Origin of the sequence: Bradyrhizobium sp. 21 (assembly GCF_023073335.1) — a bacterium.
Taxonomy (GTDB): domain Bacteria; phylum Pseudomonadota; class Alphaproteobacteria; order Rhizobiales; family Xanthobacteraceae; genus Bradyrhizobium.
In genome coordinates, this window is record NZ_JADPJG010000006.1 from 114,035 (window position 1) to 169,497 (window position 55,463).

Sequence of the window (55,463 nt, forward strand, 5' to 3'; positions counted from 1 at the left end):
CGCGATGCTGAAGAAGGAGAACGGCTCTTCGTTCAGGACGATGGAATGGCGCCTGTCCTGCGAAAGCAGCAAACGCGTGCCGCTGACCTTCGCGGGCGAGATCGACGAGACGGCCGTCGGCAAGAGCACGCTCCTGATCACCGCGGACGCCGACACGGACAAGGCGGCCGGAGGGTCTCCGCTGCGGGCCGGGAAATACGAAATCTGGCGCGGCAGCATCGATCCCGACATGGTCAAGGCGATCCTGGCGTCCCGCGCCCTGCACGTCCGCGAAACCACGCCGATGCCAGACGACAAGGCGGACGTCACGAAATTCGACATCGACTTGACCGGCCTGCCTTCAGTGTGGACGCAGCTCGTCGCATCGTGCTCGACGGCGGCGTCAGTCCCGAAAAGCCCTTGGCCAGCGGTACTTCCGCAGGCAACTCCCTGGCTGTCGACCGCGTGGCCGGCGAGCCCCTGGACAGCCAGTCCCCAGCCGAACGTCAGCGCAGCGCCTTCGGCAACGACGCCGTGAGGACTGCTCTGCTGTTGCCGGGGCTCGTGATCGGCATCGGGTTTGGCTATTTGCTCTTTCGCGTGCCGGACCATCGCGCCGTCGCCATCGTGATGGCGGTCGTCACCTTGATCTTCGTCGGCCTGTGGCTTGTGACTGATCCAAAGGTGCCCATTCGTCCACGTTCGTCGCTGAAAGCGATCGCGGCCGGTCTCGCCTCGGGCGTGACCACCATGGTCGCGCATTCCGGCGGACCGCCGCTCGCGATGTACCTGCTGCCGCTCGGCCTCACCAAGGACGTCTATGCGGGAACGACGAGCCTGTTCTTCACCGTCGTGGCGTTTGGCTTGGCTGGCACCTCCACGGCAGGCTCGACCAGCAGCAGATCTGCCGGGCCTGTTACGGATTGCTGTTTGTCACCGCGTTGAAGCCGCTGTGGGACAGGGTTTCAGGCTATCTCGCGTGACGCGTGAGAGGACAATTCAGCCTGCAGTGCCGTCACGTTCCAGCCCGCGGTCGCATCCTGAGCTTACGTGCCCCGGCATAAACCGGCGTGGAGATCACGAGCTTCACAATTCGAGAGCAGATTCGATTTGGGATCATGCGCCCCGTTTGATTGAACACCGACGAGCGCGACGCAACCGAACCCTTTGTGATTAGCAAAGCGGGACAGCAGCGCCGGGACATCGACGCGCGTGTTGGTCTCGTCGATCACCTCGATATCGATGGCGACATCCAAAAGCGAGATCGGCGGCCCTTTGTGGTTCGAGTCGGTCAAGTACCCGCGCCCTGCACCGGCGTATAAATCACGAGCTTCAACGCGGGATCGTCGTTGGCCTGAAAACTCGTGTGCTCGAAATGCAGCACGCCCAAGGTCGGGTGCGACATGGTCTTGAGGCCCGAGGCGGTGCTGCGGATCTCGTGGGCCTCCCACCATTTGACGAATTCCGGGCTGCCCTGCCGCAGCCGCGTCAGCAATTCCGTGAAGGCGGGATCGCCCGCCCAGACGTCGTGGGTGGTGCGAAACATCGCCACCATGCGCTTGGCGACATCAGCCCATCCCGCACCGTAGGCCTTGCGGGTCTGCTTGTTGGTCATCATCAGGATCATCGTGTTGCGATCCTCTTCCGGCAATCGCCCGAACGCAAAGACCTGCTCGGCGGCGTCGTTCCAGGCCAGCACGTCCCAGCGCCGCCCGGTGATGTAGGCCGGATGCGGCAGGCTCTCGATCAGCCGCCGGATCGGCGGCGGCACGATTTCGCGCGTGAACGCGCGCTTGTCGCCGTCGCGCGCCAGCGCCTTGAGATGGGCATGCTCGGTCTTGCTGAGGCGCAGCGCGCGGGCCAGCGCGTCGACGGTGGTCACTGACGGGCTGACGGTGCGGCCCTGCTCGAGGCGGATGTACCAGTCGACGCCGATGCCGGCGAGCTGCGCGACCTCCTCGCGGCGAAGGCCCGCGGTGCGCCGCCGCCGGCCTGCGGGAAGCCCGACGGTCTTCGGCGACAGCTTTTCGCGGCGGGAGCGGAGGAAGTCGCCGAATTCGACGCGGCGGGGGTCGGCCATGATGGATGTCCTCGATGGGGGGCCCAGGGAGCGCCTAAAGGAGGGCCCAAGGGATACTAGGATAATACCAGGCCTTCTTGGGCTCGGAAAGGCGGCGCATATGCGCTTCACTCCACTTTGAGGTGAACACCATGAAAGCCGCAATACTCAAATCCTTCGGATCGCCGCTTGCGATCGAGAATGCCCCCGAGCCGGTGCTCGGCACCGGCGAGGTCATCGTCGATGTCGTCGCCACGCGCGTGCTGTCCTACATGAACGAGGTCTTCAGCGGGATGCGCAACTATGCACTCGACCTGCCGATCATCCCGGGTCCGGGCGGCATCGGCAGGGTGCGCGCGGTCGGCCCGGACGCAACCAAGCTCGTGGTCGGCGACTGGGTGTTCTGCGATCCGACGGTGCGTTCGCGCGACGACATCGTTGCGCCCGACATCGCCCTGCAGGGACTGACTGCCGCAGGTCCGGGCGGCATGCTCCTGCAAAAGCATTTTCGCCATGGCTCCTTCGCCGAGCAAATGCGGGTGCCGACGGAGAACGTGAAGCGCCTTGGCCAAATCACGTCCGATGAAGCCACGCAATGGTGCGCGCTGGGGACGCTGCTGGTGCCCTATGGCGGCTTCCTTGCCGCCAACCTGCAGGCGGGCGAGACCGTGCTGGTGAGCGGGGCCACCGGCAATTTCGGCAGCGCGGCGGTCTCGGTCGCGCTCGCGATGGGCGCGGCCTGCGTGGTCGCGCCCGGCCGCAACGAGAAGATTTTGGCCGACCTCGTCCACCGCTTCGGCGATCGCGTGAAGCCGGTCAAGCTCTCCGGCAGCGAGGACGACGATCGCGAAAACATGAAACGCGCGGCCCCCGGGCCGATCGACTGCGTGTTCGACATCATGCCGCCCTCCGTCGGCACGAATGTGGTGCGCGCGGCGATCATGACGGTGCGCCCCCATGGCCGCGTCGTGCTGATGGGCGGCGTCGGCATGGCCGGCGGCGCAGGTCTCGAGCTGCCCTACCCCTGGATCATGCGCAACTGCATCAGCATCCACGGCGTCTGGATGTACCCGCCGGATGCGGCAGGCCGCCTGATCGCGCTGGTGCGCGCGGGACTGCTCAGGCTAGAGGAGTACGAGGCCACGGCCTTCGATCTCGACCATGCCAACGAGGCGGTGGACCATGCCGCCGCCAATGGCGGGCCGTTCAAATTGACGGTGATCCGGCCATGAGGCCTCAGGCCGCGGCGGTGCGCTGTCGCCGATTTCTTTCGTCAATCCTGCCAAGCACTTGGCTACTGTGCATGGGGTTGTTTTCGCGTTTTTTTTACTCGAGCTCGACCACTTGGCCGTTCGACAGCGACACGCGCCGGTCCATGCGGCCGGCGAGCTCCATGTTGTGGGTCGCGATCAGCATGGAGACCTTGGTCGCCTTGACGAGCTGCATCAGCGCCTGGAACACATGGTCCGCCGTGTGCGGATCGAGATTGCCGGTCGGCTCGTCCGCAAACAGCACCCGCGGTGCATTGGCCACCGCACGCGCAATGGCGACGCGCTGCTGCTCGCCGCCCGACAGCTCCGCGGGACGGTGCGTGATGCGATCGCCGAGGCCGAGATAGCCCAGAATCTCCTTGGCACGCTTGACGCTCTCGGACTTCTTCAGGCCGCGGATCATCTGCGGCATCATGACGTTCTCGAGCGCCGAGAACTCCGGCAGCAGCCGGTGCGACTGGTAGACGAAGCCGATATCGGTGCGGCGAAGCTGGGTGCGCTCAATGTCGGGCAGTTGCGAGGTCGGCGCGCCGTTGACGTAGACCTCGCCGGAATCGGGCGCTTCCAATAGCCCCGCAATGTGCAGCAGCGTCGACTTGCCCGAGCCCGACGGCGCCACCAGCGCGACGGATTGGCCCGCCCACAGCGCGAGCTTGGCGCCGTCGAGGATCGTCAGCGGTACCTCGCCCTGCAGGTACTGGCGCTTAATCTCGTGGAGATAAATGACCGGTACATCTTCCGCCCCCTGCTGCTCCATCAGCCCCTCACTCGTACCGCAGCGCTTCGACGGGATCGAGGCGCGCGGCGCGCCACGACGGGTACAGCGTCGCCAGGAACGACAGCGTCAGCGCCATGATGACGACGGCCGAGGTCTCGCCGACGTCGATCTCGGCGGGCAGCTTCGACAGGAAATAGAGCTCCGGCGAGAACAATTCGGTGCTGGTCAGCCAGGACAGGAATTGCCTGATCGACTCGATGTTGAGGCAGATCACGAGGCCAACGAAGAAGCCGACCAGCGTGCCGACCACGCCGATCGAGGCGCCCGTGATCAGGAAGATCCGCATGATCGAGCCTTGCGAGGCCCCCATCGTGCGCAGGATCGCGATGTCGCTGCCCTTGTCCTTCACCAGCATGATCAGGCCGGAGACGATGTTGAGCGCCGCGACCAGCACGATCATGGTCAGGATCAGGAACATCACGTTGCGCTCGACCTGCAGCGCGTTGAAGAAGGTCGAGTTGCGCTGGCGCCAGTCGACCAGGAACACCGGCCGGCCCGCGGCCTCCGTCACGGCCTGGCGGAACGCGACGATCTGATCCGGATTGGTGGTGAAGACCTCGATCGAGGTGACGTCGTTGCTGCGGTTGAAATAGGCCTGCGCCTCCGCGAGCGGCATGAACACGAAGCCGAGATCATATTCGGACATGCCGATCTCGAACACCGCGGCGATTTTGTACGGTTTTATGCGCGGCGTCGTGCCCATCGGGGTGACCGCGCCCTTCGGCGCCACCAGCGTGATGCTGTCGCCGGCGTGCAGCGACAGCTGGTCAGCGAGGCGCCGGCCGATCGCGACCCCCTGCCCGTCGTCAAAACCCTCGAGCGAGCCCTGCTTGATGTTCTTGGCGATCGAGGTGAGGTTGTTGAGGTCGTCGGAGCGGATGCCGCGCACCAGGACGCCCGAGGCGTTCCACGGCGATGACGCCAGCGCCTGGCCGTCCACCACGGGTGCTGCGAGCCGGATGCCCTGGACCTGGCTGAGGCGGTCGGCGACGTCCTTCCAGTCGGTCAACGGCGATTCCAGCGGCTGGACCAGGATGTGGCCGTTGAGCCCCAGGATCTTGTCGAGCAGTTCCTTGCGAAAGCCGTTCATGACGGCCATGACGATGATCAGCGTCGCCACGCCCAGCATGATGCCGAGGAAGGAGAACCCGGCAATGACCGAGATGAATCCCTCCTTGCGGCGCGCCCGCAGATAACGCCCGGACAGCATCCACTCGAAGGGCGCGAAAGGTGCGGTTTGAACGGTTTCGGTCATGGTCTCATCCATCGCTCGATAATCCCATGATTCGGGGTCAATTGTGGCCGGATTGGCGGCCGCGATATCGCGCAATGAACAATATTCAGCCGACCAGCCTTATCAGCCCACAAGTCTTGCGACCGCGTCCGCAGGCGACATCGTCTCGCGGGAGCCGTCACTTCGCTTCTTGATCTCGACCTTGCCGTCGGCGAGGCCCTTCGGCCCGATCATGATCTGCCAGGGGATGCCGATCAGGTCGGCGGCGGCGAATTTGGCCCCGGCGCGCTGGTCGGTGTCGTCGTAGAGCACGTCGACGCCCTTGGCGGACAGCTCCGCATAGAGCTTCTCGCAGGCCGCGTCGACCGCGGCATCGCCCTGCTTGAGGTTGAGGATCGACACGCGGAACGGGGCAACGGCCTCCGGCCATTTGATGCCGGCGTCATCATGGCAGGCCTCGATGATGGCGCCGAGCAGGCGCGAGACGCCGACGCCATAGGAGCCGCCGTGGATCGGCACATCGACACCGTCGGGGCCCGCCACCAGCGCCTTCATCGCGTCGGAATATTTGGTGCCGAAATAGAAGATCTGCCCGACCTCGATGCCGCGGGTGTTCACCCGTTTGTCTTCGGGCACTTCCTGCTCGAAGCGCGCAACGTCGTGAACGTCTTCCGTCGCCGCATAGACCGAGGTCCATTGCTTGATGATCGGCGTCAGGTCGCCCTCATAATCGACGTCCTCGCCCGGCACCGGCAGGTCCAGCACGTCGCGATTGATGAACACGCCGGATTCGCCGGTCTCCGCGAGCACGATGAACTCGTGGCTGAGATCGCCGCCGATCGGGCCGGTCTCGGCGCGCATCGGGATCGCCTTCAGCCCCATCCGCGCAAAGGTCCGCAAATACGCCACGAACATCTTGTTGTACGCGACGCGCGCCGCGGCCTCGTTGAGGTCGAACGAATAGGCATCCTTCATCAGGAACTCGCGGCCGCGCATCACGCCGAAGCGCGGACGCTGCTCGTCGCGGAATTTCCATTGAATATGATAGAGATTGAGCGGAAGGCTCTTGTAAGACTTCACGTAAGCGCGAAAAATCTCGGTGATCATTTCCTCGTTGGTCGGCCCGTACAGCAGCTCGCGCTTGTGGCGATCGGCGATGCGCAGCATCTCCGGACCGTAGGCGTCGTAACGGCCGCTCTCGCGCCAGAGGTCGGCGAGCTGGAGCGTCGGCATCAACAGTTCCAGCGCGCCAGCGCGGTCCTGCTCCTCGCGCACGATCTGCTCGATCTTCTTCAGGACACGGAAACCGAGCGGCAGCCAGGCATAGATGCCGGCTGCTTCCTGCCGGATCATGCCCGCGCGCAGCATCAGCCGATGCGAGACGATCTCCGCCTCTTTCGGATTTTCTTTCAGGATGGGGAGAAAGAACCGCGACAACCGCATGGCAATACTCTGGGAATCAAGTGACGGCTTGCAGTGAAACCGGATTGGGAGCAAAAACACAAGACCGGGAATGAGGAAAAGCCGCTAAGGCAACGGAATTCCTGTCATTTTTCCGTCGACTTCAGGTTCGGCTTGAGCTGCCGAAGAGTAGGTTTCAGCGCGCTCCCACCTCCAGTTCGTCCTCCAGCGTGATCTTCTCGAAATCGGTCACCAGCGCGTCGATCCGCATATGCCAGCGGCCGGCGAAGGGCAGCTCCACCTTGCGCAGATGCCAATAGCCGTCCGGCCCGAGTGAGGCGTCCCGTTCGATCGACTCGATGCCCCGTTCGGGCAGGCTCAGGGTCAGCGTCACCTCCTTGGCCGCGAGCGCCGTCCCCTCGCCGGTCATGAGCTGGAGCACGAAATCGTCGACACCCGCCTTGCCCGGCGAGACCAGGACCTGGAACATCGCCTTGTCGGTGTGGATGTGGATCGCCAGCGGCGTCTCCGGAACGATCGTCCGCGGCGCCGGCGTGAAGCGCCAGCCGGCGACGACGGCGAAGATGCCGAGCGCGACAGCGCATTCGAGCAAGATGGAGCGCTTCAGCGCCGGTGCGGCTTTCTGATCTCCTGGGAGCGCCGGGGTCAGGCGAAAGCGATTGAGCGTAGCAAGCGCCAGCAGCACCACGACCAGCGCGAGCTTGACCGAGAGGATGAGTCCGTAGCGGGTCTCGACCAATGCGGACGGCCTCTCAAGCTGGACGATGGCGAGCGCGAGGCCGGTCAATGCGAGAACACCAACGACCGGCACGGCGATGCGAGAAAACCGGTTCACGACAGGCAATGCCTCGGCCGGCGACTTCGACACAAGTGCGGCGAGCGGGGCCAGCGCGCCAATCCAGAAGGCAACGCAGAGGCCATGCAGGAAGATCGCAGGCCGCGTCAGCACCTCGGGCGGCGCCGCTGCCGCGTGGCCGGTCATGGCCAGCGACAAGCCGACGCCGACAAACGCGATGAGCACGAGCGTCCGCGCGTACCGCCCGCCCCGCAGCGCCACGAGCGCCGACAGCATCGCGGTGATGGCGACCAGTAGTGACGGACCCGCACTAGTCGCGAACGCCACCTTCCAGGGGGCGATGGTCGCGAGCGCCACCAGAGGCAGTCCGAGAAGATCGAGGCCCAACAGACCGAGAGACGCAATGGCGCTCGCAAGGCCGATAGCGAGCGCGGCGCGCGCTGAGGTCGTGCCACTCGTCGAGTACGCAACACAGCGCGCGAAGAACACGCCGCCGACCCCGACGAACAGGCCGAGATACAGGCCGACCCGCGCCAGCCAGATCAGCGCGTTCAACCCGCCATCCGCGCTTGCGGGAGGTTGCGTCCCCGTCGGCATGCCGATCGAGAAGATCACCGATCCCGCAACGGGATGACCGTCTTGCGAGATCACGTGATAGCTGACGATCGCCGTGCCCTGCGGCAGGTCCGGCGGCATAGCAACCGAGATGGTCTCGCCCGATGCGCTGATGTGCACATCATCCCGCGCCCTGCCCGTCCCATCGATCAATTGGATCGCGCCTGGCGTCACCGCCTCGTTGAAGCGCAATTCCACCGCCTTCGGCGCGCTCGCAAGTATGCTGCCGCTCGCCGGCTCGACCGCGACGAGCGCCGCATGTGCCGAGGCGCCGGTCGCGAAGCCGACAACAAGAAGCAGCGTCGCAAGCGCGGCGAGCAGGCGCATCAGGGTTTCGGCAAGAGTTTCACGCCAGGCGCCGGCGACTTGCCCTCGTGCGAGTGCCCTGCGCCCTCCGCCGGAATTTCGATCCAGCGGCTGACGCCGGTCTCGCATTCCTGGACGACGGGGAAATACAGAATCGTGTTCGGCTTGAGCGTGTCGGTCAGGGCGGTGTGCATGACGAACTCGTCGTAGTTCTTGTCCGGCAGCTTGCCGCCGGACCAAGACACCTCCTTGACGCCGGACGAGAGCTTGTTGCCGTGATAGTCGTATTCGCCGGCATATTTGCCCTCGACGACATCGACGCTCCAGCCTGCCTTCGGCATCGGTTTCACCGCGATCACGCCTTCCGGGATCTGCACCCGGATCTTCACCGTGGGCGAGCCCGCGCAACCGTGGGGCACGGCGAAGACGGCTTTGTACGATCCTCCCACCGTCGCCTGCTTGCCTTCGAGGAAGACATGCGCAGTCGCCGGCGTTGCCGCAAATACACCCAGAAAAATCAGCCAGGTTCGCTTCAACATGTTCGGTCTCCCGAAGCTCCAGATCATGTTCATCACATCTTCATTCCCGAATGATCAGGCATTTTCTTCATCATGTGTCCGCCCTCGCCCGGCGCCTGCGCGCCGACGCCCTGGACATCGAGGGACACCGCGACCTTGCCGGCCTTCTCGAACTGCAGTGTCACTGGCACCTTGTCGCCCTGCTTGAACGCGCCCTTCAGCTCCTGGAGCATCATGTGGTAGCCGCCCGGCGCGAGCTTCACGGTCTTGCCGGGATCGATGACGAGACCCTTGTCGAGCGGCCGCATCTTCATCACGCCATTGTCCATCGCCATCTCATGGATCTCGGCCTTCCCCGCGATATCGGCGGAAACGCCGACCAGCCTGTCAGCGACCGTGCCCTTGTTCTCGATGGTGAGATAGCCGCCGGCCACCTTGGCTCCGCCTGGTGTCGCCCGGCTCCACGCCTGCGAGATGACGAGATCGCCGGCCTTGACGTCGTCGGCGTGCACGGGCGCAGCGAACATTGCGGCAGAGAACGCTGCGAGCGAGAGAATGCGTGAGAGCTTGTTCATGTCGTTTGCCTTTCTTGTCGTCGTAAACATTGCCATCCGTCAGAACGTGTACTTGCCGGCCAGAACGAAAGTTCGCCCCGGGAACGGATGGAATAGGAAATACTGCTCGTTGAGGAGATTATCGATACCGACGTCGAACGCGAAATTCTTCGTCGCGTTATAGTGGATCTTCAAGTCGACAACGAAAAAGTTATCGAAGGCGCCGTAGACGTGCGAGACGCGATCGGTGTTGTCCAGTGTCGAATACTGCTTGCCGCTATAGCGTGCCGCAACGGTATAGGCCCAGCTATCGTTCGGACGATAAGTAACGCCGAACTTGGCGCGCCAGTCCGGCACGTAAGGCACGCGCTTGCCGGCGACGGTCGTTGCCAGGTTGGTCAAAGGATCAAAGCCAGCCCAGCTCGCATCAGCCAGGATTCGCGAGTCGACATAGGTTACGCTGCCGAACAATTGCAATCCCGCGATCAGCACATTGTCCTTGTCGGCCGAGATTTCGACACCCTGCATCCGGATGGCGTCGACATTGCTGATGACGGTTATCGGCGTTTGCGCCTTCGTGGTCGGATTGGTGACAAGGTTGGTCTGGGAGATGATCGCATGGTCGGTGTGCTCTCGGAAGAGGGTCAAGCGGACGCGACCATCGCTCCATCTGCGCTCAATGTTCAGTTCACCCGTCATATCCTGCTCAGGCAGCAGGTTCGGGTTGGCCACGGTGGCCACACCGCCCACTGTCAGGTTCTGATAGAGCTCCATGACGGTCGGGTAGCGATAGGCCTGTCCGAAGTTTGCCGTGATGTTCCAATCCTTGTTTGGGTCGAAGGAAAGCGAAGCTTTCGGAGAAAAATTGGTCGAGGAGAGTTGCGGCTGTTGAACCGCTGCGATCGAGGTAATCGCTCCGGCGGCGCTCGTACCGGTGCTGATATTGAAGCCGTCCTGGGCTCGCCAGGTCTCCAGCCGTCCGCCGAGCGTCAGCTTCAGAGCGGGGACGATTTTCCAGGCGTCCTGAACCCAGAGCGCGCTGGTGCGCGTTTCGCCCTCGCCCTGCGAGTAGAGCGTCCCGGTGCCGGTATCGCTCGTCGCATACCAGACCGAGGACGCGTAGACGGGGCTCTCCAGGCGGTAGCGATCGCCATGAAGGCCGAAGCTGACTTCGTGCGGTCCATCATAGCCGAACGGCCGCCAGATGCCCTTGGCATCGGCATTCTGCCAGTTCGTGCCGTCCAACCTCGTGATCTTCCCATTCAGGGAGTAGCCGACGCCGGCCGGAGCGACCGTGAACGGATTACGCTGGATATCCTGGAGATAGTTGTAGCTCGAAGCAGAGAGATCGAAATCGAAGATGCCCTTGGTGTCGCTCTTGATTGCGACTGCGTTGCTCAGATGAGTCTGATCCCAGATGTACTTGCCGCTGGCGAACGTGGTGATGCCAGCAAAAGTCGGCAGCCCCGTCCCCGTCGAACGGAGATGGCTCTTAGGATCGGATACCTGATGGTTGTTCCATATCCCGAGCGAGTAAGTGGCCTGCACCAACGGCGTCATGTCGTAGGCGAGCCGAAGGTTGGCAGACGTCTGCTGCGAATGCGCGAGAATGCCGGTGCCGACGACATCCGTCTCCTGTCCGACCTTGTTTTTCGCCGGGAAAGCGCCGGTGGTGCCCGCGGGGATGGCGCCGCTCGTCGTGTAAGTCAGCGGCTGCTGGTAGCTATCGAGATAATTGGCGCTCACCAGCCACGACAGCTTGCCGTTGCGGTTGCCCGCGGCCGCGCTGGTCTGACTGGTCACATAAATGTCCTTGGTGCCGTATTGATTCCACGGCATCACCGAGACCGTTTCCTTGGCGACGGCGAACGGCTTGTCCGGCATTTTTGACGAGATCAGGAGTACGCCGCCGATCGAGTTGCCGGGATAGGCTGCGGCGAACGGGCCATTGAGGAAATCGATCCGGCCGATCGCTTCCGGCGAAATCAAGTTCCATTTCGGCGAGGCGTTGGTGTTGTTGTTGCCGATCAGGGCCGAGATCAGGAGACCGTCGTAGTAGATCAGCGTCCGCGCGCTCGAATTGAGGCCCCAGCTCCGTGTCGCCAGCACCGCATTGTTGTCGCCGTCGTTGCGCTTCCGCACGAACAGGCTGGGCATGTATTTGACGGCGTCCTCGGGATCCTTGAGGTTGATGGTTTCATCGACCTCCTTCGCCGTGACGCTGAAGGAGCGTTGTGGCAATTGATAGCGCGCAACGGAAGTCGGCGTGTCGAGCGATGGGCGAGTGTTCCCCGCGCCCGGCCCGCTGGTCGTATCCGGCGCCGCCCGCTCAGCGGTGTTCACAGGCTTCGCCGACCGGCTCCTGACAGCAGCCGTGCGCACGGTCGGCTTGCGCGGCTTGGGCTTTGCCGCCAGGGGCGCATCGACGGTCACCGGCGGCAGCACTGCGCTGCTGCTTTGGGCGAGAACTCCGCTCGACGACGCAAGCAGCGCGGCCTGAATGGCAACGACGCTCACGCCAAGGCGGGCATGACAATTTAACATAGGGCATTCCTGACGCCGGCTTTCCTTCCCGGCTGTTCGACAGCATCAGTCGCCAACGGATGAACCGTGGCGACACTGGGGTCGTCAGGAAAATTGGGGCGGGGCGCGGGCCTGGGCGCCGGTGCCTCTATGGGCCGTGCCGGCGGATACATTCGCCGCGTGCCACACCACGCGCTCGGCGTGGCGGAAGGGAATCGCGAGTGCAACGTGCGGCGGCGAATCGAGCGACGCGCCCGCCTGCGCCAGACAACACAGCGCGCAGGCTCCGCCATGTGCGGTCGGCGTGCCGGTCTGGTCGTTCGGGCCGCCCTGCTCGCTCGCACTGTGGCAGATGACGGCGGCAGACAACGGATCGGCCACGACCTGGCCGGCCGCCAGACAGGCGGCAATCGGCGCCAGGACCTGCATCGCCAAGGCGAGCAGGACCAGGGGTAGGAATTTTTGCAGCCGTGAGCGCATCCGCCGGACCATTCGTTCGTGCGCTAACTAAACACCACCCGCGGGCCGAGTCGAGGTGGGTTCCGCCCCCTGCCTGGTCCGGCGCAAATTTCCCGAAAATTGTGATCGAGCCGCACCACTCGGTGGGGACCTCCGACATTTGAGGCAGTTGCGCAACCCTGCCCATCCACAGATTTCTTATATTTGTCATATGCTTACTGGATCAAAAGCCCGATCATTTCGTCAATTGCTCGAATTTTGAACATTCGTTGCTGAAAATGATGACAAGTGAGAAAAGTTGATCTAGCATCCCTCTTGCTCAGGCTGGCCGCGAGGTCGAAGTCTGGTGGTCCAAGTCTCGGGAGGAGCCCCTGACGCGCAAAACGCAGCGTCGCCCCGCCAATCAAGATCAAATCTTAGAATCGGGGATAATAGGGTCGACACAATTTTCGAGCGGGGCTGGGGCCCCGCTCTTTTTTTGTCTGCGTGGCTTGAAGCGCCGATGAATGCGTCTCCCAATCCGGTCGAACGGAGCTTTGAACTTGCAGCCTCGCGCTGCGCGGATCTCACGCCGCTCGTCTACCGACGTCTGTTCGAAGAGCATCCTGAAACACGGGCGATGTTCCGCACGCAAGGCAGCGAGCTCGTGATGGGCGCGATGCTCGCGCTCACGATCGAGGCGATCCTCGACTTCGCAGGCCAGCGTCGTGGACATTTCCGGTTGATCGCCTGCGAGGTCGTCTCGCACGATGGCTACGGCACGCCGCGCGAGCTGTTCATCGCGTTCTTCGGCGTGATCAGGGACACGCTACGCGACCTGCTCGGCGACGAATGGTCGCCGCAGATCGCGCAGACCTGGGATCGACTGCTCACCGAGATCGACGCGTTCGCGGGCGTCCCGGCCTGACGCTTTGCGCTGCACCAACACGGACTGTGGCGATCTCGCGTTGATTGAAGATTGAGTGGCATCAACTCTTGTGAGACACTTTCGGTGATCGGTCGCGCAATCAATGACGCGCCGACGATAAGATTTATGGGAGCGAGCGATGTCCGGGACGAAAGATTTCTCGACGACGAGGCGCGATCTACTTCAGGCGGCCGCGACCGCCGGCGCCGCGACTGCCATCCTCGGCAGCATGGGCATAAACCCCGCATTGGCAGCCGAAGTCGGACGAAGCGAGAAGCCCCTGAAGGCGGCCTTCTCCAATGCGGGTCTCCAGGCGACCTGGTGCGCGCAGGGCAAACAGGCCGCGGAATTCTGGGGCAAGCTGTTCAATGTCGAAGTGACCTGGTTCGACGGCCAGCTCGATGCGGTGAAGCAGCGCGCGGCGATCGACAACATGGCTTCGCAGAAATGGGATTTTGTCGCCATCCAGGCCGCGGGCATCGGCACCCTCACCCAGCCTGTGCAAAAGATGATCGACGCCGGCACGCCCGTCATCGACATGGACACGCTGATTGCGCCGCTCGACCAGATCAACGTCCACTCCTTCCTCGCCCCCGACAACGAGTTCATGGGCGCTTCGGTGACGCAGGCGCTCTGCAACGCCATGGGCGGCAAGGGCAAGATCATCATGACGCAAGGCGGCCTCGGTCACACCGGCGCGCAGGGCCGCGCCAAGGGGTTCAACGCGGTCGTCAAGCAATTCCCTGGCATCGAAGTGCTCGACACCCAGCCCGCCGATTGGGACGTCTCCAAGACCGCGCGCCTCTGGGAAACCTATCTCACCAAATATCCGCAGATCGACGCGGCATTCTTCCACAATGACGACATGGCGCTCGCCGCCTACAACATCATGAAGGCGCGCAACCGCACCAACATCCTGATCGGCGGCGTCGACGCAATGCCGCCGGCGATCCAGGCGGTGAGCGACGGCCGCATGTTCGCAACCGTCCGCAATCCGTCCTGCCGCATCCACGGCGGCGCGATCATCGCGGGGGTCTCCGCCGTGGTCGGCGGCGAGAAGAGCGGCCAGGGCATTCCCAAGAACGTCGTCACCGACGGCCCGGTCGTGACCAAGGCCAACGCCCCCGGGATGCAGTGGATGCAGGATCACTATCTGATCTGAGCCTTCATGCGCGAGGATCGTTCGCCCATCCTTGAACTGCAGGGCATCACGAAGAGCTTCGGCGGAGTCGAGGCGCTTCGTGGTGTCGACTTTGCGCTCCACGCGAGCGAGATCCACGGTCTCGTCGGCGAGAACGGCGCCGGAAAAAGCACGCTGATGAAGATCATCGCCGGCGTGCATACCGAATTCTCCGGTCGGTTCCTGATCGACGGGCAAGAGACGCATTTTCGCTCGGCCCGTGACGCGCACGCTGCCGGCATCGCCATGGTGCACCAGGAGCTCTCTGTGGCGCCCGACCTCACGGTCGCCGAGAACGTGTTTTTGGGCAACCAGCCGACCAACCGGCTTGGCCTCGTGCAATGGCGGCGCATGGCGCGCGAGGCGGGCGATCAGCTCGCCCGGTTCGGCATCGACGTCGACCCGATGTCCAGGCTCGGCGACCTCCCGATCGGGCTTCAGCAGCTGATCGAGATCGCGCGCGTGCTGTTCTCCGGTGCCCGCATCGTCATCCTGGACGAGCCGACCTCCGCCCTCTCCCCGCCCGAGGTCGAACGGCTGTTTGCGACGCTGCGGCGCCTGCGCGAGCAAGGCACGGCCATCGTCTTCATCTCGCATTTCATCGAGGACATCTTGCGCGTGTCCGACACCGTGACTGTGTTCCGCAACGGGCGAAAGGTCGCCGAGACGGCATCGGCAGTGACCAGCAAGGGCGCGCTGATCGAGGCCATGATCGGCCGTGGCGGCGAAGCGCTCGAGCACAGCTACAGCGACGATCTGATGCTGCCGCAGCCGAGCGGCAGCCCGGTGATCCTGAAGGTCGACCAGCTCTCGCTCGCCCGCAGCCTGAAGGACATCTCCTTCGAGGCCCGCGCCGGCGAGGTGCTCGGCATCTACGGTTTCATGGGCTGCGGCCAGCAGGAGCTGTCGCGCATCCTGTTCGGCAAGCTGAAGCCGGATGGCGGCACGCTCGTCGTCGACGGCAAACCCAAAACCTTCGCCAGCACGGCGGCGGCGCGGCGCGCGGGCGTGGCTCTGGTGCCGGAGAGCCGCCGCGACATGCTGTTTCACCAGGAGCCGGTCTACAAGAACATCTCGATCAGCATTCTGGACCGCATCTCGACGCTGCTGCTCAAGCCGGCGCAGGAACGCGACATCGCGAAGCACCAGGTCGAGCAGCTCCAGATCAGGCCGCCCGTGGTCGGCCTCGATCTCGGTATGCTCTCCGGCGGCAACCAGCAGAAAGTGGCGCTGGCGAAATGGCTGACCTATCCGCCCAAGCTTCTGGTTCTGTGCGAGCCGACCCGCGGCATCGACGTCGGCGCCAAGAACGACGTCATCAACATCGTCCGCGACCTCCGCGCCAGGGGGCTTGCGATCATCGTGCTGTCGACCGAGCCGGAAACGGTGCTGTCGCTGGCTGACCGCATCCTCGTGCTCAAGCGCGGCGCATTGGTGCGGGAATTCAAGAACGAGCCGGTCAGCAAGGACCGCCTGCTGGAAGCGGCGTGACGGAGAAGCACCATGGCGAGCAGTGACACGGCACCGGCGGCGGGGCAACGGGCGCGCGGGCTGGCGCCGTTCCTGCGCTCGCAGATGCGCAACATCGCGCCGTTCCTCACCCTGATCTTCCTGTCCGGCTTCTTCGCTCTCGCAAGTCCCTCCTTCGCGACGCTGGACAATCTCGGCAACATCCTGACCCAGGTGTCGGTCACGGGCGTCATCGCCGTCGGCCTCACCTTCGTGATCCTCTGCGCCGAGATCGACCTGTCGATCGCCAGCATCGCCAACGTCACCGGCATCGCGGTCGCCTACTTCACGCTGCAGGAATCCTACGTCAACATTCCCAACATCCCCCTCCCCGGCATCGCGGCAATCCTGCTGGCCATTCTGCTCTGCGCAGCTCTCGGCCTCGTCAATGCACTGGGGCTGACCATGATCGGAATCCCCTCCTTCATCATGACCTTGGCGATGATGCAGATCGCGGCCGGCATCTCCGCGCTGCTGGTGCGCGGCCAGATCGCCTACAAGGTGCCTGATATCATCACCACGCTCGGCTCGGGCTCGATCGGCGGCATCCCCTGGATCGTCATCGTCGCCGCCATCATGCTGCTCTTGGGACATCTGGTGCTGACCTACACGCGCTTCGGCCGCTACGTCTACATGGTCGGCGGCAACCGCGAGGCGGCCGAATATTCCGGCCTCAACGTCAAGCTCATTCTCGGCGCGGTCATGGTGATCTCGGCGGTGTGTTCGGGCATCGGCGGCATGCTGGGAGTAGCCCATTTCGGCAGCGCGCAGCAGAACGAGTTCGACACCTATCTGCTCGACTCCATCGCCGCTGTCGTCGTCGGCGGCACCAGCCTGTTCGGCGGCCGCGGCGGCATCGGTAACACCATCGTCGGCCTGTTCGTGCTCGGCGTCCTCAACAACGGCCTCGACCACGTCAACATCGACAGCTTCCTGAAGATCCTGATCCGCGGCCTGATCCTGCTGGCGGCGCTGGTGATCAACGTCTATGCGCAGCGGCTGAGGGAAAAGGCGGTGGAGTAAGCCCTCATCAAAACAAAAAACGCGAAAACAACCCCATGCACAGTAGAAATGATGAGAGATTTCAATAATTTCGCAGTTCCCGAATTGGCCTTGGCACGAGCGCGACGATCTTTGACACGTCGGGCAAAACAGGAGCATGATGCCATCATCGCCTTCTAGTCTGGCGGCAGCCGCGAAAATCGGAAATCGCAGTGGCTCGCGCCGCCGGCCAGCGTTTGTGTCCTTTCCAGGCGGATGCCTCGCGTTGCATAGGCGTCGAAATCAAGCCCACAGATGTTCGGCAGGATGTCCTTGTCGCCATGGCGAGCCGCGAATTTGCAGAAGCCGCAAGCTCTGTAATTGATGCCGAATTCAAAATCGTCACCCGCATCAGGTTCGACGAAATCGTAGACGAAATCGTCCGGAAACTCTTTCTGATGACTTGTTGTCGCGCTTTTTGCGGCCTGCTCGCGCAGCAAAGTCCGGTTCTCCGGCGACATGAATTGGCGCCCCGAGGCAAGACGTTCCGCTTCCGATACGGTGAGCAATTGCGCCTTGTAGCTTTCCCGCTCGATTTCGCCGATCACGGACAGCGGCACGCCGTGTTTCCGCAGCACCCGGCTGATGGCCATGAAGCCCATGAGACGCATGATGAAATCGCTCATACGGCTCGCCGCGCCTCCGACATAGGGCATCTGGGTGAGCACGGTTTCGAATTCGTCCATCACCTCCTGCCCGATCGCATCAGCATCGGGTAGATGCGCGCGCTCGCGCAACATCGCTTCTGCAAGTCCGAGCCGATGGCGCATGGCGGCTTCCATGGCATCGCGATGCAACTCGTAAAAGGGATGGATCTGTTTCATTCCGCGGCGATCGCCTCGATCTCCAGCAACCATTTGCTGTCGACGGTTTCAGCAATCACGACCGTCAACGCGGGTTCGTGTCCCCCGAGCATCTTGCGGCGAACAGCACGATTGGCCACGACCTGATCGAGGTCGGTCAGGAACGTGGTGACCTTGACCAGATGCGTGACGCCGAGGCCGGCGGCAGCGAGCACCGCGATGACATTGCGCCAGGCTTGCTCGCATTGCGCTTCGAAACCCTCGGGCACGCTGCCGTCGGTGTTCTCGGGCACCTGGCCGCTGACGAACAGCAGGCGGCGATGCTGACTGAGTTCAAGCCCCATGCTGTAACCACCGGCGGGAGCATGGACCGATGAAGGATTATGGCCGACGATTTGAGCCATGTCAGATTGTCTCCCGTCCGACAAATTCCAGCGCCAGCCCACGCGACGCCACGGGCGGAACCAGCAACACGGTGCCGCGCATTTCGAAACCGACGCCATTGGCCCCCAATGCCCGCCGCGTCGCATCGAGATCGGAAACCGCAAGACGCGCAGCGCAAAAGCGCGGTGCGGCATCGCCGGCGACGTCCGGCAACCGCTGTGATAGTTCTCCAGGACCGAGCACCGTGATCCGATCGCCGGTCTTGCCGACCGTCAGCCGCCCGGGCCCAAGCTCGGCTGGGCTTTCCATGAGGCGCTCGAGAAATTCGCGATGCTTCGCCGGCTCCGGTGCCGACATCACGACTTCGATCACGCGCAAGGCCCCGTTGGGGTGGTGCTGATAGTCGGGCTTCCAGAACAATTCCGGCGGGTGACGCTGCTGGCAGGTGAAGAAAGCGATCCCGGGCATGGCGGGGTCGGTGGCGAAGGCCAGTGAAAACTCAACGCGCGCCGTGCGTCCGTCCGGAAGCATCGCGTCGCGGCCAAAGTCAAAGGGCGCGTACGCCCCCATATGATTGGTGGCGAAATGTGCCGCATCGGCGTGAGCGCCGGCGCTGTGCAAGGCCAGCATCGACATTCCTTCGCCCCCCGCTGCAAAATCCTGGTTGTGGGCGGCGAAGCTGAAGCGACCCGGGGCGGCGGGCGGCACGGCTGCCGCGTCGGTGACGGCGAGCAACTCCATAAAATTGTTGGCGAACATCGCCACACGGTTACTGGTTCCGAACGGGTGCACGCCAGTCGGTGTGAGGGTGAAGCCAAGCTTTTGCCAATCCAGCGCGGCCTGCGCCAGATCGCGGACACAAATGACGAGATGATCGAGGTGGCGGGGCATGGGCTCTCCGGTTTGCGGTCGATCGACCCTAACCGGCTGCCTCGCGCCGGCGCAAAGCATCATTGCTGCGCTTCAGCGCAAGAAAATCTATTGCAAGGCCACAGGCCATCGGTGTCAAACTGCAACGCGATGACCTACACCCTTCCACCACTCAACGCGCTCCGCGCATTCGAAGCCGCCGCGCGGCATCTCAGCTTCAAGCTTGCCGCACACGAGCTGCATGTGACGCCGGCTGCCGTGGGCCAGCAGGTGAAAGCGCTCGAAGCGCGCCTTGGCGTAAGCCTGTTCGACCGGCTGCACAGGCAGCTCATCCTGACCGCGGCCGGTCAGGCCTATCTGCCGGGCATATCCGATGGCTTTCGCCGCATCGCCGACGCGACCTCGCTATTGAAGCCGGCAGGTGCGGTGCTGCTGCAATTGGGGGTCCATGGCAGCTTCGACCTGCGCCGCCTCGATCTGGCGGAGTTTCGCAGCACGCATGCGGAAATAGGTTTGCGGGTGCTGCAGCCCGCCGGCTTGCACGAATTGGTCGAGGGCAAGGTCGACCTGCTGATAGCCCGCGGTCTCGGCCACCATCCGGGCTATCGCTGCGAGCGGGTCGATGAGGGGTCCGGTCTGGGTGATTGGCTGGTTTCGCCTGAAGGCACCGCGGATTGCCCTGAGATCGTCAGTTTTCGCGATTGGCTGCGCGCCCTGCCCGCGGAGAAGGCGGTGGCAAACCACCGCCGCCCTCGACTTGTCGGCATCATCGGAAGTTGAGGCGACCCTGAAGCGCTAAGAATTCGGCGTCGAAGGTCCACCACGGCTGCGCCCTCGCCACAGCTGCGCCGTCGCTCTTCGAGGGCCGCTGAAGACGCGACCAGTTGGGGCTGACGGGGATAGCGGCGCCTGCTGAGTGATCTCGTCATTGCAAGCACAGCATCGGATGCCCCTGCGTCAGTGCGGCGTGAACTCAACGCCAGCAATTCGCGTCCGCTAGCCCCCGCGAAGCAGACCCCGATGAAGCTAGCTGCACCTTCGCCGATCGGCCAGAAGGCGACGTATCCATCTCATAAACACGCCCACCAGGCAGCCTCTGCGCGTCGTTTCCGTGACTAGCCCCGCTGTCGTAGAGCCTCGACGGGGTCGAGCCGCGCAGCGCGCCACGATGGATATAGCGTTGCGAGGAATGACAAGGTTAGAGCCATAGTCACGACCGCTGTGGTCTCCAAGAGATCGATTTCCGCAGGTAGCCTTGACAGAAAATAGAGCTTTGGCGAGAACAACTCGGTGCGCGTCAGCCAAGACATGAATTGCCGGATCGATTCTATATTCACGCAGACGACAAGCCCGACGACGAAGCCGAACAGCGTCCCCGCCACGCCGATCGAAGCGCCGCTGATCATGAAGGTCCGCATGATCGCTCCCTGTGAGGCTCCCATGGTCCTAAGGATCGCGATGTCGCTGCCCTTGTCCTTCACCAGCATGATCAGGCCGGACACGATGTTCAGCGCGGCCACCAAAATGATTAGGCTGAGGATGAGAAACATTACATTGCGTTCGACTTCGAGCGCGTTGAAGAACGTCGCATTGCGCTGTCGCCAGTCAACGAGAAAGATTGGTCGACCAGCCGCTTCCGCTACCATCTTGCGAAACAGGTCGATACGATCTGGATTGGCAGTGAAAACCTCGATCGCGGTGACGTCCTGATTGCGATTGAAAAAGGCCTGCGCTTCTGCGAGCGGCATGAAGATGACGCCGGCGTCGTATTCAGACATCCCAATCTCGAAAACAGCCGCGACTTGATATTTCTTGATGCGCGGCATCATGCCCATAGGAGTGACTGCGCCGCGTTGTGCAACGAGCGTTACATTGTCACCCGAATGTACCGAGAGTTGATCGGCAAGGCCTTGGCCGATAGCGACGCCCTGGCCCTCGTCAAAATGGTCGAGTGACCCGTGCTTGATGTCGTTAGCTATCGAAGGTATCTGGTTGAGATCAGCCGCTCGAATGCCGCGTACTAGGACGCCGGAGGCGTTTGAGGATGATGCCAGTGCCGGGCCGTCAACGACCGGTACCGCCAACCGAATGCCCTGCACCTGACCGATGCGCTCGGCGACATCCTTCCAGTCGGTCAAAGGGGCCTCTAGCGGCTGCACCACAATATGCCCGTTGAACCCGAGTATCTTGCCCAGAAGTTCGGTGCGAAAACCGTTCATCACCGCCATGACGATGATCAGCGTGGCGACCCCGAGCAAGATTCCTAGAAACGAAAACCCCGCGATGACTGAGACAAACCCCTCTTTCCGGCGGGCGCGTAGATAGCGTGCAGCGAGCATCCATTCAAACGGTGCAAAGGGTCCTGCTTGCGGCGAATCCATCACTGTCTCGTCCATCATCCGAATGGGATCGCCATTCTGTCCTGTTATGATCGGATTGGCTACCTTGGCGTGTGGCAAGTCCGCTTTGGGTCACAAGCGGTCCTCCACCGGCTGCGCACGGCAGGTCAGCGACGGGCCAAGACCGGACATCAGCAGGACGATGCCAAAGTCATGGCTTGTCGTCGGTCAATCAATCCAGCCAATGATGCCAAGAAACCAACCACCAAAGAAAGAAGTGATAAGCAGGATAAGCATCAGGAGATAATCCGTTTCGAAGGGGCCGGATTCTTGCCAGCCTTGAACATGATGAAGTCCGAGCAGCCCCAGTGCGCAAATTCCGGCAAACATAACGGGCCACATCGCCGCACGCCGCTGCTGCTGGTCCAGCCGTCCTTGAAGGTTTCGTGGTAAAGATCCAGCTCGACGGTACGCCATAGCGGCGCTCAAGACGACCACGATCAGACAGATAGTGAGGATGAACATAGCCACAATCCTTCGCGCCCTAGTTTAAACTCTAGGTTCTAGAGAAGAGCTTGCCGAGCCGATCGAAGTTTATCGATTGCGATATTGGTTCCCTAAGTTGCTTGCGCTCTAGGGATGACCGCCTTCAGTTGAGGCCAGTGCCGCCTGCCCCGCAATCTCGTCGGCCCGCCAGCACCGCACCGAATGCCCATCCGCACGCGTCTCCAGCGCCGGCCCCGGCTCGCGACGGCACACCGCGTCCGCGTAACGGCAGCGCGGGCTGAACGCACATCCGTTCGGCGGATCGAGCGGGTTCGGCAGGTCGCCGCCTGTCGTCGCCAGCGGTGCGTGGTGCAGCGGATCGGGGATCGCCGCGATCAGGGCTTGGGTGTAGGGGTGCGCGGGCCGTTCGAAGATCTCGCGCCAGTCGCCGTTCTCGACGATGCGACCGAGATACATCACTGCGACCCTGTCGCTCATGTGTTCGACGACGCCGAGGTCGTGGCTGATCATGATGTAGGACAGACCGAGCGTGTCCTTCAATTCCAGCAGCAGATTGATGATCTGGGCGCGGATCGAGACATCGAGCGCCGACACGGGCTCATCGCAGATGACGATTTTGGGATTGAGGATCAGCGCGCGCGCAATGCCGATGCGCTGGCGTTGGCCGCCGGAGAATTCGTGGGGGTAGCGGTCGGCCTGTTCGGGCCGCAGGCCCACATGCCGCAGCATCGCCGCGACGCGGTCCTCAATCTCGCTCTTGGCCGTGACTCCATGCACACGCAGGGGATCTTCCAGCGTGCGGCGGACGGTCTGGCGTGGATTGAGCGAGGCATAGGGGTCCTGGAACACGATCTGCACGGTACGGGCCAGCGACTTCCGATCGCCGGATGGCCTGTTCGCGACGACCTGCCCGTCCAGCACGATCCGGCCGCGCGTCGGCGTCAGCAGGCCAAGGATCGACAGGGCGACCGTCGACTTGCCCGAGCCGGACTCACCGACGAGGCCAAGGCATTCGCCGCGCTTCAGCTTGAGATCGACGCCATCGACGGCACGGAGCACCCGCTTGCCGTGCCCCAGCAGGCCGCCGCCCATCGGAAAATGAACCGCGAGATCCTCGACGCTGAGAATGAGATCATCGTCCGCCTTGGCCTCGCCCTGCAGGTCCTGCGGCTCATGCATGGTGATGACACCTGACCAGGCCGCCCGCCTCCAGCAAATCCGCCGCCGGCGCGATTGTCCGGCAAATATCGGTCGCGTGCGCGCAACGCGGATTGAACCGACAGCCGTCGGGGAAATTCGTGATCGCGGGGACGACGCCGGCAATCTCCTTCAGCCTGGTCCGGCCAAGCGCCGCGCGGCTGCCGAGCCGCGGCAGCGAGTCCACCAGCCCTCGCGTATAGGGATGCGAGGGCGCCCGGAAGATATCGGCGGAGCCGCGCTCCTCGACAATGCGGCCCGCATACATCACGGCCACGCGGCGACAGACATTGGCGACCAGGCCGAGGTCGTGGCTGATCATCAGGATCGCCGTTCCCCGCTCGGCGCACAGATTGCGCATCAGCTCGATGATTTCGGCCTGCACGGTGACGTCGAGCGCGGTCGTCGGCTCGTCGGCGATCAGCAGGTCCGGACCGCAGGCGAGCGCGATGGCGATCATCACGCGTTGGCGCATGCCGCCCGAGAGCTGGTGCGGGTAATCCTTCACGCGTCGTTCCGGCGCGGGAACGCGGACGCTCGCCAGCGCCTCGACAGCTAGTCTGTCGGCCTCCCGCCAGCTCTTGCCCTTGTGCAGCACGAACATCTCGGCGATCTGCCGACCCACCGGCGAGACCGGGTTCAGCGCCGTCATCGGCTCCTGGAAGATCATGGCGATGCGATTGCCGCGCAGCTCCCGCTGCCTGGCGGCTGAAAGATGCTGGATCTCCCGTCCCTCAAACCGGATGGTTCCGCCGCCGATCGACAGCGGCTGCCGCAACAGGCCGATCAAGGCGAGAGCCGTGATGCTCTTGCCGCAGCCGGACTCGCCGACAAGGCCGAACGTCTCGCCACGATCGATGCGGAACGAAACACCCTCGGCCGCCGCGACGCGTCGCGATCCATCGTCGAGATCGATGCGCAAATCCTCGACTTCGATCAGCGGCGCGCCGGTCATGTGCGCCGGCTCCGCGATTGCGGATCGAGGATGTCGCGCAGGCCGTCGCCGAGCAGATTGAGGCCGAGCACCGTCAGGAAGATGGCAAGGCCGGGAAACACCGAGAGCCACGGCGCCGTCGTGATCTGATCGCGGGCATCCGACAACATGCTGCCCCAGCTCGGAAACGGCGGGCGGACGCCGAGGCCGAGGAACGACAAGGCGGCTTCGGACAGGACCGCGCTGCCCATGCCGAGCGTGCCGATCACGACGATCGGCCCCAGCATGTTCGGCAGCAGCTGGGTGATCATGATGCGCAGATCGCCGTAGCCGAGCACGGTCGCGGCCTGCACGTAGCCCTGGCTCCTCAGCGACAGCGCCGATGCGCGCGCGATCCGGCACGTGAAGGACCAGTTGGTCAAGCCGAGCGCGATCAGCAGGCTGGTCAGGCCGGGGCCGAGCACCGCCATGATGGCCAGCGCGAAGATCAGCGAGGGGATCGCGAGCATGAGATTGGTCAGGCCGTTGACGACATCGTCCCACCAGCCGCCCCAATAGCCGGCGCTGAGGCCCAGCGCGACACCGATGACGCTGTTGATGAGCTGCGAGACGATGCCGACCGTCAGCGAAACGCGCGCGCCGTAGACGACGCGGGAATAGATGTCGCGGCCCTGGTCGTCGGTGCCGAACCACCAGGTCCAGCTCGGAGGCTCTTCCGCGTTGAGCAGATTGGCGTCCAGGACAGGATCGGTATGCGCCAGCCAGGGCGCGAGCAGGCCGACGAAGATCGCAAGCGCGAACAGCGCGCCACCGATGATGAGATTGGCGCGGAGCTTCATGCGTACCTGATCCTGGGATCGATCACGCCGTAGAGCACGTCGATCAGCAGATTGATCGCGAGAAAGGACAGCACCACGACAAGAATGGAGCCCTGGACGGCCGGAATGTCGCGCTGCAAGACACTGTCGACGAGCAGCGAGCCGATGCCCGGCCAGGAGTACAGTTTCTCCACCACGACCGCCTGCCCCATCAGCGCGCCGAACTGCAGGCCGACAGTGGTGAGAATGATGACAAGCGCGTTGCGCATCACATGCCACTTCACCACTCGCGTCTCGCTCATGCCCTTGGAGCGCGCGGTGCGGACGAAATCGGCGGTCATGATTTCGAGCACGGCGGCGCGTGTCGTCCGGGCGAACAGCGCCATCGGCGAGACGCCGAGCGTCACGGCCGGCAGGATCAGGTATTTCAGTCCGCCATCGCCATAGCCGAAACTCGGCAGCCAGCCGAGCTTCAAAGCAAACAAGTACATCAGCACCAATCCCAGCCAGAATTTGGCAATCGAAAGGCCCGATACCGCCACGACCATGGCCAGCGTGTCGACGATGCCGCCGGGTTTCAGCGCGGCGATGAAACCGAGCGGCACGCCGATCACGACGGAAAACGCCATGGCCGCGAAGATGAGCTGGAGCGTCGGCCATGCCCGTTTGGCGATCATGAACGTCACAGGCTCGCGGGTCCGAAACGACGTTCCGAAATCACCTGTTGCGAGCTTGGCGACGTAGGAACCGAAGCGCACATACACGGGCTCGTCGAGGCCGAGCTGCTTCTTCAAACGCAGCTCGACCTGCGGATCGGCATCGTCGCTCATGGAGGAGACGATGCTGCCGGGAACGACGCTGAACAGCACGAACACCAGGGCCACCACGGCGAGCACGGTCGGAATGGTCTGCAGGAGACGACGGAACAGGAAGGAGAGCATCGGCACTTTTCCTCTCTCCCTCCATCGTTCATGGCGATGGAGGGAGCGCGAGAGCGCATGTCACTTCGCGGGCGAGGTCTCGTCGACCCAGAGGTCCTCGACGTTCTGATGGGTCAGCTCGGTCGCGTTCAGCTGAATCCCCTTGAGCCAGGGCTGCACGGCCATCACGGCCTTGTTGTAGTTGAAGAACCAGACCGGCGCCTCTTCGTAGAGGAGCGCGTTGGCCTTTTGCAGCAGCTGGGTGCGCTTGGCCGGATCGTCGGCCTGCCCGGCCTCGTCGACGATCTTGTCGAAGTCGGCATTTTTGAAATTCATGTAGTTGCAGGCGGGTTGCGGCGTCGCCGAGTGGAAGCATTTGAGCGCGGCCTGCGGATCCGGGCCGCTGGCCTGGGAGTAGATGAAGGCCTGGTAGTCGCCGCTGCGAACCACCTCCGCCAGAACCGCGGTCTCGACCTGCTTGACCTTCGCCTTGATGCCGACCCTGTCCAGCATCGGGATCACAGCCGAGACGATCGGCAGACCCCAGCTCTCGTTCTGGCTGGTGGTCCATTCGAATTCGAAGCCTGAGGGATAGCCGGCGTCAGCGAGCAGCTGCTTGGCCTTGGCGGGATCGAAGGCGTAGGGCTTCATCGCCTTGTCGTAAGCGGGCGAAGTCAGCGGCAACCAGCTGGTGGCGCGATAGGCCTTGCCCTTGACCAGCTTGTTGATGATCAAATCCGTGTCGATGGCGTGGTTGATCGCCTGCCGGACCCGCTTGTCGGCGAACGGCTTGAACGCGGGATTCATCCCCATGTAGCGGGTGAAGACCTCGGCGACTTCGACGACGGTGCCCTTGAGGTCGGCGTCGTTCTGATAGGCGACATATTGCGCCGGTCCCAGCACCGAGGTGTCGATCTCCTTGTTGCGGAAGGCGACGTCGCGTGCCGCGGCCTCGCCCATGACCGCGACGATGATCTTGTCGGCGTAGGGCTTGCCCGGCTTGTAGAACCGGTCCCAGCGCTCCAGAACGATGCGCGATCCCGGCACGTGCTCGACGAATTTGAAGGGACCAAGGCCGATCGGCTTCTGAAGAAAGCTCTCCTTGGCGGCTTCGTCGGCGGGATAGATCGACGTTATCGCGTTCCAGAAGTAGAAGCCTGGCTCGACTTTCTCGGTCAGCTTCATCTCGATGGTGAAGTCGTCGATTTTCTTCAGGCCGGAGATTTCCTTGGCTTGGCCCTTCTCGACCGCCGCCGCGCCCTCGATCACGCGGACATAGCGCGCGCCGGGATAGGCCTTGGTGCCGTCCATGATGCGGTTGTAGGTCCAGATGATGTCGTCGGCCGTCATCTTGCGGCCGTTGTGGAAATAGGCGTCGTCGCGCAGCTTGAAGGTGTGAACGAGCCCTCCGCCCGAGACCACATCCTCCTTGGCAAGCTCCAGAACCGGCTTGCCCGCTGCGGAGTCCCAGATGTAGAGCGACCGGTGCAGAGCCTTGGCGTAGATCTCGTCCTGGGCCCGCTGCGTCGTAAGAATGTCCAGGCTGGTGAAACTCGAGCCATAGGGCGCGGTCATGCGGATGGTTCCGCCCTTGCGTGGCGTCTGGGCCTCCGCCGTGGCGGCCAGTGCCAGCCCCAAACCAGCGACGATCGCCACTATCCTGAAGATCATGTGTCCCTCAACAACGCAGGTGTATTCCGACAAGAGATTTGATCATTCGCAGCCCATCGAACGCAAGCTTCGTTTTGGTGGCAATTGATGCCGGTTCCTGAGGCAACGGCGGCCCTCGTGGGTGAAGTTGCACGGCTGCGGCGAGGCCAACCGCCGATTGACGCGGTGCGTCATGGATCGAGCGGACCAGTGAACATTTTTCGTGATCAATGCGACCAAGCTCAGGATCGTTATCCGAGCCCCGGGAATCGCGGAAAACAAGGATCGCGGAAAATGAAAGGCCGAACGTTGGGTATCCTGCTCGCGGGCAGTCTGGTTGCCGCGACAGCAGCGCTGGCGATGCCCGTCACCCCGGACCCCGCCCGGGACGGTTCGACCGACACCATCCAGGCCGGCTGGTCCCACACCTCGCGGTCAAACGGGGATGTTGCCGACATCTGGTGGGCGCTCAGGGACCGCTGCTCCCCCGACTATCTCGGTGAGCGCCTGCTCTGCGACGGCCTCAGGATGCTGGCGCGGGCCGCAAGCCGAACCTTCGAGAGCAAAATGTCCGCGGACGTGGGCCTGCCACTCCCCGCCGGCTGGGGCCTGATCACCGCGAACAACTCGCCCTTCATCCGGTCGGCGCACGTCGAGCTCCCACTCGATCTCAAGACAGTGCTCGGCTTCTATCGGGCCGCGCTCACCAAAAACGGCTGGACCGAGAACGCTGGCGCGGCGGTCGAGGGGGATCGGGCTGCGATCGCCTTCACGACGTCAGACGGACCGGCCTCGCTTCGGCTCACCCGCCGGGACGGCAGGACAATCGCGGACCTGTCGCTGCACAAGTCGCGTGTCGCAACGGCAGGATTCCTGCCAAAGCCGGAGCAAGGACGGCTGATGCTCGGCAACAGGACGGACGACGCGGCAGTCGTCACCGTCAACGAGCGGACCATCAAGCTGGCGGCGCGCGCCGGAGAGAAACTGGCGAATTCGGACGATACAGCCGGCGAATTGCCGGACAGCCAAAAGCTCGATCTATCGCCGGGCAAATACAAGGTCACCCTGACGATGGACGGCAGCGAGGCACGCAGCCGGGAGTTCGAGGTTGCGGCCAACGAGACCTGGGGTCTGCTGGTCGAGCATGGCGTCCTGCTGCCGGTGCGGCTGTATTGAGCGACCGCGTCTCCCAACTCGTCAATGCTTCGTCGCGAGCGCTCCCCGCAAAGACGGAACGCGGAGATGAGCCTCGCGCGACGTCTTCAGCCGGATAATTCCGGCCGCCAGTCCCTCAGCTTCCGCGCAGCACCCGCAACGTCGGCGATCGTCCGAAACGCCACTGCCTCCACCATCATCCCCCGCGCAAGTCGCACGGCGCGGGCTTCGCTGACGGCCCGCTTGCGGGGATCCTCGATCAGCTCGAAATCGATGTTGTGGGCAAGGCCGAAGATGCGGCGGATGGTCTTGGCGGCAGCGAAGCCGACCGTGTCGGTGAAGAGACGCTGCATGTAGGCTTGCCGCTCGGCCTCGAGGCGGATAGCGCCCTTCTCGCCGGCAAAGAGTGAGACCGGGTAGGCATCGCCTGTTGCGTTGGCGCGCCAGAGTTCGAGGAATTTTCGGGCGAACTCGTTCCAGACCTGCTCGACCGTCTCAAGCACCCAGCCCTCAAATGCGCGGCGGTCCCCCGGCGCGCGCTCGTGGCCGGCGGAGGCGAAATAGGCCATCAGCAGGTTCGCCAGCACCGCGCCGACGTCGAATCCCATCGGCCCGTAGAACGCGAATTCGGGATCGATCACCCGCATCTCGCTCTCCGTGACCATGATCGATCCGGTGTGGAGGTCGCCGTGCAGCAGCGCCTCGGGGCTTGCCATGAACTTCAGCTTGAGCCGGGAGATCGCGACATGCAGCTCCATGTCGTCACGGAGGCCCGCGGCCAGACCATCGAGATAAGGCGCCGTCCAGCGGTTCTGCTCGGCGATGCGGTAAGGGTCGGTGAAGATCAGATCCTCGGTGATCTTGCAGAGCGCATGGTTGCCGGCGAAGCCGGCGATGCCGTCCTTCTTCTCGGCGGCGGAGAGCGCGAGGTCGGAGGTGAAGAACAGCGTCCGCGCCATGAAGGTGGTGATGTCGCCGACGAAGCCGGGATATTGCGAGCCTGCGACCAGCCCCTTGCGCATGATGATGTGGGGCTCGAGCAGCTCCATCACCGTCAGCGCCAGTGTCTCGTTGTGGTGCAGCAGCGCCGGCACGAGGCCCGGCGCGAGCTGGGCCTGCCGGGACAGCGCGAGATACTCGAAATGCGCCCGCGACAGCGGCAGCGGCCAGCTTTCGCCGACAAGGCGGACATAGGGCAGCGCCTGCTTCACGGCGATCCCGCCGCGTGCTCCCTTGACGATGAAGACGAGATTGAGATTGCCGTCGCCGACTTCGGTGATTGACCAGGCGGCCGGCTCGCCGCCGAGACGCGACTTGAGGTCCGGAACGCCTGCGAGATAGTCCCGCAAGGCGCCCTCATGCAGAATCCGATAGTCTCCTGCCCGGTCCCCGGCCATGACGATCCCATCCCATGTATGGGCCGGATCGTTTACTCCCGCTCCAGGAAGCTCGAGCCGATCTCGGCCTTTCTTTTGATCGGATCGTAATCGCAATAGACGCCGTCCGCCACCAGCGTGTAGCTGGCGCTGACATTGTATTTGTCCAGCTTGACCGAGTTCAGCCCGATCACCGAGGTGCTCTTGCCGCCGTTCCATTTGAATGGCGTCGAACTCTTGGACTGCTCGCAGGCCATCACCGCGTCGTTGAAGACGTAGCCCTCGACGAAAGCCTTCAGCGTCCGCACCTGCACGGCCATCCGCCACTCGAAATAGCCGATCGCACCGAGGCCGGCGACGATCAGCACCAGCAGTGCGATGACGATCCTCTGAAAAGTCATTCGTTCCCCCGACAACGCAACCAAAAATCCTAGAACGGCATTCCCATCAATTTCGACAGGCGCTCGATCGACAAATAGCCGGCGTGATAGGCGACCATGGCGATCCCGTAGATGACCGCCGAGATGATCGTGGTCCAGATCAGCTTGCGCCGCATGCCGGTCAGGATCGGCGCGCCGGGGTCGCTGCCCGGCACTCCGACGCCGTCCTCGTGTTGGCTGCGCACGCCGAACGGCAGCGTCAGGAACAGCGCGATCCACCAGATGACGAAGTAGATCGCGATCGCGGTCGATATCTGGATGGCCATGCGGCGGCCTATGCCTGCTCGATTTCGACGAGCGCGCCGGAAAAATCCTTCGGGTGCAGGAACAGCACCGGCTTGCCATGGGCGCCGATCTTCGGCACGCCGTCGCCGAGCACGCGCGCGCCCTCCTTCACCAGCGTATCGCGCGAGGCAATGATGTCGACGACCTCGTAGCAGATATGGTGGATGCCGCCGTCGGCGTTGCGTTCGAGAAATTTTGCGATCGGCGAGGTCTCGCCGAGCGGCTCGATGAACTCGATCTTGGTGTTGGGCAGCGTCGCGAACACGGTGGTGACGCCATGCTCGGGCAGCGCGACGGCCTCCGAAATCTGGGCCCCGAAGGCGGCGCCGTAGATCCTGGCGGCCTTGGTGGCGTCCTTTGTGGCGATCGCCACGTGGTTGAGCCGGCCCAGCATGTTTCTTCTCTCCCTTAGAGCATGATCCGGGCCCGGAGGGCCGCGTTAGCGCAAAGTGTGAAGCGGTTTTCCGAAGAGATCATGCTCAAACTTCAAACTGTCAGCACGTGTACCAGACAGTTGGGCTTTTTGCCCCAATGTTCGTTGATGACGGACCGGACAGCGCGTCGCACCGACTCGCCCAACGCGTCGGGATCGCGGCGGCGTGCCTTTGGCAACCCCTCGATCGTGGACATCACGGCGTCGAAGACGAGATCGTCGAAGGGTTCGCCGTCCCTGTTCTTCTCGGGCACGCCGACCAGATCGACTGCGGGATCGTCGACCAGCTCGCCCTGCTCCGTCATGGCGATGGCGACGAAAGCGCAGCCGGAGAACGCCATCCGGCGCCGCTCGACCACAGCCCGGGACTTGGCGTCCTCCAGAATCGTGCCGTCCTTGTAGAGACGGCCCGACGGCACCTCGCCGATGATGCCGGGATCGCCGGGGCCGAGCTTGACCAGGTCGCCGTTGCGGCAGACCAGCACGCGCGGCACGCCGGCGGCGCGCGCCAGCTTCGCATGCTCGTGCAGATGCAGGGGCTCGCCATGGACGGGAATGAGCAGCTGCGGCCGGGTCCAGGCGATCATGTCGCGCAATTCGTCGCGGCGGGGATGGCCGGAGACGTGAACCAGATGGTCGCGGTCGGTGATGACCTCCACGCCTTGCGAGACCAGCCCGTTGATGATCGCGCCGACCGCCTTCTCGTTGCCGGGAATGGTGCGCGAGGAGAAGATCACGCTGTCGCCGCGGTTGAGCGTGATCTCGGGATGGTCGTCATTGGCGATGCGCGCCAGCGCGGCGCGGGCTTCGCCCTGGCTGCCGGTGCACAGCGCCAGCACCTTGTCCTGAGGAAGATGGCCATAGACATCGGGTGAGCGGAAATTCTGCACGCCGTCGAGATAGCCGGTCTCGCGCGCCACCTGGACCACGCGCTCCATGGCGCGGCCGACGACGACGACCTCGCGGTCGGCGGCCTTCGCAGCGATGGCGACGGCCTTGAGGCGCGCGACATTGGAGGCAAAGGTCGTGACTGCGACGCGGCCCTTGGCGGCCTTGACGAGCTCGGTAATGGTTCTGGCGACTTCGGCCTCCGAGGGCGAGCGGCCCTCGCGCACGGCGTTGGTGGAATCGCCGATCAGGGCCATCAGGCCCGCATCGCCCAGCTCGCGCAGCCGCTTCTCGTCGGTCGGGCGGCCGATGATCGGGGTCGGGTCGATCTTCCAGTCGCCGGTGTGCAGCACCGTGCCGACCTCGGTGTGGATGGCCAGCGCATGCGATTCCGGAATTGAATGCGCAACCGGAATGAACTCGACGTTGAACGGGCCGATATCGACGCGCCCGCCTGACGGCACCACCGTCACCGGGATCTTCGGTGCGTTGCGTTCGGCGGCGCATTTGGCCTCGAACAGCGCGGCGCTGAACTGCGTCGCATAGATCGGGCATTTCAGCTTCGGCCAGAGGTCGATGATGGCGCCGAAATGATCCTCATGGGCGTGGGTCAGCACCAGGCCCATCAAGTTCTTGCGTTCCTTCATCAGGAAGCTGATGTCCGGCATGATCAAGTCGATGCCCGGCAGATGCTCCTCGTCCCCGAAGGAGACGCCGAGATCGACAGCGAGCCAGGCGCGCTGCTGCCGGTTGCCGAGGCCGTAGATCGACAGGTTCATGCCGATCTCGCCGACGCCGCCGAGCGGTGCAAATACCAGTTCGTCAGGCTTCGCCATCACGCAGCTCCCACGGAGGCGGCCGTGCCGAAGAACACCTCGCCCGCGGCCACCGGCACGCGCCGGCCCTCCGCGGTGCGGACGATCAGGCAGCCGGTGTCATCGATCGTGTCAAAAATGCCGTCCAGCGTCATTGCTCCCGTGTGGATCGCGACCCGCTCGCCGAGGCCGGCGGCGCGCTCCAGCCACAGTTTTCGGATCTCGGCAAAGCCGCGGCCATTGTCCCAGATGCCGCGGAACTCCACCCAGGCATCGGAGAGCGCCGAGAACAGCTCCTCCGCGCTGATCTGGACCCCGAGCGCGGCGAGCGACACCGCCGGTGTCGGCGTGCCCTCGGGCGCTGCAACGACATTGGTGCCTATGCCGACGACGATGGCAAGGCGTTCGCCGATGGCCTCGGCCTCGAGGCCGATGCCGACGAGCTTCCTGCCGCCGGCAAGCACGTCGTTCGGCCATTTCAGGGCATAGCGGGGACGGCTCTCGCCGAGGCGCAGTGCCGCCTCCAGGCTGACCTTCTCCAAAGCGGCCTCCTCGGCCAGCCCGGCCGCAAAGCCGATCGTCGCGGCGACGGAAGGGGCGACGTCCAGGACTTCGAGCACGCTGGCGGCGAGGTTACCCCTGGGGGCGATCCAGGGGCGCTGGCGGCGGCCGCGGCCGGCGGTCTGCTCCGACGTCACGAACCACATCGGGCCGCGTTCGCCGCGCCTCGCCTGCTCGATCGCCTCGGTGTTGGTCGAGCCGGTCCGGTCGAAAGCTGCGAGCTTGTAGCCCGCCGACGCCGCACGAGGACCGAGCGCGAATGCCATCCTAGAACAGCGACTTGGCGGCGGCGGAAGCGACGCTCACCACCGGGCCTGCGAACAGAGCGAACAGGATGTTGAATAGGCCCGCGACCGCCAGCACCGTCTTGACTTCGACGCGCACCGGATCGACCTGCCCGGCCGGCTCGTCGAAATACATCGTCTTGACGATGGTGAGGTAGTAGTAGGCGCCGACAACGCTGGAGAGCACGCCGATCACGGCGAGCGTGAACAAATTGGCCTTGATGGCGGCGACGAAGACGTACCATTTGGCGAAGAAGCCGGCGAGCGGCGGGATGCCGGCGAGCGAAAACAGCAGCATCGCGAACATGAAAGCGAGCAGCGGATTGGTCCGCGACAGACCTGCGAAATCGCTGATCTGCTCGACCGGCTGGCCGTTGCGCTTCATGGCCAGGATGACCGCGAACGAGCCGAGCGTCATCGCGACGTAAATCACGATGTACATCAGCACGCCCTGCGCGCCCTCGACCGTGCCGGCGGCGAGGCCGACCAGGGCAAAGCCCATGTGGCCGATCGAGGAATAGGCCATCAGGCGCTTGATGTTGCTCTGGCCGATCGCGGCGAACGAACCCAGCGCCATCGAGGCGATCGCCACGAACACCAGGATCTGCTGCCACTGCGAGACGATGCCGGGGAAAGCGGTGAGTGTGACGCGGGTGAAGACGGCGAGCGCGGCCACCTTCGGCGCCGAGGCGAAGAAGGCGGTGACCGGCGTCGGCGCGCCCTCGTAGACGTCGGGCGTCCACATATGGAACGGCACGGCCGAAACCTTGAAGCAGAGGCCGGCGAGCAGGAAGACGAGGCCGAACACCAGGCCGACATTCGAGACCGTAGCTGCCGCCGCGATGCCGGTGAAGCTGACCGTGCCGGTGAAACCGTAAATCAGCGATGCGCCGTAGAGCAGCATGCCCGAGGACAGCGCGCCGAGCACGAAATACTTCAGGCCGGCTTCGGTCGATTTGGCGTTGTCGCGGTTCGAGGCCGCCACGACGTAGAGCGCGAGCGACATCAATTCGAGGCCGAGATAGAGCGAGATCAGATCGCCGGCCGAGATCAGCACCATCATGCCGAGCGTCGAGAGCAGCACCAGGATGGCGTATTCGAAGATGCGGCGCGACGGATCCGACAGGAACTCGGTCGACAGCACCAGCGTCACCGCCGAGCCGATCAGCGCCAGGATCTTCATGAAGCGGGCAAAGTCGTCGACGATGAAGCTGCCGCCGAAAGTCACATGCTTGCCCGCCGGCAACATATATTCGAGCACGCCGACCACGACCAGGAGCAGGACCGCGAGCGTCGTGACAGTCTTGGTGGTCTCCTGCCCGCGATAGGCGCCGAGCATCAGGAGTGCCATGGCGCCGACCGCGAGCACGAGCTCGGGCAGCACCGGCGCCAGTTGATAACCTGCAGTCTCAAAGCTCATGGCGATATCCTGACCTGCCCGCTCACTGGAGCAGTGCGGCGGCCTTCACGGCCGTCACAGCGGTGTTGTAATTGTTGACGAGTTGCTGGACCGAGGCGGCCGACATGTCCAGCACCGGCTTCGGATAGACGCCGAACAGGATCGTCAGCGCGATCAGCGGGAACAGCGTCACGCACTCCCGGAAGGTGAGATCCTTCATGCTCATCAGCGACGGCTTGACCAGCGCCCCGAACACCACCTTGCGGTAGAGCCACAGCGCGTAGCAGGCCGACAGGATCACGCCGAAGGTGGCGAAGAACGCGGTCGGGATCGAGACCTTGAAGGTGCCGAGCAGCGTCATGAACTCGCCGACGAAGCCGGAGGTGCCGGGCAGACCGACATTGGCCATGGTGAAGACCATGAAGGTCAGCGCGTAGAGCGGCATCCGGTTGACGAGGCCGCCATAGGCCGCAATGTCGCGGGTGTGCATGCGGTCGTAGACGATGCCGACGCAGAGGAACAGCGCGCCGGAGACGATGCCGTGCGAGATCATCTGGAACACGCCGCCGGCGACGCCCTGCATGGTGCCGGCAAAGATGCCCATGGTGACGAAGCCCATATGCGCCACTGAGGAGTACGCGATCAGCTTCTTCATGTCCTCCTGCATCAACGCCACCAGCGAGGTGTAGACGATGGCGATCGCCGAGAGCGTGAACACCAGCGGCGCGAAGTCGTGCGAGGCCAGCGGGAACATCGGCAGCGAGAAGCGCAGGAAGCCGTAGCCGCCCATCTTCAAGAGGATCGCGGCGAGGACCACCGAGCCCGCGGTCGGCGCCTCGACGTGCGCGTCGGGGAGCCAGGTGTGGACCGGCCACATCGGCATCTTCACCGCGAAGGAGGCGAAGAAGGCCAGCCATGCCCAAGTCTGCAAGCTGCGCGGCACGGCGGTGTGCATCAGGGTCGGGATGTCGGTGGTGCCGCCGTTCCAGTACAGCGCCATGATGGCGAGCAGCATCAGCACCGAGCCGAGCAACGTGTAGAGGAAGAACTTGAAGGACGCATAGACCCGGCGCGGACCGCCCCAGACACCGATGATCAGGAACATCGGGATCAGGCCGCCCTCGAAGAACAGGTAGAACAGCACGAGATCGAGCGCCGAGAAGGTGCCGATCATCAGCGTTTCCAGAATCAGGAACGCCATCATGTATTCGCGGACCCGGTTGGTGATCGCCTTCCAGCTCGCGATAATGCAGAACGGCATGATGGCGGTGGTCAGGATCACCAGGGGCAACGAGATGCCGTCGACACCCATGTGGTAGGTGATGCCGGTGGCGAGCCAGTTCGCCTTCTCGACGAACTGGAAGTCGGCGTTCGACGGATCGAACCGCATGACCAGGATCACCGACACCGCGAAGGTGATCAGCGTGGTCCAGAGCGCGATCCAGCGCGAGTTGCGCCGCGCCGCCTCGTCATCGCCGCGGCTGAGATAGACGATCAGCGCACCGACCAGCGGCAGGAACGTCGTGACGGATAGAATGGGCCAGGTCGTCATTTACTGGCCTCCAAAGCCGAACATGAACCAGGTGATCAGGCCGGCGGCACCGATCAGCATGGCGAACGCGTAGTGGTAGAGATAGCCGGTCTGGATCTTCACGACGTTGCGGGTGACGTCCAGCACCCGGGCCGAGACGCCGTCGGGGCCGAGGCCGTCGATGATGAAGCCGTCGCCCTTCTTCCAGAGCTGGTAGCCGATCCACTTCGCCGGGCGGACGAAGATCAGGTCGTAGAGCTCGTCGAAGTACCATTTGTTGAGCAGGAACTGATACAGCATCGGCTGCGTGTTCGCGAGCTCGACCGGCAGATATGGCCGGCGGATGTAGAACAGGTAAGACACCAGGAAGCCCAGCACCATCATCACCGTCGGCAGGAAGGCGATGGTCTCGGGGATGTGGTGCATCTCCTCGATGATATGCGGGTTCATCTTCACGGACTCGCGGAAGAACTCCTCGATGCCGTGACCGGCGAACAGCTCCTTGAACGGGAAGCCCGCCAGGATCGAGCCGACCGCGAGCACGCCGATCGGGATCAGCATCCAGATCGGGGCCTCATGTGCGGCTTCATAGTGATGCTCGTCATGCGGCTCGCCATGGAAGGTCTTGAAGATCAGGCGCCAGGAGTAGAACGAGGTCAGGCCGGCGGCGACGACCGTCATCAGGAAGCCGTACATCGCGAACGGATTGTGCGAGGCGTAAGCGGACTCGATGATCGCGTCCTTGGAGAAGTAGCCGGCGGTGAGCGGGAATCCGGTCAGAGCGAGCGTGCCGACCACCATCACCGCGTAGGTGTAGGGGATTTTCTTCCAGAGCCCGCCCATGTTGCGGATGTCCTGCTCGTGGTGCATCGCGTAGATCACCGAGCCGGAGCCCAGGAACAACAGCGCCTTGAAGAAGGCGTGCGTGAACAGATGGAACATGCCGACCGAATAGGCCCCTGCTCCCATCGCCACGAACATGTAGCCGAGCTGCGAACAGGTCGAGTAGGCGACGATGCGCTTGATGTCGTTCTGGACCAGGCCGATGGTCGCGGCGAAGAACGCCGTGGTGGCGCCGAAGAACATCACGACGGCCTGCGCGTTCGGCGCGAGCTCGAACAGCGGCGACAGGCGCGCCACCATGAAGACGCCGGCGGTGACCATGGTCGCGGCATGGATCAGCGCCGACACCGGGGTCGGACCCTCCATCGCGTCCGGCAACCAGGTGTGCAGCAGGAACTGCGCCGACTTGCCCATCGCGCCCATGAACAGGAAGAGGCAGGTCAGCGTCAGCGCGTCGACGTGCCAACCAAGGAAGTCGATGGTCTTGCCGGTCAGGCCGGGCGCGGCATGGAAAATCGTCTCGAAATCGGTCGAGCCGACCAGCATGAAGATCGCGAAGATGCCGAGCGCGAAGCCGAAATCGCCGACGCGGTTGACCACGAAGGCCTTGATGGCGGCAGCGTTCGCCGACGGCTTCTGGTACCAGAAGCCGATCAAGAGATAGCTCGCCAGACCGACGCCTTCCCAGCCGAAGAACAGTTGCACGAGGTTGTCCGCGGTCACCAGCATCAGCATGGCGAAGGTGAACAGCGAGAGATAGCCGAAGAAGCGCGGCCGGTTCGGGTCCTCGTCCATGTAGCCGATGGAATAGAGGTGCACGAGCGAGGACACGGTGGTGACCACCACCAGCATCACGGCGGTGAGCGTGTCGACCCGCAGCGTCCAGTAGACCTGGAGATCGCCGGACATGATCCAGGGCAGCAGCGGAATGCGCATGTCGTGATGCATGAAGCCGACGTCGACCAGCGTCATCCAGGACAGCGCCGCCGACACGAACAGAAGCGCCGTGGTGATCAGCTCGGCGCCGCGCGAGCCCGCCGCGGGCGGCTCCACGGGACCGTGAGCGTGGTCGTCGTGACCGGCGTCGTCGTGATGGCTCTCGTGGATGACGGACGCATCCTCGTTGATCGTGTCGGCCGCATGGGCGTGTGCGCCGTGACCGTGATCATCGTGATGCTCGACCGTGTCGCCCGAGGGGTTGCGGGCATGCGCGCCGAACAGCGCGATCAGGCCGGCCAGAATGGCGCCCAGCAGCGGCAGAAAAACGATTGCCTGAACCATGACTTATTTCTCTTTGCGCATGATCTGACCGGAAAACCGGTATCCACTTTTCCGGATCATGCGCGTTAGCCCTTCATCAGATTGACGTCCTCAACCGCGATCGAGCCGCGGTTGCGGAAATAGACCACCAGGATGGCGAGACCGATCGCGGCTTCCGCAGCCGCGACGGTGAGCACCAAAAGCGCGAAGACCTGGCCGACGATGTCGCCGAGGAAGGTCGAGAACGCCACGAGGTTGATGTTGACCGAGAGCAGGATCAGCTCGATCGACATCAGGATGACGATAATGTTCTTGCGGTTCAGGAAGATGCCGAGGATCCCGAGCGTGAACAGGATCGCTCCGACCGCAAGATAGTGTCCGAGCCCGATCGTCATTTCACCCACTCCGCCGCATCAGAGTCCTGCAGCCCCTGCCCCGGCGCCACCTTGCGCATCGCCATCGCCATTTCGGGCGTGCGCGCGTTCTGAACGTTGATGTCCTGCCGCTTGACGTTCGCCTTGTGTCGCAGCGTCAGCACGATGGCGCCGATCATGGCGACCAGCAGCACCATGCCCGAGAGCTGGAAGTAGTGGATGTACTTCGTATAGAGCACCAGCCCGAGGGCCTCGGTATTGGAGACGTTGGTCGGGATCGCCGCCGTGATCGTCTTGGCGACGCCGGGATTGATGACCCAGAAACCGACGGTGAGCAGCAGCTCGAACAGGAAGATTCCGCCGATCACCAGGCCGACCGGCAGGTACTCGATGAAGCCCTCGCGCAGCTCGAGGAAGTCGACGTCGAGCATCATGATCACGAACAGGAACAGCACCGCGACGGCGCCGACATAGACGACGATCAGGATCATCGCGAGGAATTCGGCGCCCATCAGCACGAACAGGCCCGAGGCGTTGACGAAGGCCAGGATCAGGTACAGCACGGAGTGCACGGGATTGCGCGAGACAATCACCATCACCGCCGAGGCGACGCAGACGCCGGCGAACAGATAGAAGAACAGCGCGGGAAGGATCATGCTCTCATCTCACCGGTACGGCGCGTCGAGCTCGATCGCTTTCGCGATCTCGCGTTCCCAGCGGTCGCCATTGGCGAGCAGCTTGGCCTTGTCATAGAACAATTCCTCGCGGGTCTCGGTCGCGAACTCGAAGTTCGGACCTTCGACGATGGCATCGACCGGACAGGCCTCCTGGCAGAGGCCGCAATAGATGCATTTCACCATGTCGATGTCGTAGCGCACGGTGCGGCGGGTGCCGTCGTTGCGGCGCGGGCCGGCCTCGATGGTGATGGCCTGCGCCGGGCACACGGCTTCGCACAGCTTGCAGGCGATGCAGCGCTCCTCGCCGTTCGGATAGCGGCGCAGCGCGTGCTCGCCGCGGAAGCGCGGCGAGATCGGCCCCTTCTCGAACGGATAATTCAGCGTCGGCTTCGGCTGGAAGAAATAACGCATGGCGAGGAAGAACGCCGAGACGAATTCCGACAGCAGGAGCGAGCGTGCGGTGGCGTTGATGTTGATACCCATGACGGCCCTCACTTCGGCGCGATGTCGGCGAAATGCAGCACGCCGGCCACCACGATCACCATCGCCAGCGACAGCGGCAGGAACACCTTCCAGCCGAGGCGCATCAATTGATCGTAGCGGTAGCGCGGCACGATCGCCTTTGCCATCGCGAACAGGAAGAACATGAAGAACAGTTTCAGCGAGAACCAGATGATCCCCGGCACCCAGTTGAAGGGCGGCAGGTCCACCGGCGGCAGCCAGCCCCCGAGGAACAGGATCGTCGCCAGCGCGCACATCGTGGCAATCGCGACATACTCGCCGAGCATGAACAGCAGATACGGCGTCGAGCCGTACTCGACCATGAAGCCGGCGACGAGCTCGGATTCCGCTTCGACGAGGTCGAACGGCGGACGGTTGGTTTCCGCCAGCGCCGAGACGTAGAAGATCACGAACATCGGGAACAGCGGCCAGACGTACCAGTTCAGGATGGTCAGCTGCGGCAGCCCGATCAGGCTGGCGAGACCGCGCACGTGCTGGGCCTCGACGACCGCCGAGAGGTTCAGCGTGCCGGCGCAGAGCAGCACCGTGATGATGACGAAGCCGATCGAGACCTCGTAGGACACCATCTGCGCCGCCGAGCGCAGCGCCGCCAGGAACGGATATTTCGAGTTCGACGACCAGCCGGCCATGATGATGCCGTAGATCGACAGCGACGAGATCGCGAAGATGAAGAGGACGCCGACATTGATGTCGGAGATCACCCAGCCGAGATTGGTCGGGATCACCGCCCAGGCGGCGAGCGCGAGCACGCAGGACACCAGCGGCGCGAGAAGGAAGACGCCCTTGTTGGCGCCCGCCGGGATGATCGGCTCCTTCAGCACGAACTTCAGGAGGTCGGCGAAGGATTGCAGCAGGCCCCAGGGGCCGACCACGTTCGGGCCGCGGCGGATCTGCACCGCCGCCCAGATCTTGCGATCGGCGAGCAGGATGTAGGCGATCGCGATCAGCAGCACGACGAGCACCAGGACGCTCTCCGCGATCATGATGATCAGCGGCCAGAGGAACCCGGTCCAGAATGCGCTTTCGAAGAATTCCATCAGCTCACTCCGCTGCGGTCAGCATCTGCCCGGAGGCAAGCCGCGAGCACTCCGCCATCACGGCGGACGCACGCGCGATTGGGTTGGTCAGGTAGAAGTCCTCGACGACAGCCTTGAACGGCGCCTTCTCCGTCGTCCCGCCCTTCCCGGCCAGCTTCTTGATCTGGTCGGCCGAGCCGGCCTCGATCTGGTCGAGACGGATCAGGTGCGGCACCGCCTTGAACAGGGCCTGGCGCAAGGCCGACAGCGAGTCATAGCCAAGCTTCTTGCCGAGCGCCTCCGAGAGTGCGCGGACGATCGCCCAGTCCTCGCGGGCCTCGCCCGGCGGGAACGCGGCGCGGCCGGTCATCTGCACGCGGCCTTCGGTGTTGACGTAGATCGCGGACTTCTCGGTATAGGCGGCCGCCGGCAGGATGACGTCGGCGCGATGCGCGCCGCGGTCACCATGGGTGCCGATATAGACGACGAAGGTGCCGTCCGACGGCTTGATCTCGTCGGCGCCGAGCAGGAACAGCAGGTCGAGCGTGCCGAACGTCGTCATCTGCGCGGCGTTCAGCCCACCGGCCGCAGCCGTGAAGCCGATATCGAGCGCACCGACGCGCGAGGCGGTCTCGTGCAGCACGCCAAAGCCGTTCCAGCCGTCCTTGAGCGCGCCGACGTCGAGCGCGAGCTTGGCGGCGCCAGCGAGAATGGCGGCGCCGTCGTGGCGCGAAGCTGCGCCCGCACCGACCAGGATGATCGGGTTCTTGGCGGTCTTCAGCACGTCCATGAAGGAGTGCTTGCCGGCCGCGAGCTCGCTGAGCGTCTCGGTGCCTGCGCCGAGATGGTCATAATCGTAGGTCAGGTCGTTCTTGGCGCCGATCACGCCGACCTTGAAGCCGCCGGCGCGCCAGCGCTTGCGGATGCGGGCGTTGAACACCGCCGCCTCTTTCCGCGGATTTGCGCCGATGATGAGCAACGCATCGGCCTGCTCGACGCCTGCCAATGTCGGATTGAAGATGTAGGAGCCGCGGCCGAGCGCGGGGTCGAAGGCGTCGCCGCCCTGCACCGCCAGATTGCCCGAGCCGTATTTGGCCAGCAGGTCCTTTAGCGCGAACATCTCCTCGACGCCGGCGAGATCGCCCGCGATCGCGCCGATGCGCTTGCCGTCGGTGCGCGCCGCTTTCGCGGCGATCGCGGCGAAGGCTTCGGGCCAGCTTGCCGCGCGCAGCTTGCCGGCTTCGCGGATATAGGGCCGGTCGAGCCGTTGGGTGCGCAGGCCGTCGACGACGTGCCGGGTCTTGTCGGAGATCCACTCCTCGTTCACGGCCTCGTTGATGCGCGGCAGCACGCGCATGACTTCACGGCCACGGGTGTCGACGCGGATCGCAGATCCCACGCCGTCCATCACGTCGATCGACTGGGTCTTGCCGAGCTCCCACGGACGGGCCGCAAACGCGTAAGGCTTCGAGGTCAAGGCGCCGACCGGGCAGATGTCGACGAGATTGCCCTGCAATTCCGACGTCAGCGCGTGCTCGAGATAGGTCGTGATCTCCATGTCCTCGCCGCGGCCGGTCGCGCCCATCTCGGGGGCGCCGGCGACTTCCGCCGAGAAGCGGACGCAGCGCGTGCACTGGATGCAGCGGTTCATCGAGGTCTTGACCAGCGCGCCGAGATATTTGTCCTCGACCGCGCGCTTGTTCTCGGCGAAGCGGCTGGTGTCGACACCATAGCCCATCGCCTGGTCCTGCAGGTCGCACTCGCCGCCCTGGTCGCAGATCGGGCAGTCCAGCGGATGGTTGATGAGAAGGAATTCCATCACGCCTTCGCGTGCCTTCTTGACCATCGGCGAACGCGTCGAGATTTCCGGGGGCTCGCCCTTGGGGCCCGGACGGCAGTCGCGCACGCCCCAGGCGCAGCTCGCGACCGGCTTCGGGCCGCCCTTCACCTCGACGAGGCACATCCGGCAATTGCCGGCGATCGACAGCCGCTCGTGGTAGCAGAAGCGCGGAATCTCGGCGCCGGCCGCCTCGCACGCCTGAAGCAGCGTGTATTCGGCGGGGACATCGATCTCTTTGCCGTCGATGATGAGCTTGGTCATTCTCTCTACTCCGCCGCGACCATGTTCACGGGATCGCGGACGCCGATATCGTCGATGTCGGACTTGTGCGAATATTCGTCGATGCGCGCTTCGATCTCATGACGGAAATGCGCGATCAGGCCCTGGATCGGCCACGCCGCCGCGTCGCCGAGCGCGCAGATGGTGTGGCCTTCGACCTGCTTTGTCACCTCGAGCAGCATGTCGATCTCGCGCTTGTGGGCGCGGCCGTCGGCCATGCGGGTCAAGACGCGCCACATCCAGCCGGTGCCCTCGCGGCACGGCGTGCACTGGCCGCAGCTCTCGTGCTTGTAGAAATACGAGATGCGGGCGATGGCGCGGATCAGATCGGTCGACTTGTCCATCACGATCACGGCCGCGGTGCCGAGGCCCGAGCGCAGCTTGCTCAGACTATCGAAATCCATCGGCGTGTCGATGATCTGCTCGGCCGGCACCATGCGCACCGACGAGCCGCCGGGGATCACGGCCTTGAGGTTGTCCCAGCCGCCGCGGATCCCGCCGCAATGCTTGTCGATCAGCTCGCGGAACGGAATGCCCATCGCCTCTTCGACGTTGCAGGGCCGCTCGACATGGCCGGAGATGCAGAACAGCTTGGTGCCGACATTGTTCGGACGGCCGATACCGGCGAACCAGGCTGCGCCGCGGCGCAGGATGTCCGGCGCGACCGCGATCGACTCGACGTTGTTGACGGTGGTCGGGCAGCCGAACAGGCCGACATTCGCCGGGAACGGCGGCTTCAGCCGCGGCTGGCCCTTCTTGCCCTCGAGGCTTTCGAGCAGCGCGGTTTCCTCGCCGCAGATATAGGCGCCGGCGCCATGCGCGACGTAGATGTCGAACGGCCAGCCGTTGACGTTGTCCTTGCCGACCAGCTTGGCCTCATAGGCCTGGTCGATCGCGGCTTGGAGATGCTCGCGCTCGCGGATGAACTCGCCGCGGACATAGATGTAGCAGGCATGCGCGTTCATCGCGCAGCTCGCGATCAGGCAGCCCTCGATCAGGAGATGCGGATCGTGCCGCATGATCTCGCGATCCTTGCAGGTGCCGGGCTCGGACTCGTCGGCATTGACGACGAGATAGCTCGGCCGGCCGTCGGTCGATTCCTTCGGCATGAACGACCATTTCAGGCCGGTCGGGAAGCCGGCGCCACCGCGCCCGCGCAGCCCCGAGGCCTTCATCTCGTTAATGATCCAGTCGCGGCCCTTGTCGATGATGTTCCTGGTGCCATCCCAGGCGCCGCGGCGCCGCGCGCCCTCGAGCCCCCAATCGTGGAGGCCGTAGAGGTTCTTGAAGATGCGGTCCTTGTCCTCGAGCATGTCAGTGCTTTCCGATCAACGATTGGCTTGCTTGTAGGCAAGCCCGGCGGCGCAGACGGCAAAGGTCAGCGCCCAGAGCAGACTGGATTCCAGCGACGCGTTCAGGCCGAAACGCTGAAGCAGGAAAATGAATGTGGCCGCAACAGTGGCATGCATGGCGACGAAGCCCCATTTCTTCACGGCCTCGTTCCCTCCAATTGCGGGGAGATCACGCATCAGGTGATCTCCTTCAGCGTGGTCGGTCCATTGATCGGCGCCGAGAACTGGCGGCCGTTCTGCGGACCGGGCTTGGGCAGATTGCCGGAAGCAAAGCCGTCGAGCACCTTGCCAAAGCTTTCCTTGGTCAAATCCTCATAGGTGTCCTTGCCGATCATCACCATCGGCGCGTTCACGCAGGCGCCGAGGCACTCGACCTCCTCCCAGCTGAAATTGCCGTCCTTGGAGAGATGGAAGGGATCGTGATGGATGCGGTGTTCGCAGACGTGGATCAGATCCTCGGCGCCGCGCAGGCGGCACGGCGTGGTGCCGCAGACCTGGACGTGGGCCTTCTTGCCGACGGGGGCGAGCTGGAACATCGTGTAGAAGGTCGCGACCTCGAGCACGCGGATATAGGGCATGTCGAGCATGTCGGCGATGACGCGGATCGCGGCTTCCGACACCCAGCCGTCATGCTGCTCCTGCGCCCGCCAGAGGATGGCGATGACCGCTGAGGCCTGGCGGCCGGCCGGGTATTTCGCGATCTGCTGCTTGGCGAACGCGAGATTCTCCTCCGTGAACGCGAAGCTCGCGGGCTGGACTTCCTTCGGTGCTAATCGGCGAACGGACATCTCTTAATCTCTCACTGCATACGGCGCGCGGACTTCGCATTCAAGTTCCTGGCATTCAGGGCTTCGATCCTGTCCTGCCAGAACGCGCTTGCGGTGCCGAAAACGTTGTAGCCGACATGGGTCGAGACCTTGATGCGATCGAGGATCGACAGCTCGGTCACGGTCTCCATCCGGTTGCTGCGCGGATCGAACACGATCAGCTTCAGCGGGGTCTGTTCGAGGATGAAGCGCGACACCGCGTGAGAGCGGTCGCTGCCGTGCTCCTCGCACATGATGACGCTGTCGGCCTGGAGCAGCCGGGCGCCGCCCTTGATCGCCGCGATCTCGACACCCTCGACGTCGAGCTTGATCAGGTACTTGCCGCTGGCTGCGACCTTGCCGTCGTCGATCAGATTGTCCAGCGCGATCACGGGCACGTCCTCGCCGCCCGCCGACGCGTCGCCGGCAATGCTGAAGGCCTCGTGCTTGGTGCCGGACAGCCGCGCGGTGCCGCGAGCCGCGCCGATCGCGCATTTCAAGGTCTCGAAGCGGCTGCCGTTGATGCGGGCGTTGTTGGCGAGCTTCGGATAGTTCTGCCCTGACGGCTCGATCGCGATCGCCTTGTGCGAGCCGAACGGCTTGCTCGACACCAGCACCGACCAATAGCCGTAATTGGCGCCGCAATCGAGCAGCGTGTAATCGACGTCGATGGAGTCGGCGAACAACAGCTCCAGCTCGTCCTCGTAATTGTAGGAGCGGTTGAGCAGCTTGCTCCAATAGCCGTCGCCGTAAGGGAATTCGAACACGGCGTCCGGGTTGAGCTTGATCGCGATGTTGCGCTCGGGCAGCGTTTTCCGCAGCAAATTGGCGCAGGCGATGTAGCCCATGTGCGAGAAGTGCGACGAGATCTTCGACCCCGTCACCAGCGCCAAGGCAGCCGTCCGCTCCCACAGGTTGGCCCCTTCAAGGGCCCCCGAGGCACGGTCAAACTGGATCGGCGCCTGCGCCATCACCGATCGACCTCTCCGAACACGATGTCGAGCGAGCCGAGAATGGCCGAGACGTCGGCGAGCAGATGGCCGCGGCAGATGTGATCCATGGCCTGAAGATGCGCAAAGCCCGGCGCGCGGATCTTGCACTTGTAGGGCTTGTTGGTGCCGTCGGAGATGAGATAGACGCCGAACTCGCCCTTGGGCGCCTCGACCGCGGTATAGACCTCGCCTGCCGGCACGTGGACGCCTTCGGTGTAGAGCTTGAAGTGATGGATCAGCGCTTCCATCGAGCGCTTCATCTCGCCTCGGCGCGGCGGCGCGACCTTGTTGTCCTCGACGACGACGGGGCCCTTGCCCTCGGGCGCGTTCAGCTTCTGGATGCATTGCTTCATGATGCGCACCGACTGGCGCATCTCTTCCATGCGGATCAGATAGCGGTCGTAGCAGTCGCCGTTCTTGCCGATCGGAATGTCGAAATCCATCTCGGCGTAGCATTCATAGGGCTGCGACTTGCGCAAATCCCAGGCCGCGCCCGAGCCGCGCACCATCACGCCCGAGAAACCCCACTCCCAGGCTTCCTTCAGCGACACCACGCCGATGTCGACGTTGCGCTGCTTGAAGATGCGGTTGGCGGTGAGCAGGCGATCGAGATCCTCGACCACCTTGAGGAACGGATCGCACCAGGCGTCGATATCGTCGACCAGCTTCTGCGGCAGGTCCTGATGCACGCCGCCGACGCGGAAGTAGGCTGCGTGCATACGGCTGCCCGAGGCGCGCTCGTAGAACACCATCAGCTTCTCGCGCTCTTCAAAACCCCACAGCGGCGGGGTCAGCGCGCCGACGTCCATCGCCTGCGTGGTGACGTTGAGCAGATGCGACAGGATGCGGCCGATCTCGCAATAGAGCACGCGGATCAGCTGGCCGCGGCGTGGCACCTCGATGCCGAGCAGCTTTTCCGCAGCCATGCAGAAGGCGTGCTCCTGGTTCATCGGCGCGACGTAGTCGAGCCGGTCGAAATAAGGGATCGCCTGCAGATAGGTCTTCTGCTCGATCAGCTTTTCGGTGCCGCGGTGAAGCAGGCCGATATGCGGATCGACGCGGGCGACGACTTCGCCGTCCAATTCGAGCACAAGACGCAACACGCCATGGGCCGCCGGATGCTGCGGCCCAAAATTGATGGTGAAGTTGCGAAGGTTTTCGGGTTGCTCGTTCATGATCAGACCTTCGGCCCTGCTTTTTCATCACCCGGGAGGACGGGATAATCGGCACCCTCCCACGGAGACAAAAAGTCGAACTTGCGGAATTCCTGGTTGAGCCTGACAGGCTCGTACACCACCCGCTTCTCCTGGTCGTCGTAGCGGACCTCGACGAAACCGGTGGTCGGGAAATCCTTGCGCAGCGGATGGCCCTCGAAGCCGTAATCGGTCAGGAGGCGGCGCATGTCGGGATGACCGACGAAGAACACGCCATAGAGGTCGTAGGCCTCGCGCTCGAACCAGTCGGCGCCGGGAAACACCTCGATCAGCGACGGCACCTGTGTGGTCTCGTCGGCCTGGGCCTTGAGCCGGATCCGCGCGTTCAGGGTCGGAGACAGGAAGTGGTAGATCACGTCGAAGCGCTTTTCGCGCGAGGGATAGTCCGCCGCGGTGATGTCGGTGAAGTTGATGAAGCGGCAGTTCGGGTCGTCGCGGAGGTACTTGACCACCTCGACGATCTTGGCCACCTCGACGTCGACCGTGAGCTGGTTGAAGGCCACCGAATGACCGATGGCGGCGCCCGGAAGCGCGCTAACGATCGTCTGCCCCAGGGCGTCGAGCTTGGCGTCGTCCATGACGTAAAACCTTAGCGTTCGATGGTGCCGGTGCGGCGGATCTTCTTCTGCAGCAGCAGCACGCCGTAGAGCAGCGCTTCCGCCGTGGGCGGGCAGCCCGGCACGTAGATGTCGATCGGCACGATGCGGTCGCAGCCGCGCACGACCGAGTAGGAATAGTGATAATAGCCGCCGCCATTGGCGCAGGAGCCCATCGAGATGACGTAGCGCGGCTCGGGCATCTGGTCGTAGACCTTGCGCAGCGCCGGCGCCATCTTGTTGGTCAGGGTGCCCGCGACGATCATCACGTCCGACTGGCGCGGCGAGGCACGCGGGGCGAAGCCGAAGCGCTCGATGTCGTAACGCGGCATCGAGACCTGCATCATCTCGACCGCGCAGCAGGCGAGACCGAAGGTCATCCACATCAGCGAGCCGGTGCGCGCCCAAGTGATAAGATCGTCGGTCGCGGCCACGAAGAAGCCCTTGTCGGACAGCTCCGAATTGACCTCGAGGAAGAACGGATCATTGGCTCCGACCGGCTTGCCGGTCGAGGGATCCAGGATGCCCTTGGGGGCCGGCGCGAGAACCGGACCGGCGGACGACGTCGGGTTCAATCCCATTCCAGTGCGCCTTTCTTCCATTCATAGGCGAAGCCCACCGTCAGCACGGCGAGGAACACCACCATGGACCAGAAGCCGGTCGCGCCGAGCTTGCCGAACGCCACCGCCCAGGGAAACAGGAACGCCACCTCGAGGTCGAAGATGATGAAGAGAATGGCGACCAGATAGAAGCGGACGTCGAACTTCATGCGGGCGTCGTCGAAGGCGTTGAAACCGCACTCGTATGCCGACAGCTTTTCCGGGTCGGGCTGCTGGAACGCCACGATAAAGGGCGCAATCAGCAGCACCAGGCCGATGATAGCAGCTACCCCTATGAAGACGACGAGTGGAAGATAGTTCTGTAGAATGCCGCTCATTGGCGAGCCCTTTTTCCCGCAGCCTCGGGACAGCCACGGATTCGTCCAGTTTGGAATTATTCTGAGCCTTAGCGCAGTGCACCAATGGGCGCAAGACACGCTCTTTTTAGGCCCTTTGCTGTACCCGGAACGGTGGAAATCCCGGAATCGCCCCGCGGCAGGTATGGAGCAGATCGGAAAACCCGGCAAGGGCGGTCACGGTTTTGCAGGGCAGCCGTTCTGAGATTGCGGCGCAAGGGCTGCGATAACTATTTGCCGCGTACCATCCGGTCAAGATGCCCGGGTTTTGGGTGCGGCAGCGCACCAATCCAAGCCATGACCAGCGCCGGGCCCTCACTGTCACCCACACGACATACTGGCCGGCGCGCCCAGAGCAGTGCGACGCGCAACCCGGGTATGGCCGTGGTGGCGGTCAGGAGACAACTATCCACAGGCGCGAACGATCGGACGAGCCATGCATCGCGACGGGACGGAGGCTCGTCCTGGATCGGCGGCGAGCGCGGCGGCAGCGACCTGCTGGGTCGTCGCACGCGCCGCGCTCGCATGAGCTTCGGGCTGGGGGGCATAGCCCGTGAGCTCATCGATCTCTTGCTGGAAGACCAGCGGCGGCCCTGGTCAGGCTCTCACGACGGCCTTCCCCTCGCCGGTCCTCACTATTTGCCTCACTATTTGCCTCACCATTTGTAGGAGACGCTGGCGGTGACGCGCCGGCGATCGCCGTAGAAGCAGGACGTGGCCGACGCGCAGCTCGCCACGTAGATCTTGTCGGTCAAATTGATCACGTTCAGCGCGGTGCGCCAGTTCTGCCATTCGTAGTGGAGCACGAGATCGCCGAGCACGACCGCGGGAACCTCGAGCGTGTTGGCGGCATCCGCCCAGGACGAGCCGACATAGCGCACGCCGCCGCCGAAGCCGAAGCCCTCGAGCGGCCCGTCCTTGAAGGTGTAGTCCGCCCAACCCGAGACCAGGAGTTCAGGCGTGTTGGTCGGTGTCTTGCCGACCAGCGATGGGTCTAGATCCCTGCTGTTGAACAAGTGGTAGGCCGTGAACGAGCCGATCAGCTTCAGCTCCTTGGTGGCGTTGGCGACCGCTTCGAGCTCGATGCCGCGCGAAGTCACCTCGCCGGTCTGGTTCTGCAAGACCGGAATGATGCCCGGTGCCGTCGTCGCCACGTTTTGACGGACCAGGTCGAAGGCCGAGACCGTGAAATAGCCGTCAAATCCCTTGGGCGCGACCTTCACACCGATTTCGGCCTGCTTGCCTGTCTCCGGCAGGAACAGCTGGTTCGTCGCATTGAGGCCGATGATCGGATTGTAGCTCGTCGCATAGGAGACGTATGGCGCGATGCCGTTGTCGAAATTGTAGATCAGCCCTGCGCGCCCGCTGAACCTGCTGTCGTCGCGGCTGGCGACCGTGGCGCCGGTGCCACGATCGTCCTGCGTCGTCTCGACCCAATCGTTGCGGCCGCTCAGCACCAGCGTGAAGTTGCCAAGCTTCATCTGGTCCTGAAGATAGGTGCCGGCCTGCTTCTGCGTGATCTGGGCGTTGCGGAACGGCGCGGCCGGTAACGGAACCTCGGCTGCTCCATAGGTGGGGTTGAGGACGTTGATCGAGGACACACCGAACCCGAAGGCCTGATAGTCGTCGATCTGATAGCCCTTCAAATCCACACCGAACAGCATGGTGTGCTTCACGGGGCCGGTGTCGAAGCGATACTCCAGCTGATTGTCGAGATCGGCCTGATTGGCAGTGTTCTTTGCATACCAATTGTAACGATTGAGCATGGCCGTTGCCGCGTTGCCCCAATCGCTGCCGACGTAGCCGCGATAGGTCACGTCGACATGTGCAAAGCGCGCATTCTGCCGGAACGTCAGCTCGTCGGTGAGATTGCGCTCGAACTGATAGCCGAGCATCTCCTGCTCGCGCGTGAACTTGTCGACGCTGGGATCTCCGGCGAAGAAGCGGGTCGGGATCTTGCCGAACGGCGCATTGGTCACCGTGCCCTGGTAGGGCAGGAAGTTGATGCCGCGGGTGTCCTGCTTCGAGGCCGACGCCAGCACCGTGAACGTCGTGTCGGCATCCGGCTTCCAGGTGAACGACGGCGCGATGAAGTAGTTGTTGTCGGGCGTGAAGTTCACCTGGGTGTTGCCGTTCTGGACCTGGCCGACGACGCGGTAGAACAGCTTGCCGTTCTCCGGTTGCGTCGCGACCGGGCCGCCGACATCGAAGCCGACATAGGCGTTGCCGAAATTATTGACGCCGGTCTCGATGTAGCGAACCGGCTCGGCCGGCGGCAGCTTGCTGATGACGTTGACGATGCCGCTCGGGCTCGATCCGCCATAGAGCACCGCCGACGGCCCGCGCAGCACCTCGACCCGCTCCATGTCCGGCGTCTGCAGCTTCCAGGTCGCATAGGAGGTGTAGAACAGCTGCATTCCGTCGAGGAACAGTCCGATGTCGTCGGACTTGAAGCCGCGGATCAGCCACCAGTCGTTGCGGGTGTCCGCACCGAAGGTCCCGGCGCGAACGCCGGCAGTATAGCGCAGGACCTCGTCGAGCTTGTTCGGCTTCTGATCGCGGATCTGCTCCGCGCCGATCACCGACACTGATTGCGGCGTCTCCATGATCGGCGTGTTGGTCTTGGTGCCGGACGAGCTGCGGCCGGCGACATAGCCGTTCACCGGTCCGCGCGGCGTCTCGACGAAACCGACATTGCGCTGTGGCTGCGGCCTGTTTCGGTTATCAGTCTGCTGAGACGATCGCAGCGCGCGGCGCGGCGCCGTGGCGACTGCGCGACGCCGCGCTTCCGGCGCGGTGACGGTCACTGACGGCAAATTCTGCGCGCCACTCTGCGCGGAAGATTGCGCAAGCGATGCCTGCGGCACCAAAACCCAAGCGGAAGCGGTCGCCAACACGGCCGACCGCAGCATTCCAAGACTGTTCAACGCGCCACCCAAAGCTGCATGTTCGATGCGTCATGCCGCCGGTCCCCGGGGTGGCATGCGCTTACGGTGACGCTTATGGGAGGGCGCGCGAATTCCCTAATTGAAAGCCTCTTAGAGCGACTCTTAGAACCGATCCATGATGTCCGGGTGTTGCCGGGAGATCAGCGTGAATTCTTCTCGCTCTCGAGCATCTCGGCGGCGGTCGCGGTGAGCTGATCGACCTGCCGCAGCAGCGCGTGGAACTCGGCTTCGCTCAGATGCTCCAGCAGACGCCGATTGCGCTCCTGAGCGCCTTCGACGATCGCATCATGCGCGGCGAGGCCCGTCGCAGTCAGCGAGATCAGCACCTCGCGGCTATCCTTCGGATTTGCCGATTTTGCGATCAGCTTGCGCGATACGAGTTCCGCAAGCGCGCGGCTGATCTGTCCCTTGTCCTGGCCGACGGCTTCGGCGAGCCGCGCCACGCTCATCGGCGGCCGGCGGCCGAGCGAGGCGACGAGGCCGAACTCGACCGAGGACAATCCGGCAAGCCGCTTGTAGCGGAGGATCGCACCGCGCTTGAGCAGATTGGCCAGCACCATCAGCCGCGACGACAGCATCGCGGTGATCGGCGCCGGCGAGTGACTTTCGTCCGCATCGGGCGAACCGTGCCCATCCCTGCTCGATGTCTGGCTCATCATCCACCTCTGCCAAGAAAGCCGAGGCATGCCAAGCGTTGGTAGCGCAACCTCCCCAGCCGGATCAAAATGCGACCAAGAGGCATTTGGATGATCGTTGACATTGTCATCTAATTATTTTTCACTGGGTCACCGCATCGAGAAACGACCCGGCCACCAAGGCCTGCGGCGGGAGGAACAACATGACGATGACCCAGCGGGATCGCGATCTCGGCACTGGTTATGCGATGAAGCCGGCACACACGCGGACCGAGCTCACCTCGGTCGTGCGCGGCACACCGATGGGCGAGCTGCTCCGCCGCTACTGGCATCCGGTCGGGCTCATCAGTGACGCCACCGACACGCCGAAAAAGGTCCGTGCGCTCGGCGAGGATCTGGTGCTGTTCCGCGACAAGCAGGGCCGCGCCGGCCTCCTGCACGCCCGCTGCTGCCACCGCGGCACCACGCTCTACTACGGCAAGGTCGAGGAGGACGGTCTCCGCTGCTGCTATCACGGCTGGAAGTTCGACACCGAAGGCCACTGCCTGGAGCAGCCCTGCGAGCCCGACGGCGGCCAGTTCAAGGACAAGGTGCGCCAGCCTTGGTACCCGGTCGAGGAGCGCTACGGCCTGATCTTCGCCTATATGGGCCCGGCCGAGAAACGCCCGGTGCTGCCGGCTTACGAATGCCTCGAAAACATGGACGACGGCGAGTTCGTCGAGGCCGACGATTCCTCGATCGGCGGCGGCGGTCCGGCGGTCATCCCCTGCAACTGGCTCCAGCATTTCGAGAACGTGGTCGATCCCTATCACGTACCGGTGCTGCACGGCTCGTTCTCCGGACCGCAATTCACGGACATGATGGCCTCGATGCCGGAGGTGAAATTCGACAAGACCGCGCGCGGCATCGCCGTGCGCTCGATCCGCAAGCAGGACGACGGCCGTGTGTTTTACCGCGTCACCGAAGCTGCCCTGCCCACGTTGCGCGTTGTGCCGAACCCGCGCGTGGCGCAGTTCGCCCGCGTCGAGTCGATCGGCTGGACGCTGCCCATCGACGACACCTCGTTCCGCATCTACGTTGCCGGACGCGTGAAAAACTCCGGCGACATCGGCCGCATGCGCTCGAAGTTCAACGGCAAGTTCTGGTGGGACATGACCGAGGCCGAGCACCAGCAATTTCCCGGCGATTACGAGGCCCAGGTCGGTCAGGGCCCGCAGACCATCCACTCCGAGGAGCATTTCGGCCAGAGCGACCGCGGCATCCTGTTGATCCGGCGCATGCTGAGCGAGCAGCTCGAAGCGATGGAGGCCGGCCGTGATCCGATCGGCGTCTCGTTCGATGCAAGCACGCCTCCGGTCGAATTCGAAGCGGGGAATTACATCCGCGACACGTGAAGCAGCCAGCTCCAATCAGGGCTGGACCGACATCGACAACAAAGACAAATTGGGGGAAGTAATGGTCGATGTGGCGTCACAAATGTCGGTGCAAACGGCCGCCGCGGCAAAACCCTTGGCGCGGCGCTATTACGTGCTTGGGCTGCTCACCATCATCTATGCGCTGAATTTTCTCGACCGCACGATCTTCAACGTCCTGATCGAGCCGATCAAGAAGGAGTTTGCGCTCAGCGACACAATGATGGGCCTGCTCGCGGGCTTCGGCTTCGCGCTGTTCTATTCCCTGCTCGGCATCCCCATCGCACGCGTCGCCGACCGGCTCAACCGGCGCAACATCGTGGCCGTGGCTTTTGCGTTCTGGAGCGCGATGACGGCGCTGTGCGGCGCCGCTTCGAGCGTGACCTCGCTGGCACTGGCACGCATCGGCGTCGGCATCGGCGAATCCGCGGGCTCGCCCGCCTCGCAATCCATCGTCGCCGATCTCTTCGCCAAGAACGAGCGTCCGCGCGCGCTCGGCATCTACGCCGTCGGCACCTATCTCGGCGTCTTCCTTGGCTATTTCGTCGGCGGCTATGTCAACCAGCACTATGGCTGGCGGATGGCGTTCTACGTCGCGGGCCTGCCCGGCATCCTGCTCGCATTGATCCTGTGGCTGACGGTCTCCGAGCCGAAGCGCGGCGCCATGCAGGAGAGTTTCGTGCCCGAGCCGCTCGGGCCGACGCTGCGCTTCCTGGCCTCGCAGCGCAGCTTCATCATCGTCCTGATCGGCTTCTGCCTGACGACCTACACGAACTACGCGACCGCAGCCTGGATCCCACCGTTCCTCGCCCGCGTGCACCATCTCTCGAGCGCCGAGATCGGCACCTATGCCGGCACCTTCAAGGGCCTCGCCGGCATGGCCGGCACCCTGCTCGGCGGCTTCGTGGTGGCACAAATCAGCCGCCGCGACGACCGCTGGAAGCTGTGGGCGCCCGCGATCACCTCAGGCCTCGCCGGCCCGGTGTTCGCGCTGTGCATGCT

Annotated in this window: 54 protein-coding genes and 1 pseudogene (2 of these 55 running past the window's edge); 11 read left to right on the forward strand and 44 right to left on the reverse strand. The window is 63.8% G+C overall.

Features of this window, described 5'->3' with window-relative positions:
• Nucleotides 1-517: the end of a hypothetical protein gene (locus tag IVB31_RS10260; RefSeq protein ID WP_247321463.1), read on the forward strand. Its footprint begins 800 nt before the window's first position; 517 of the gene's 1,317 nt are visible here — the last part of the coding sequence; its start codon lies off the left edge, out of view; the stop codon is at nucleotides 515-517.
• Between the two features lie 8 nt (nucleotides 518-525).
• Nucleotides 526-962: pseudogene (locus IVB31_RS10265) on the forward strand (sulfite exporter TauE/SafE family protein); the annotation flags it as partial.
• Nucleotides 963-1,025: 63 nt separating this feature from the next.
• Here the strand turns inward: IVB31_RS10265 and IVB31_RS10270 are convergent.
• The gene (locus IVB31_RS10270; RefSeq protein ID WP_247322133.1) at nucleotides 1,026-1,274 is read right to left on the reverse strand and encodes a hypothetical protein; all 249 of its coding nucleotides are present in this window, start codon (nucleotides 1,272-1,274) and stop codon (nucleotides 1,026-1,028) included.
• The gene (locus IVB31_RS10275; protein WP_247321465.1) at nucleotides 1,271-2,059 is read right to left on the reverse strand and encodes a helix-turn-helix transcriptional regulator; all 789 of its coding nucleotides are present in this window, start codon (nucleotides 2,057-2,059) and stop codon (nucleotides 1,271-1,273) included. Before IVB31_RS10275 ends, IVB31_RS10270 begins: the two co-directional genes overlap by 4 nt.
• Before the next feature lie 131 nt (nucleotides 2,060-2,190).
• On the opposite strand from IVB31_RS10275, the gene IVB31_RS10280 reads away from it, so the two are divergent.
• Nucleotides 2,191-3,270: a zinc-binding alcohol dehydrogenase family protein gene (locus tag IVB31_RS10280; RefSeq protein ID WP_247321467.1), complete on the forward strand. Its 1,080-nt coding sequence runs from the start codon at nucleotides 2,191-2,193 to the stop codon at nucleotides 3,268-3,270.
• A 94-nt stretch (nucleotides 3,271-3,364) separates the two neighbouring features.
• Here the strand turns inward: IVB31_RS10280 and IVB31_RS10285 are convergent, their stop codons facing one another.
• From IVB31_RS10285 to IVB31_RS10320, 8 genes are all read right to left on the reverse strand, one after another.
• A complete protein-coding gene (locus tag IVB31_RS10285; protein ID WP_174719152.1) occupies nucleotides 3,365-4,066 on the reverse strand; it encodes an ABC transporter ATP-binding protein in 702 nt (233 codons plus the stop codon).
• Nucleotides 4,067-4,073: 7 nt separating this feature from the next.
• Complete coding sequence (locus tag IVB31_RS10290; RefSeq protein WP_247321469.1) at nucleotides 4,074-5,354, reverse strand: lipoprotein-releasing ABC transporter permease subunit; 1,281 nt, start codon at nucleotides 5,352-5,354, stop codon at nucleotides 4,074-4,076.
• A gap of 90 nt (nucleotides 5,355-5,444) precedes the next feature.
• Nucleotides 5,445-6,764 carry a proline--tRNA ligase gene (proS, locus tag IVB31_RS10295; RefSeq protein WP_247321471.1) on the reverse strand — a complete coding sequence of 440 codons (1,320 nt, stop codon included), beginning with the start codon at nucleotides 6,762-6,764 and terminating at the stop codon, nucleotides 5,445-5,447.
• Nucleotides 6,765-6,918: 154 nt separating this feature from the next.
• Complete coding sequence (locus IVB31_RS10300) at nucleotides 6,919-8,481, reverse strand: CopD family protein (protein ID WP_247321472.1); 1,563 nt, start codon at nucleotides 8,479-8,481, stop codon at nucleotides 6,919-6,921.
• The gene (locus IVB31_RS10305) at nucleotides 8,481-8,999 is read right to left on the reverse strand and encodes a YcnI family protein (RefSeq protein WP_247321473.1); all 519 of its coding nucleotides are present in this window, start codon (nucleotides 8,997-8,999) and stop codon (nucleotides 8,481-8,483) included. The genes IVB31_RS10300 and IVB31_RS10305 overlap by 1 nt, the downstream gene beginning before the upstream one ends.
• Before the next feature lie 32 nt (nucleotides 9,000-9,031).
• Nucleotides 9,032-9,553 carry a copper chaperone PCu(A)C gene (locus tag IVB31_RS10310; RefSeq protein ID WP_247321474.1) on the reverse strand — a complete coding sequence of 174 codons (522 nt, stop codon included), beginning with the start codon at nucleotides 9,551-9,553 and terminating at the stop codon, nucleotides 9,032-9,034.
• Between the two features lie 39 nt (nucleotides 9,554-9,592).
• Entirely contained in the window at nucleotides 9,593-12,076 is a 2,484-nt protein-coding gene (locus tag IVB31_RS10315; protein WP_247321475.1) for a TonB-dependent receptor, read from the reverse strand.
• Nucleotides 12,077-12,160: 84 nt separating this feature from the next.
• Nucleotides 12,161-12,535 (reverse strand): DUF2946 domain-containing protein, encoded by a 375-nt coding sequence (locus IVB31_RS10320; RefSeq protein ID WP_247321476.1) that lies wholly within the window; start codon nucleotides 12,533-12,535, stop codon nucleotides 12,161-12,163.
• A 481-nt stretch (nucleotides 12,536-13,016) separates the two neighbouring features.
• Between IVB31_RS10320 and IVB31_RS10325 the strand changes: the two genes are divergently transcribed.
• The 4 genes from IVB31_RS10325 (at nucleotide 13,017) to IVB31_RS10340 (ending at nucleotide 17,133) form a co-directional block, all read left to right on the forward strand.
• A complete protein-coding gene (locus IVB31_RS10325) occupies nucleotides 13,017-13,421 on the forward strand; it encodes a globin (RefSeq protein ID WP_247321477.1) in 405 nt (134 codons plus the stop codon).
• A 139-nt stretch (nucleotides 13,422-13,560) separates the two neighbouring features.
• On the forward strand, nucleotides 13,561-14,583 hold the full coding sequence (locus IVB31_RS10330; RefSeq protein ID WP_247321478.1) for a sugar ABC transporter substrate-binding protein: 1,023 nt from the start codon (nucleotides 13,561-13,563) through the stop codon (nucleotides 14,581-14,583).
• Between the two features lie 6 nt (nucleotides 14,584-14,589).
• Complete coding sequence (locus tag IVB31_RS10335; protein ID WP_247321479.1) at nucleotides 14,590-16,092, forward strand: sugar ABC transporter ATP-binding protein; 1,503 nt, start codon at nucleotides 14,590-14,592, stop codon at nucleotides 16,090-16,092.
• Between the two features lie 12 nt (nucleotides 16,093-16,104).
• Entirely contained in the window at nucleotides 16,105-17,133 is a 1,029-nt protein-coding gene (locus IVB31_RS10340; RefSeq protein ID WP_247321480.1) for an ABC transporter permease, read from the forward strand.
• Between the two features lie 155 nt (nucleotides 17,134-17,288).
• Here the strand turns inward: IVB31_RS10340 and IVB31_RS10345 are convergent, their stop codons facing one another.
• Genes IVB31_RS10345 through IVB31_RS10355 form a run of 3 tightly spaced genes read right to left on the reverse strand, consistent with a single transcriptional unit; the run spans nucleotide 17,289 to nucleotide 19,229 of the window.
• The gene (locus tag IVB31_RS10345) at nucleotides 17,289-17,975 is read right to left on the reverse strand and encodes an L-2-amino-thiazoline-4-carboxylic acid hydrolase (protein ID WP_247321481.1); all 687 of its coding nucleotides are present in this window, start codon (nucleotides 17,973-17,975) and stop codon (nucleotides 17,289-17,291) included.
• Nucleotides 17,972-18,358: a RidA family protein gene (locus IVB31_RS10350; RefSeq protein WP_247321482.1), complete on the reverse strand. Its 387-nt coding sequence runs from the start codon at nucleotides 18,356-18,358 to the stop codon at nucleotides 17,972-17,974. The genes IVB31_RS10345 and IVB31_RS10350 overlap by 4 nt, the downstream gene beginning before the upstream one ends.
• 1 nt (nucleotide 18,359) lies before the next feature.
• The gene (locus IVB31_RS10355) at nucleotides 18,360-19,229 is read right to left on the reverse strand and encodes a VOC family protein (protein ID WP_247321483.1); all 870 of its coding nucleotides are present in this window, start codon (nucleotides 19,227-19,229) and stop codon (nucleotides 18,360-18,362) included.
• A gap of 129 nt (nucleotides 19,230-19,358) precedes the next feature.
• Here IVB31_RS10355 and IVB31_RS10360 point away from each other — a divergent pair, with 129 nt between their 5' ends.
• On the forward strand, nucleotides 19,359-19,988 hold the full coding sequence (locus tag IVB31_RS10360; RefSeq protein ID WP_247322087.1) for a LysR family transcriptional regulator: 630 nt from the start codon (nucleotides 19,359-19,361) through the stop codon (nucleotides 19,986-19,988).
• Between the two features lie 335 nt (nucleotides 19,989-20,323).
• Here IVB31_RS10360 and IVB31_RS10365 read toward each other — a convergent pair whose 3' ends face one another.
• From IVB31_RS10365 to IVB31_RS10395, 7 genes are all read right to left on the reverse strand, one after another.
• A complete protein-coding gene (locus IVB31_RS10365; RefSeq protein ID WP_247322088.1) occupies nucleotides 20,324-21,604 on the reverse strand; it encodes a lipoprotein-releasing ABC transporter permease subunit in 1,281 nt (426 codons plus the stop codon).
• Between the two features lie 171 nt (nucleotides 21,605-21,775).
• Nucleotides 21,776-22,072, reverse strand: a complete 297-nt coding sequence (locus IVB31_RS10370; protein WP_247321484.1) for a hypothetical protein — start codon at nucleotides 22,070-22,072, stop codon at nucleotides 21,776-21,778.
• A 108-nt stretch (nucleotides 22,073-22,180) separates the two neighbouring features.
• Nucleotides 22,181-23,233: an oligopeptide/dipeptide ABC transporter ATP-binding protein gene (locus IVB31_RS10375; RefSeq protein ID WP_247321485.1), complete on the reverse strand. Its 1,053-nt coding sequence runs from the start codon at nucleotides 23,231-23,233 to the stop codon at nucleotides 22,181-22,183.
• Nucleotides 23,226-24,206, reverse strand: a complete 981-nt coding sequence (locus tag IVB31_RS10380) for an ABC transporter ATP-binding protein (protein ID WP_247321486.1) — start codon at nucleotides 24,204-24,206, stop codon at nucleotides 23,226-23,228. The genes IVB31_RS10375 and IVB31_RS10380 overlap by 8 nt, the downstream gene beginning before the upstream one ends.
• Nucleotides 24,203-25,024 carry an ABC transporter permease gene (locus IVB31_RS10385; RefSeq protein ID WP_211398098.1) on the reverse strand — a complete coding sequence of 274 codons (822 nt, stop codon included), beginning with the start codon at nucleotides 25,022-25,024 and terminating at the stop codon, nucleotides 24,203-24,205. Before IVB31_RS10385 ends, IVB31_RS10380 begins: the two co-directional genes overlap by 4 nt.
• Nucleotides 25,021-25,944, reverse strand: a complete 924-nt coding sequence (locus IVB31_RS10390) for an ABC transporter permease (protein ID WP_247322089.1) — start codon at nucleotides 25,942-25,944, stop codon at nucleotides 25,021-25,023. Before IVB31_RS10390 ends, IVB31_RS10385 begins: the two co-directional genes overlap by 4 nt.
• Nucleotides 25,945-26,004: 60 nt before the next feature.
• On the reverse strand, nucleotides 26,005-27,594 hold the full coding sequence (locus IVB31_RS10395) for an ABC transporter substrate-binding protein (RefSeq protein ID WP_247321487.1): 1,590 nt from the start codon (nucleotides 27,592-27,594) through the stop codon (nucleotides 26,005-26,007).
• A 273-nt stretch (nucleotides 27,595-27,867) separates the two neighbouring features.
• Here IVB31_RS10395 and IVB31_RS10400 point away from each other — a divergent pair, with 273 nt between their 5' ends.
• Entirely contained in the window at nucleotides 27,868-28,749 is an 882-nt protein-coding gene (locus tag IVB31_RS10400) for a hypothetical protein (RefSeq protein ID WP_247321489.1), read from the forward strand.
• A gap of 86 nt (nucleotides 28,750-28,835) precedes the next feature.
• On the opposite strand, the gene mtnK is transcribed toward IVB31_RS10400, so the two are convergent.
• From mtnK to IVB31_RS10520, 24 genes are all read right to left on the reverse strand, one after another.
• The gene (mtnK, locus tag IVB31_RS10405; RefSeq protein WP_247321491.1) at nucleotides 28,836-30,125 is read right to left on the reverse strand and encodes an S-methyl-5-thioribose kinase; all 1,290 of its coding nucleotides are present in this window, start codon (nucleotides 30,123-30,125) and stop codon (nucleotides 28,836-28,838) included.
• Nucleotides 30,126-30,157: 32 nt separating this feature from the next.
• Nucleotides 30,158-30,505 carry a hypothetical protein gene (locus IVB31_RS10410; protein WP_247321492.1) on the reverse strand — a complete coding sequence of 116 codons (348 nt, stop codon included), beginning with the start codon at nucleotides 30,503-30,505 and terminating at the stop codon, nucleotides 30,158-30,160.
• A gap of 29 nt (nucleotides 30,506-30,534) precedes the next feature.
• Nucleotides 30,535-30,810 (reverse strand): DUF1467 family protein, encoded by a 276-nt coding sequence (locus IVB31_RS10415; protein ID WP_247321494.1) that lies wholly within the window; start codon nucleotides 30,808-30,810, stop codon nucleotides 30,535-30,537.
• A gap of 8 nt (nucleotides 30,811-30,818) precedes the next feature.
• Complete coding sequence (gene mce / locus IVB31_RS10420; RefSeq protein WP_247321498.1) at nucleotides 30,819-31,223, reverse strand: methylmalonyl-CoA epimerase; 405 nt, start codon at nucleotides 31,221-31,223, stop codon at nucleotides 30,819-30,821.
• 92 nt (nucleotides 31,224-31,315) lie between these two features.
• Nucleotides 31,316-32,986, reverse strand: coding sequence for a ribonuclease J (locus IVB31_RS10425; RefSeq protein ID WP_247321500.1), 1,671 nt, complete (start codon nucleotides 32,984-32,986; stop codon nucleotides 31,316-31,318).
• Nucleotides 32,986-33,792 (reverse strand): biotin--[acetyl-CoA-carboxylase] ligase, encoded by an 807-nt coding sequence (locus IVB31_RS10430; RefSeq protein ID WP_247321502.1) that lies wholly within the window; start codon nucleotides 33,790-33,792, stop codon nucleotides 32,986-32,988. Before IVB31_RS10430 ends, IVB31_RS10425 begins: the two co-directional genes overlap by 1 nt.
• 1 nt (nucleotide 33,793) lies before the next feature.
• The gene (gene nuoN / locus IVB31_RS10435) at nucleotides 33,794-35,230 is read right to left on the reverse strand and encodes an NADH-quinone oxidoreductase subunit NuoN (RefSeq protein WP_247321504.1); all 1,437 of its coding nucleotides are present in this window, start codon (nucleotides 35,228-35,230) and stop codon (nucleotides 33,794-33,796) included.
• Nucleotides 35,231-35,252: 22 nt separating this feature from the next.
• Nucleotides 35,253-36,761: an NADH-quinone oxidoreductase subunit M gene (locus tag IVB31_RS10440; RefSeq protein WP_247321506.1), complete on the reverse strand. Its 1,509-nt coding sequence runs from the start codon at nucleotides 36,759-36,761 to the stop codon at nucleotides 35,253-35,255.
• On the reverse strand, nucleotides 36,762-38,864 hold the full coding sequence (nuoL, locus tag IVB31_RS10445) for an NADH-quinone oxidoreductase subunit L (RefSeq protein WP_247321508.1): 2,103 nt from the start codon (nucleotides 38,862-38,864) through the stop codon (nucleotides 36,762-36,764).
• A gap of 65 nt (nucleotides 38,865-38,929) precedes the next feature.
• Nucleotides 38,930-39,238: an NADH-quinone oxidoreductase subunit NuoK gene (gene nuoK, locus IVB31_RS10450; RefSeq protein WP_008547737.1), complete on the reverse strand. Its 309-nt coding sequence runs from the start codon at nucleotides 39,236-39,238 to the stop codon at nucleotides 38,930-38,932.
• Nucleotides 39,235-39,873, reverse strand: coding sequence for an NADH-quinone oxidoreductase subunit J (locus IVB31_RS10455; RefSeq protein WP_247321510.1), 639 nt, complete (start codon nucleotides 39,871-39,873; stop codon nucleotides 39,235-39,237). The genes nuoK and IVB31_RS10455 overlap by 4 nt, the downstream gene beginning before the upstream one ends.
• Nucleotides 39,874-39,882: 9 nt before the next feature.
• A complete protein-coding gene (gene nuoI, locus IVB31_RS10460) occupies nucleotides 39,883-40,371 on the reverse strand; it encodes an NADH-quinone oxidoreductase subunit NuoI (RefSeq protein WP_026232873.1) in 489 nt (162 codons plus the stop codon).
• 14 nt (nucleotides 40,372-40,385) lie between these two features.
• Complete coding sequence (gene nuoH, locus IVB31_RS10465) at nucleotides 40,386-41,453, reverse strand: NADH-quinone oxidoreductase subunit NuoH (RefSeq protein WP_247321512.1); 1,068 nt, start codon at nucleotides 41,451-41,453, stop codon at nucleotides 40,386-40,388.
• 4 nt (nucleotides 41,454-41,457) lie between these two features.
• Nucleotides 41,458-43,533, reverse strand: coding sequence for an NADH-quinone oxidoreductase subunit NuoG (gene nuoG, locus IVB31_RS10470; RefSeq protein WP_247321515.1), 2,076 nt, complete (start codon nucleotides 43,531-43,533; stop codon nucleotides 41,458-41,460).
• Between the two features lie 5 nt (nucleotides 43,534-43,538).
• A complete protein-coding gene (gene nuoF, locus IVB31_RS10475) occupies nucleotides 43,539-44,864 on the reverse strand; it encodes an NADH-quinone oxidoreductase subunit NuoF (RefSeq protein WP_247321517.1) in 1,326 nt (441 codons plus the stop codon).
• A gap of 15 nt (nucleotides 44,865-44,879) precedes the next feature.
• On the reverse strand, nucleotides 44,880-45,080 hold the full coding sequence (locus tag IVB31_RS10480) for a hypothetical protein (protein WP_247321519.1): 201 nt from the start codon (nucleotides 45,078-45,080) through the stop codon (nucleotides 44,880-44,882).
• Nucleotides 45,080-45,691: an NADH-quinone oxidoreductase subunit NuoE gene (nuoE, locus tag IVB31_RS10485; RefSeq protein WP_247321521.1), complete on the reverse strand. Its 612-nt coding sequence runs from the start codon at nucleotides 45,689-45,691 to the stop codon at nucleotides 45,080-45,082. Before nuoE ends, IVB31_RS10480 begins: the two co-directional genes overlap by 1 nt.
• Before the next feature lie 11 nt (nucleotides 45,692-45,702).
• On the reverse strand, nucleotides 45,703-46,680 hold the full coding sequence (locus tag IVB31_RS10490) for an FkbM family methyltransferase (protein ID WP_247321524.1): 978 nt from the start codon (nucleotides 46,678-46,680) through the stop codon (nucleotides 45,703-45,705).
• Entirely contained in the window at nucleotides 46,680-47,876 is a 1,197-nt protein-coding gene (locus IVB31_RS10495) for an NADH-quinone oxidoreductase subunit D (protein WP_247321526.1), read from the reverse strand. The genes IVB31_RS10490 and IVB31_RS10495 overlap by 1 nt, the downstream gene beginning before the upstream one ends.
• Nucleotides 47,877-47,878: 2 nt before the next feature.
• Nucleotides 47,879-48,493: an NADH-quinone oxidoreductase subunit C gene (locus tag IVB31_RS10500; RefSeq protein ID WP_247321528.1), complete on the reverse strand. Its 615-nt coding sequence runs from the start codon at nucleotides 48,491-48,493 to the stop codon at nucleotides 47,879-47,881.
• 11 nt (nucleotides 48,494-48,504) lie between these two features.
• Nucleotides 48,505-49,092 (reverse strand): NADH-quinone oxidoreductase subunit B, encoded by a 588-nt coding sequence (locus IVB31_RS10505; protein WP_247321530.1) that lies wholly within the window; start codon nucleotides 49,090-49,092, stop codon nucleotides 48,505-48,507.
• Entirely contained in the window at nucleotides 49,083-49,448 is a 366-nt protein-coding gene (locus IVB31_RS10510; RefSeq protein WP_200515596.1) for an NADH-quinone oxidoreductase subunit A, read from the reverse strand. Before IVB31_RS10510 ends, IVB31_RS10505 begins: the two co-directional genes overlap by 10 nt.
• 674 nt (nucleotides 49,449-50,122) lie before the next feature.
• The gene (locus IVB31_RS10515; protein ID WP_247321531.1) at nucleotides 50,123-52,378 is read right to left on the reverse strand and encodes a TonB-dependent siderophore receptor; all 2,256 of its coding nucleotides are present in this window, start codon (nucleotides 52,376-52,378) and stop codon (nucleotides 50,123-50,125) included.
• A 176-nt stretch (nucleotides 52,379-52,554) separates the two neighbouring features.
• Nucleotides 52,555-53,070 (reverse strand): MarR family transcriptional regulator, encoded by a 516-nt coding sequence (locus tag IVB31_RS10520; RefSeq protein WP_247322090.1) that lies wholly within the window; start codon nucleotides 53,068-53,070, stop codon nucleotides 52,555-52,557.
• 182 nt (nucleotides 53,071-53,252) lie between these two features.
• On the opposite strand from IVB31_RS10520, the gene IVB31_RS10525 reads away from it, so the two are divergent.
• Entirely contained in the window at nucleotides 53,253-54,443 is a 1,191-nt protein-coding gene (locus IVB31_RS10525; protein ID WP_247321533.1) for an aromatic ring-hydroxylating dioxygenase subunit alpha, read from the forward strand.
• Between the two features lie 61 nt (nucleotides 54,444-54,504).
• Nucleotides 54,505-55,463, forward strand: partial view of an MFS transporter gene (locus tag IVB31_RS10530; protein WP_346730863.1) — the 5' portion only. It continues 337 nt past the right edge of the window; only the first 959 of its 1,296 coding nucleotides appear in the window; it begins with the start codon at nucleotides 54,505-54,507; the stop codon falls past the right edge of the window.

Bases quoted from the DNA above. Each gene is read 5' to 3' on its own strand.
- IVB31_RS10275 (WP_247321465.1), bottom strand. From the start codon at position 2,059: ATGGCCGACCCCCGCCGCGTCGAATTCGGCGACTTCCTCCGCTCCCGC.
- IVB31_RS10280 (WP_247321467.1), top strand. From the start codon at position 2,191: ATGAAAGCCGCAATACTCAAATCCTTCGGATCGCCGCTTGCGATCGAG.
- IVB31_RS10285 (WP_174719152.1), bottom strand. From the start codon at position 4,066: ATGGAGCAGCAGGGGGCGGAAGATGTACCGGTCATTTATCTCCACGAG.
- IVB31_RS10290 (WP_247321469.1), bottom strand. From the start codon at position 5,354: ATGGATGAGACCATGACCGAAACCGTTCAAACCGCACCTTTCGCGCCC.
- proS (WP_247321471.1), bottom strand. From the start codon at position 6,764: ATGCGGTTGTCGCGGTTCTTTCTCCCCATCCTGAAAGAAAATCCGAAA.
- IVB31_RS10300 (WP_247321472.1), bottom strand. From the start codon at position 8,481: ATGCGCCTGCTCGCCGCGCTTGCGACGCTGCTTCTTGTTGTCGGCTTC.
- IVB31_RS10305 (WP_247321473.1), bottom strand. From the start codon at position 8,999: ATGTTGAAGCGAACCTGGCTGATTTTTCTGGGTGTATTTGCGGCAACG.
- IVB31_RS10310 (WP_247321474.1), bottom strand. From the start codon at position 9,553: ATGAACAAGCTCTCACGCATTCTCTCGCTCGCAGCGTTCTCTGCCGCA.
- IVB31_RS10315 (WP_247321475.1), bottom strand. From the start codon at position 12,076: ATGTTAAATTGTCATGCCCGCCTTGGCGTGAGCGTCGTTGCCATTCAG.
- IVB31_RS10320 (WP_247321476.1), bottom strand. From the start codon at position 12,535: ATGCGCTCACGGCTGCAAAAATTCCTACCCCTGGTCCTGCTCGCCTTG.
- IVB31_RS10325 (WP_247321477.1), top strand. From the start codon at position 13,017: ATGAATGCGTCTCCCAATCCGGTCGAACGGAGCTTTGAACTTGCAGCC.
- IVB31_RS10330 (WP_247321478.1), top strand. From the start codon at position 13,561: ATGTCCGGGACGAAAGATTTCTCGACGACGAGGCGCGATCTACTTCAG.
- IVB31_RS10335 (WP_247321479.1), top strand. From the start codon at position 14,590: ATGCGCGAGGATCGTTCGCCCATCCTTGAACTGCAGGGCATCACGAAG.
- IVB31_RS10340 (WP_247321480.1), top strand. From the start codon at position 16,105: ATGGCGAGCAGTGACACGGCACCGGCGGCGGGGCAACGGGCGCGCGGG.
- IVB31_RS10345 (WP_247321481.1), bottom strand. From the start codon at position 17,975: ATGAAACAGATCCATCCCTTTTACGAGTTGCATCGCGATGCCATGGAA.
- IVB31_RS10350 (WP_247321482.1), bottom strand. From the start codon at position 18,358: ATGGCTCAAATCGTCGGCCATAATCCTTCATCGGTCCATGCTCCCGCC.
- IVB31_RS10355 (WP_247321483.1), bottom strand. From the start codon at position 19,229: ATGCCCCGCCACCTCGATCATCTCGTCATTTGTGTCCGCGATCTGGCG.
- IVB31_RS10360 (WP_247322087.1), top strand. From the start codon at position 19,359: ATGACCTACACCCTTCCACCACTCAACGCGCTCCGCGCATTCGAAGCC.
- IVB31_RS10365 (WP_247322088.1), bottom strand. From the start codon at position 21,604: ATGGACGAGACAGTGATGGATTCGCCGCAAGCAGGACCCTTTGCACCG.
- IVB31_RS10370 (WP_247321484.1), bottom strand. From the start codon at position 22,072: ATGTTCATCCTCACTATCTGTCTGATCGTGGTCGTCTTGAGCGCCGCT.
- IVB31_RS10375 (WP_247321485.1), bottom strand. From the start codon at position 23,233: ATGCATGAGCCGCAGGACCTGCAGGGCGAGGCCAAGGCGGACGATGAT.
- IVB31_RS10380 (WP_247321486.1), bottom strand. From the start codon at position 24,206: ATGACCGGCGCGCCGCTGATCGAAGTCGAGGATTTGCGCATCGATCTC.
- IVB31_RS10385 (WP_211398098.1), bottom strand. From the start codon at position 25,024: ATGAAGCTCCGCGCCAATCTCATCATCGGTGGCGCGCTGTTCGCGCTT.
- IVB31_RS10390 (WP_247322089.1), bottom strand. From the start codon at position 25,944: ATGCTCTCCTTCCTGTTCCGTCGTCTCCTGCAGACCATTCCGACCGTG.
- IVB31_RS10395 (WP_247321487.1), bottom strand. From the start codon at position 27,594: ATGATCTTCAGGATAGTGGCGATCGTCGCTGGTTTGGGGCTGGCACTG.
- IVB31_RS10400 (WP_247321489.1), top strand. From the start codon at position 27,868: ATGAAAGGCCGAACGTTGGGTATCCTGCTCGCGGGCAGTCTGGTTGCC.
- mtnK (WP_247321491.1), bottom strand. From the start codon at position 30,125: ATGGCCGGGGACCGGGCAGGAGACTATCGGATTCTGCATGAGGGCGCC.
- IVB31_RS10410 (WP_247321492.1), bottom strand. From the start codon at position 30,505: ATGACTTTTCAGAGGATCGTCATCGCACTGCTGGTGCTGATCGTCGCC.
- IVB31_RS10415 (WP_247321494.1), bottom strand. From the start codon at position 30,810: ATGGCCATCCAGATATCGACCGCGATCGCGATCTACTTCGTCATCTGG.
- mce (WP_247321498.1), bottom strand. From the start codon at position 31,223: ATGCTGGGCCGGCTCAACCACGTGGCGATCGCCACAAAGGACGCCACC.
- IVB31_RS10425 (WP_247321500.1), bottom strand. From the start codon at position 32,986: ATGGCGAAGCCTGACGAACTGGTATTTGCACCGCTCGGCGGCGTCGGC.
- IVB31_RS10430 (WP_247321502.1), bottom strand. From the start codon at position 33,792: ATGGCATTCGCGCTCGGTCCTCGTGCGGCGTCGGCGGGCTACAAGCTC.
- nuoN (WP_247321504.1), bottom strand. From the start codon at position 35,230: ATGAGCTTTGAGACTGCAGGTTATCAACTGGCGCCGGTGCTGCCCGAG.
- IVB31_RS10440 (WP_247321506.1), bottom strand. From the start codon at position 36,761: ATGACGACCTGGCCCATTCTATCCGTCACGACGTTCCTGCCGCTGGTC.
- nuoL (WP_247321508.1), bottom strand. From the start codon at position 38,864: ATGGTTCAGGCAATCGTTTTTCTGCCGCTGCTGGGCGCCATTCTGGCC.
- nuoK (WP_008547737.1), bottom strand. From the start codon at position 39,238: ATGACGATCGGGCTCGGACACTATCTTGCGGTCGGAGCGATCCTGTTC.
- IVB31_RS10455 (WP_247321510.1), bottom strand. From the start codon at position 39,873: ATGATCCTTCCCGCGCTGTTCTTCTATCTGTTCGCCGGCGTCTGCGTC.
- nuoH (WP_247321512.1), bottom strand. From the start codon at position 41,453: ATGGAATTCTTCGAAAGCGCATTCTGGACCGGGTTCCTCTGGCCGCTG.
- nuoG (WP_247321515.1), bottom strand. From the start codon at position 43,533: ATGACCAAGCTCATCATCGACGGCAAAGAGATCGATGTCCCCGCCGAA.
- nuoF (WP_247321517.1), bottom strand. From the start codon at position 44,864: ATGCTCGAGGACAAGGACCGCATCTTCAAGAACCTCTACGGCCTCCAC.
- IVB31_RS10480 (WP_247321519.1), bottom strand. From the start codon at position 45,080: ATGCGTGATCTCCCCGCAATTGGAGGGAACGAGGCCGTGAAGAAATGG.
- nuoE (WP_247321521.1), bottom strand. From the start codon at position 45,691: ATGTCCGTTCGCCGATTAGCACCGAAGGAAGTCCAGCCCGCGAGCTTC.
- IVB31_RS10490 (WP_247321524.1), bottom strand. From the start codon at position 46,680: ATGGCGCAGGCGCCGATCCAGTTTGACCGTGCCTCGGGGGCCCTTGAA.
- IVB31_RS10495 (WP_247321526.1), bottom strand. From the start codon at position 47,876: ATGAACGAGCAACCCGAAAACCTTCGCAACTTCACCATCAATTTTGGG.
- IVB31_RS10500 (WP_247321528.1), bottom strand. From the start codon at position 48,493: ATGGACGACGCCAAGCTCGACGCCCTGGGGCAGACGATCGTTAGCGCG.
- IVB31_RS10505 (WP_247321530.1), bottom strand. From the start codon at position 49,092: ATGGGATTGAACCCGACGTCGTCCGCCGGTCCGGTTCTCGCGCCGGCC.
- IVB31_RS10510 (WP_200515596.1), bottom strand. From the start codon at position 49,448: ATGAGCGGCATTCTACAGAACTATCTTCCACTCGTCGTCTTCATAGGG.
- IVB31_RS10515 (WP_247321531.1), bottom strand. From the start codon at position 52,378: ATGCTGCGGTCGGCCGTGTTGGCGACCGCTTCCGCTTGGGTTTTGGTG.
- IVB31_RS10520 (WP_247322090.1), bottom strand. From the start codon at position 53,070: ATGAGCCAGACATCGAGCAGGGATGGGCACGGTTCGCCCGATGCGGAC.
- IVB31_RS10525 (WP_247321533.1), top strand. From the start codon at position 53,253: ATGACGATGACCCAGCGGGATCGCGATCTCGGCACTGGTTATGCGATG.